The organism is Caulobacter segnis ATCC 21756, from assembly GCF_000092285.1.
GTDB lineage: Bacteria > Pseudomonadota > Alphaproteobacteria > Caulobacterales > Caulobacteraceae > Caulobacter > Caulobacter segnis.
In genome coordinates, this window is the sequence record NC_014100.1 from 4,000,138 (window position 1) to 4,054,256 (window position 54,119).

General features: G+C 68.5%; 57 protein-coding genes and 2 pseudogenes (2 of these 59 only partly in view). 37 read left to right on the plus strand and 22 right to left on the minus strand.

Annotation, left to right across the window (positions count from 1 at the left end; all coding sequences use genetic code 11):
- Both CSEG_RS18285 and CSEG_RS18290 read left to right on the plus strand, forming a co-directional pair.
- A protein-coding gene (locus CSEG_RS18285; RefSeq protein ID WP_013080715.1) for a DUF418 domain-containing protein crosses the window boundary here: on the plus strand, positions 1-700 show its 3' portion. Its footprint begins 500 nt before the window's first position; the window shows 700 of its 1,200 coding nt (coding positions 501-1,200); its start codon lies beyond the left edge, outside the window; its stop codon occupies positions 698-700.
- Between the two features lie 146 nt (positions 701-846).
- Entirely contained in the window at positions 847-1,065 is a 219-nt protein-coding gene (locus tag CSEG_RS18290; protein WP_013080716.1) for a hypothetical protein, read from the plus strand.
- 32 nt (positions 1,066-1,097) lie between these two features.
- Here CSEG_RS18290 and CSEG_RS18295 read toward each other — a convergent pair whose 3' ends face one another.
- Positions 1,098-1,409 (minus strand): hypothetical protein, encoded by a 312-nt coding sequence (locus CSEG_RS18295; RefSeq protein WP_013080717.1) that lies wholly within the window; start codon positions 1,407-1,409, stop codon positions 1,098-1,100.
- 236 nt (positions 1,410-1,645) lie between these two features.
- On the opposite strand from CSEG_RS18295, the gene CSEG_RS18300 reads away from it, so the two are divergent.
- From CSEG_RS18300 to CSEG_RS18310, 3 genes are read left to right on the plus strand one after another with little or no spacing between them, the layout of a single operon-like run.
- Complete coding sequence (locus CSEG_RS18300; protein WP_013080718.1) at positions 1,646-3,124, plus strand: M20 family peptidase; 1,479 nt, start codon at positions 1,646-1,648, stop codon at positions 3,122-3,124.
- A gap of 59 nt (positions 3,125-3,183) precedes the next feature.
- Positions 3,184-4,296 carry an aromatic ring-hydroxylating oxygenase subunit alpha gene (locus CSEG_RS18305; protein ID WP_013080719.1) on the plus strand — a complete coding sequence of 371 codons (1,113 nt, stop codon included), beginning with the start codon at positions 3,184-3,186 and terminating at the stop codon, positions 4,294-4,296.
- Positions 4,297-4,342: 46 nt separating this feature from the next.
- Positions 4,343-4,840, plus strand: a complete 498-nt coding sequence (locus tag CSEG_RS18310) for a CPBP family glutamic-type intramembrane protease (RefSeq protein ID WP_041538749.1) — start codon at positions 4,343-4,345, stop codon at positions 4,838-4,840.
- Positions 4,841-4,950: 110 nt separating this feature from the next.
- Here CSEG_RS18310 and CSEG_RS18315 read toward each other — a convergent pair whose 3' ends face one another.
- The gene (locus CSEG_RS18315; protein WP_013080720.1) at positions 4,951-5,505 is read right to left on the minus strand and encodes an SH3 domain-containing protein; all 555 of its coding nucleotides are present in this window, start codon (positions 5,503-5,505) and stop codon (positions 4,951-4,953) included.
- A 203-nt stretch (positions 5,506-5,708) separates the two neighbouring features.
- Complete coding sequence (locus CSEG_RS18320) at positions 5,709-6,335, minus strand: glutathione S-transferase family protein (RefSeq protein WP_013080721.1); 627 nt, start codon at positions 6,333-6,335, stop codon at positions 5,709-5,711.
- A gap of 122 nt (positions 6,336-6,457) precedes the next feature.
- Between CSEG_RS18320 and CSEG_RS18325 the strand changes: the two genes are divergently transcribed.
- Both CSEG_RS18325 and CSEG_RS18330 read left to right on the plus strand, forming a co-directional pair.
- The gene (locus CSEG_RS18325; RefSeq protein WP_013080722.1) at positions 6,458-8,152 is read left to right on the plus strand and encodes an acyl-CoA dehydrogenase family protein; all 1,695 of its coding nucleotides are present in this window, start codon (positions 6,458-6,460) and stop codon (positions 8,150-8,152) included.
- Positions 8,153-8,219: 67 nt separating this feature from the next.
- Complete coding sequence (locus CSEG_RS18330; protein ID WP_013080723.1) at positions 8,220-9,842, plus strand: serine hydrolase; 1,623 nt, start codon at positions 8,220-8,222, stop codon at positions 9,840-9,842.
- A gap of 9 nt (positions 9,843-9,851) precedes the next feature.
- Here CSEG_RS18330 and CSEG_RS18335 read toward each other — a convergent pair whose 3' ends face one another.
- From CSEG_RS18335 to CSEG_RS18345, 3 genes are all read right to left on the minus strand, one after another.
- Complete coding sequence (locus CSEG_RS18335) at positions 9,852-10,460, minus strand: TetR/AcrR family transcriptional regulator (RefSeq protein ID WP_013080724.1); 609 nt, start codon at positions 10,458-10,460, stop codon at positions 9,852-9,854.
- A gap of 194 nt (positions 10,461-10,654) precedes the next feature.
- Positions 10,655-11,302, minus strand: a complete 648-nt coding sequence (locus CSEG_RS18340; protein ID WP_013080725.1) for a TetR/AcrR family transcriptional regulator — start codon at positions 11,300-11,302, stop codon at positions 10,655-10,657.
- Complete coding sequence (locus tag CSEG_RS18345) at positions 11,299-11,529, minus strand: hypothetical protein (protein WP_013080726.1); 231 nt, start codon at positions 11,527-11,529, stop codon at positions 11,299-11,301. Before CSEG_RS18345 ends, CSEG_RS18340 begins: the two co-directional genes overlap by 4 nt.
- A gap of 317 nt (positions 11,530-11,846) precedes the next feature.
- Between CSEG_RS18345 and CSEG_RS18350 the strand changes: the two genes are divergently transcribed.
- Positions 11,847-12,050, plus strand: coding sequence for a twin transmembrane helix small protein (locus CSEG_RS18350; protein WP_082769664.1), 204 nt, complete (start codon positions 11,847-11,849; stop codon positions 12,048-12,050).
- Between the two features lie 48 nt (positions 12,051-12,098).
- Positions 12,099-12,677 carry a cob(I)yrinic acid a,c-diamide adenosyltransferase gene (locus CSEG_RS18355; RefSeq protein ID WP_013080728.1) on the plus strand — a complete coding sequence of 193 codons (579 nt, stop codon included), beginning with the start codon at positions 12,099-12,101 and terminating at the stop codon, positions 12,675-12,677.
- 6 nt (positions 12,678-12,683) lie between these two features.
- On the opposite strand, the gene CSEG_RS18360 is transcribed toward CSEG_RS18355, so the two are convergent.
- Positions 12,684-12,950, minus strand: a complete 267-nt coding sequence (locus tag CSEG_RS18360) for a hypothetical protein (RefSeq protein WP_013080729.1) — start codon at positions 12,948-12,950, stop codon at positions 12,684-12,686.
- Positions 12,951-13,158: 208 nt separating this feature from the next.
- Between CSEG_RS18360 and CSEG_RS18365 the strand changes: the two genes are divergently transcribed.
- Positions 13,159-13,905, plus strand: a complete 747-nt coding sequence (locus tag CSEG_RS18365) for an electron transfer flavoprotein subunit beta/FixA family protein (RefSeq protein WP_013080730.1) — start codon at positions 13,159-13,161, stop codon at positions 13,903-13,905.
- A complete protein-coding gene (locus tag CSEG_RS18370; RefSeq protein WP_013080731.1) occupies positions 13,905-14,846 on the plus strand; it encodes an electron transfer flavoprotein subunit alpha/FixB family protein in 942 nt (313 codons plus the stop codon). The genes CSEG_RS18365 and CSEG_RS18370 overlap by 1 nt, the downstream gene beginning before the upstream one ends.
- Positions 14,847-14,922: 76 nt before the next feature.
- Here the strand turns inward: CSEG_RS18370 and CSEG_RS18375 are convergent, their stop codons facing one another.
- Complete coding sequence (locus CSEG_RS18375) at positions 14,923-15,102, minus strand: hypothetical protein (RefSeq protein WP_041538369.1); 180 nt, start codon at positions 15,100-15,102, stop codon at positions 14,923-14,925.
- Positions 15,103-15,179: 77 nt separating this feature from the next.
- On the opposite strand from CSEG_RS18375, the gene CSEG_RS18380 reads away from it, so the two are divergent.
- The 4 genes from CSEG_RS18380 (at position 15,180) to CSEG_RS18395 (ending at position 19,498) form a co-directional block, all read left to right on the plus strand.
- The gene (locus tag CSEG_RS18380) at positions 15,180-16,061 is read left to right on the plus strand and encodes a LysR substrate-binding domain-containing protein (protein WP_013080733.1); all 882 of its coding nucleotides are present in this window, start codon (positions 15,180-15,182) and stop codon (positions 16,059-16,061) included.
- Between the two features lie 53 nt (positions 16,062-16,114).
- Positions 16,115-17,155, plus strand: a complete 1,041-nt coding sequence (locus CSEG_RS18385; RefSeq protein WP_013080734.1) for a lysine-2,3-aminomutase-like protein — start codon at positions 16,115-16,117, stop codon at positions 17,153-17,155.
- Between the two features lie 134 nt (positions 17,156-17,289).
- Complete coding sequence (locus CSEG_RS18390; protein ID WP_013080735.1) at positions 17,290-18,168, plus strand: 3-hydroxybutyryl-CoA dehydrogenase; 879 nt, start codon at positions 17,290-17,292, stop codon at positions 18,166-18,168.
- Between the two features lie 304 nt (positions 18,169-18,472).
- Positions 18,473-19,498 (plus strand): helix-turn-helix domain-containing protein, encoded by a 1,026-nt coding sequence (locus CSEG_RS18395; protein ID WP_013080736.1) that lies wholly within the window; start codon positions 18,473-18,475, stop codon positions 19,496-19,498.
- A 4-nt stretch (positions 19,499-19,502) separates the two neighbouring features.
- Here the strand turns inward: CSEG_RS18395 and feoB are convergent, their stop codons facing one another.
- Both feoB and CSEG_RS18405 read right to left on the minus strand, forming a co-directional pair.
- On the minus strand, positions 19,503-21,422 hold the full coding sequence (gene feoB, locus CSEG_RS18400) for a ferrous iron transport protein B (RefSeq protein ID WP_013080737.1): 1,920 nt from the start codon (positions 21,420-21,422) through the stop codon (positions 19,503-19,505).
- Between the two features lie 4 nt (positions 21,423-21,426).
- Positions 21,427-21,792 carry a FeoA family protein gene (locus tag CSEG_RS18405; protein WP_013080738.1) on the minus strand — a complete coding sequence of 122 codons (366 nt, stop codon included), beginning with the start codon at positions 21,790-21,792 and terminating at the stop codon, positions 21,427-21,429.
- A gap of 188 nt (positions 21,793-21,980) precedes the next feature.
- Between CSEG_RS18405 and tipF the strand changes: the two genes are divergently transcribed.
- From tipF to CSEG_RS18420, 3 genes are all read left to right on the plus strand, one after another.
- Positions 21,981-23,249: a flagella assembly cyclic-di-GMP phosphodiesterase TipF gene (gene tipF / locus CSEG_RS18410; RefSeq protein ID WP_041538752.1), complete on the plus strand. Its 1,269-nt coding sequence runs from the start codon at positions 21,981-21,983 to the stop codon at positions 23,247-23,249.
- Between the two features lie 120 nt (positions 23,250-23,369).
- On the plus strand, positions 23,370-23,600 hold the full coding sequence (locus CSEG_RS22925) for an Ada metal-binding domain-containing protein (RefSeq protein WP_013080740.1): 231 nt from the start codon (positions 23,370-23,372) through the stop codon (positions 23,598-23,600).
- Positions 23,597-24,283 carry a 2OG-Fe(II) oxygenase gene (locus tag CSEG_RS18420; RefSeq protein ID WP_013080741.1) on the plus strand — a complete coding sequence of 229 codons (687 nt, stop codon included), beginning with the start codon at positions 23,597-23,599 and terminating at the stop codon, positions 24,281-24,283. The genes CSEG_RS22925 and CSEG_RS18420 overlap by 4 nt, the downstream gene beginning before the upstream one ends.
- Before the next feature lie 150 nt (positions 24,284-24,433).
- Here CSEG_RS18420 and CSEG_RS18425 read toward each other — a convergent pair whose 3' ends face one another.
- Complete coding sequence (locus CSEG_RS18425) at positions 24,434-25,000, minus strand: NnrU family protein (protein ID WP_013080742.1); 567 nt, start codon at positions 24,998-25,000, stop codon at positions 24,434-24,436.
- 144 nt (positions 25,001-25,144) lie between these two features.
- Between CSEG_RS18425 and CSEG_RS18430 the strand changes: the two genes are divergently transcribed.
- The 7 genes from CSEG_RS18430 to CSEG_RS18455 all read left to right on the plus strand — a co-directional run bounded on the left by CSEG_RS18430 (position 25,145) and on the right by CSEG_RS18455 (position 31,976).
- Complete coding sequence (locus tag CSEG_RS18430) at positions 25,145-26,005, plus strand: TIGR01459 family HAD-type hydrolase (protein WP_013080743.1); 861 nt, start codon at positions 25,145-25,147, stop codon at positions 26,003-26,005.
- Between the two features lie 36 nt (positions 26,006-26,041).
- A complete protein-coding gene (locus tag CSEG_RS18435; RefSeq protein ID WP_193852726.1) occupies positions 26,042-26,488 on the plus strand; it encodes a MaoC family dehydratase in 447 nt (148 codons plus the stop codon).
- Positions 26,488-27,444, plus strand: a complete 957-nt coding sequence (locus tag CSEG_RS18440) for a bifunctional riboflavin kinase/FAD synthetase (RefSeq protein ID WP_013080745.1) — start codon at positions 26,488-26,490, stop codon at positions 27,442-27,444. Before CSEG_RS18435 ends, CSEG_RS18440 begins: the two co-directional genes overlap by 1 nt.
- A 178-nt stretch (positions 27,445-27,622) precedes the next feature.
- Positions 27,623-27,667 carry a hypothetical protein gene (locus CSEG_RS23015; RefSeq protein WP_181242883.1) on the plus strand — a complete coding sequence of 15 codons (45 nt, stop codon included), beginning with the start codon at positions 27,623-27,625 and terminating at the stop codon, positions 27,665-27,667.
- Positions 27,668-27,746: 79 nt separating this feature from the next.
- Complete coding sequence (gene ileS, locus CSEG_RS18445; protein ID WP_013080746.1) at positions 27,747-30,656, plus strand: isoleucine--tRNA ligase; 2,910 nt, start codon at positions 27,747-27,749, stop codon at positions 30,654-30,656.
- Between the two features lie 140 nt (positions 30,657-30,796).
- Positions 30,797-31,294: a signal peptidase II gene (lspA, locus tag CSEG_RS18450; RefSeq protein WP_013080747.1), complete on the plus strand. Its 498-nt coding sequence runs from the start codon at positions 30,797-30,799 to the stop codon at positions 31,292-31,294.
- Between the two features lie 112 nt (positions 31,295-31,406).
- A complete protein-coding gene (locus CSEG_RS18455; protein ID WP_013080748.1) occupies positions 31,407-31,976 on the plus strand; it encodes a DUF3035 domain-containing protein in 570 nt (189 codons plus the stop codon).
- 120 nt (positions 31,977-32,096) lie between these two features.
- On the opposite strand, the pseudogene CSEG_RS23815 reads toward CSEG_RS18455, so the two are convergent.
- From CSEG_RS23815 to CSEG_RS18465, 3 genes and pseudogenes are all read right to left on the minus strand, one after another.
- Positions 32,097-32,180, minus strand: a pseudogene (locus tag CSEG_RS23815) (hypothetical protein); the annotation flags it as partial.
- An 11-nt stretch (positions 32,181-32,191) separates the two neighbouring features.
- Positions 32,192-33,136: a TraB/GumN family protein gene (locus CSEG_RS18460; protein WP_013080749.1), complete on the minus strand. Its 945-nt coding sequence runs from the start codon at positions 33,134-33,136 to the stop codon at positions 32,192-32,194.
- A 58-nt stretch (positions 33,137-33,194) separates the two neighbouring features.
- A pseudogene (locus CSEG_RS18465) lies at positions 33,195-34,242 on the minus strand (TraB/GumN family protein); the annotation flags it as partial.
- A 113-nt stretch (positions 34,243-34,355) separates the two neighbouring features.
- Between CSEG_RS18465 and mutL the strand changes: the two are divergent.
- A complete protein-coding gene (gene mutL, locus CSEG_RS18470; protein ID WP_013080751.1) occupies positions 34,356-36,272 on the plus strand; it encodes a DNA mismatch repair endonuclease MutL in 1,917 nt (638 codons plus the stop codon).
- 106 nt (positions 36,273-36,378) lie between these two features.
- Here mutL and CSEG_RS18475 read toward each other — a convergent pair whose 3' ends face one another.
- The 4 genes from CSEG_RS18475 to CSEG_RS18490 all read right to left on the minus strand — a co-directional run bounded on the left by CSEG_RS18475 (position 36,379) and on the right by CSEG_RS18490 (position 40,383).
- On the minus strand, positions 36,379-37,146 hold the full coding sequence (locus tag CSEG_RS18475; protein WP_013080752.1) for a MerR family transcriptional regulator: 768 nt from the start codon (positions 37,144-37,146) through the stop codon (positions 36,379-36,381).
- A gap of 101 nt (positions 37,147-37,247) precedes the next feature.
- Positions 37,248-38,480, minus strand: coding sequence for a hypothetical protein (locus CSEG_RS18480; protein WP_013080753.1), 1,233 nt, complete (start codon positions 38,478-38,480; stop codon positions 37,248-37,250).
- A gap of 72 nt (positions 38,481-38,552) precedes the next feature.
- Positions 38,553-39,707: a hypothetical protein gene (locus CSEG_RS18485; RefSeq protein WP_013080754.1), complete on the minus strand. Its 1,155-nt coding sequence runs from the start codon at positions 39,705-39,707 to the stop codon at positions 38,553-38,555.
- Positions 39,708-39,789: 82 nt separating this feature from the next.
- Entirely contained in the window at positions 39,790-40,383 is a 594-nt protein-coding gene (locus CSEG_RS18490; protein WP_041538753.1) for a GNAT family N-acetyltransferase, read from the minus strand.
- Positions 40,384-40,539: 156 nt separating this feature from the next.
- Between CSEG_RS18490 and CSEG_RS18495 the strand changes: the two genes are divergently transcribed.
- Positions 40,540-41,844 carry an acyl-CoA dehydrogenase family protein gene (locus tag CSEG_RS18495; protein ID WP_013080756.1) on the plus strand — a complete coding sequence of 435 codons (1,305 nt, stop codon included), beginning with the start codon at positions 40,540-40,542 and terminating at the stop codon, positions 41,842-41,844.
- A 184-nt stretch (positions 41,845-42,028) separates the two neighbouring features.
- Positions 42,029-42,568: a methylated-DNA--[protein]-cysteine S-methyltransferase gene (locus tag CSEG_RS18500; RefSeq protein ID WP_013080757.1), complete on the plus strand. Its 540-nt coding sequence runs from the start codon at positions 42,029-42,031 to the stop codon at positions 42,566-42,568.
- Here the strand turns inward: CSEG_RS18500 and CSEG_RS18505 are convergent.
- Together CSEG_RS18505 and CSEG_RS18510 are read right to left on the minus strand one after the other, a co-directional pair.
- The gene (locus CSEG_RS18505; protein ID WP_013080758.1) at positions 42,538-42,963 is read right to left on the minus strand and encodes a DUF4345 family protein; all 426 of its coding nucleotides are present in this window, start codon (positions 42,961-42,963) and stop codon (positions 42,538-42,540) included. The two genes, CSEG_RS18500 and CSEG_RS18505, sit on opposite strands and share 31 nt — an antisense overlap.
- 22 nt (positions 42,964-42,985) lie before the next feature.
- Positions 42,986-43,396 (minus strand): VOC family protein, encoded by a 411-nt coding sequence (locus CSEG_RS18510; protein ID WP_013080759.1) that lies wholly within the window; start codon positions 43,394-43,396, stop codon positions 42,986-42,988.
- Positions 43,397-43,571: 175 nt separating this feature from the next.
- On the opposite strand from CSEG_RS18510, the gene groES reads away from it, so the two are divergent.
- The 5 genes from groES (at position 43,572) to CSEG_RS18535 (ending at position 48,458) form a co-directional block, all read left to right on the plus strand.
- Positions 43,572-43,862: a co-chaperone GroES gene (gene groES / locus CSEG_RS18515; protein ID WP_013080760.1), complete on the plus strand. Its 291-nt coding sequence runs from the start codon at positions 43,572-43,574 to the stop codon at positions 43,860-43,862.
- Positions 43,863-43,920: 58 nt separating this feature from the next.
- Entirely contained in the window at positions 43,921-45,564 is a 1,644-nt protein-coding gene (gene groL / locus CSEG_RS18520; RefSeq protein WP_013080761.1) for a chaperonin GroEL, read from the plus strand.
- A 437-nt stretch (positions 45,565-46,001) separates the two neighbouring features.
- The gene (locus CSEG_RS18525) at positions 46,002-46,313 is read left to right on the plus strand and encodes a hypothetical protein (protein ID WP_013080763.1); all 312 of its coding nucleotides are present in this window, start codon (positions 46,002-46,004) and stop codon (positions 46,311-46,313) included.
- Between the two features lie 64 nt (positions 46,314-46,377).
- A complete protein-coding gene (locus tag CSEG_RS18530; protein ID WP_013080764.1) occupies positions 46,378-47,205 on the plus strand; it encodes an intradiol ring-cleavage dioxygenase in 828 nt (275 codons plus the stop codon).
- A gap of 83 nt (positions 47,206-47,288) precedes the next feature.
- A complete protein-coding gene (locus CSEG_RS18535; protein WP_013080765.1) occupies positions 47,289-48,458 on the plus strand; it encodes a DUF3089 domain-containing protein in 1,170 nt (389 codons plus the stop codon).
- A 121-nt stretch (positions 48,459-48,579) separates the two neighbouring features.
- Here CSEG_RS18535 and CSEG_RS18540 read toward each other — a convergent pair whose 3' ends face one another.
- Positions 48,580-48,762 carry a DUF1328 domain-containing protein gene (locus CSEG_RS18540; RefSeq protein WP_013080766.1) on the minus strand — a complete coding sequence of 61 codons (183 nt, stop codon included), beginning with the start codon at positions 48,760-48,762 and terminating at the stop codon, positions 48,580-48,582.
- A 107-nt stretch (positions 48,763-48,869) separates the two neighbouring features.
- Here CSEG_RS18540 and cobT point away from each other — a divergent pair, with 107 nt between their 5' ends.
- The 4 genes from cobT to CSEG_RS18560 all read left to right on the plus strand — a co-directional run bounded on the left by cobT (position 48,870) and on the right by CSEG_RS18560 (position 52,939).
- Positions 48,870-50,798: a cobaltochelatase subunit CobT gene (gene cobT, locus CSEG_RS18545; protein ID WP_013080767.1), complete on the plus strand. Its 1,929-nt coding sequence runs from the start codon at positions 48,870-48,872 to the stop codon at positions 50,796-50,798.
- Positions 50,795-51,865: an esterase-like activity of phytase family protein gene (locus CSEG_RS18550; protein ID WP_013080768.1), complete on the plus strand. Its 1,071-nt coding sequence runs from the start codon at positions 50,795-50,797 to the stop codon at positions 51,863-51,865. The genes cobT and CSEG_RS18550 overlap by 4 nt, the downstream gene beginning before the upstream one ends.
- A gap of 231 nt (positions 51,866-52,096) precedes the next feature.
- Positions 52,097-52,408 carry a hypothetical protein gene (locus CSEG_RS18555; protein WP_013080769.1) on the plus strand — a complete coding sequence of 104 codons (312 nt, stop codon included), beginning with the start codon at positions 52,097-52,099 and terminating at the stop codon, positions 52,406-52,408.
- Between the two features lie 237 nt (positions 52,409-52,645).
- Positions 52,646-52,939, plus strand: coding sequence for a hypothetical protein (locus tag CSEG_RS18560; RefSeq protein ID WP_013080770.1), 294 nt, complete (start codon positions 52,646-52,648; stop codon positions 52,937-52,939).
- A gap of 94 nt (positions 52,940-53,033) precedes the next feature.
- On the opposite strand, the gene CSEG_RS18565 is transcribed toward CSEG_RS18560, so the two are convergent.
- On the minus strand, positions 53,034-54,119 hold the 3' portion of the coding sequence (locus tag CSEG_RS18565; RefSeq protein ID WP_013080771.1) for a nicotinate phosphoribosyltransferase. 303 nt of this gene lie beyond the right edge of the window; 1,086 of the gene's 1,389 nt are visible here — the last part of the coding sequence; the start codon falls outside the window, past its right edge — the gene reads right to left on this strand; the stop codon is at positions 53,034-53,036.

Consider the following 54,119-nt stretch of genomic DNA (forward strand, 5'->3'; position numbering starts at 1 on the left):
GCCGCCCCAGGTCGTCGCCCGCGTCACGCGGGAGGCCCAGGCCGAAACCCTCGCCTTCACCGGCGATTTCACCAGCTCGCTGGCCCGCACCGGCCATAACTATTGGGAGTTCGTCAGCAGTTCGTGGCAACGCGTCCCAACCTGGCCGCTGATCGTGCTGGGTCTGATCCTGATGGGCATGGGTCTGTTCAAGTCAGGCCTGCTGAAGGGCCAGTCCGCGCCAACCGTCTACAAGGCGCTGGTGGCCGTGGGGCTTTCAGCCCAGGCGCTGGTGGCGGCGGTCATGACGCTGTTCCTGGTCGTTCCCTCGCACCCCGGCGGCCTGGGCGGCCTGGCCCACTGGATGCAGAGCGTCACCGCGCCCGTCGTCAGCCTCGGCTATCTGGGCCTGCTGGTCCTGGCGGCGAACGCCAAGGTCTGGCGGACGATCCCCGCCCTTCTGGCGCCGGTCGGCCAGATGGCCTTCACCAACTACATCTTCGAGTCGCTGGTCATGACGACCCTGGCCTTCGGCGGCCGGGGCCCCGTGCTCTACGGGAAGCTGGACCGCCCGGCCTTGGCCGCCATCGTCGTCGCCACCTGGGCCTTCCAGATCCTGGCCTCGCGTTGGTGGCTGAAGCGCTTTTCCATGGGCCCGCTGGAATGGGTCTGGCGCCTGGCCTATCGCGGCCCGACGCCGTTGCGGCGCAAGGTCGCCTGATCGTTCGACGACGCCCTCGCCGGCCGGCCGCGAGGACCGATGGGAAGCGCTTTACCAAATACTCAACTCCGACTGGCATGATCCGAGCGTCTCGCCCCGCGGGCTCATAGGGGGCGACCTCGGTTGCGCGAGACGGAGGCAAGAACATGCCTATCTCCATCGACAGCCTGGTTTCCATCGTCCAGTCGGGCGGCGGGTTCGAAATCGACGCCAAGAAGTATTCCGCGGCCGTTCTGTTGCCGTTCATCGGCCAGATGAACCAAGGCGCCGTGCTGCGCGTGCGCAACGCGACCGCCTGGAAGGTCGAAGACGTCATCGCCGTGGCGCGCACCGCGCCTCCCGGAGTCGCCCAGTTCGTGTTCTAGGCGCTGGGAGCCAGACAAGGCGGCGTCGAGGCCTATAATCGCCCGCGTGAGCCGCCCTTGAGGCGGTCGATGGCGCGGGCGGGGCGAGCCTCGACGTCGCCTTCCGACGCGCCGAACGGGATCGGCAAGGCCGAGGCGGGCCGCGCGGGCCTTGGCGCGGGGCTCATGGCCGCGATCTTGCGGGCCTGGGCGGCGAACTCGCCGCAAGCCTTGGCGCGCTCGCGGGCGCGTTTGATCAGGGCGGGATCGTCGCTGGACGCGATCGTCTCCCAGGCGGCGTCGAGGGCGGCCATCAGCTTCGCTTGCAGGCGGTCGCACCAGGCTTGGGCTTGGACTTGGGTCATGTCCCGAGTTTGAGGCCGCTCCGGACCCCCGTGCGTCGGAAACGTGCGTTTTCCTTTAATCCATTGATTACGAAGCGCTTTATCCCGAAAAGTACGGGCGTTGAGGCGCTCGCCTCCGCGACCCTGTGGATAAATTTTCGCGTTCTCCCAATTGCCAGAGGTCCCGCCGGGCCGCACAGTCGCTCCAAACCTTTTGGGGGCCGATCTTCGGGGGAAGATCGCGGGGGAGCGTAAACATGAGCTGGGGTGGCAAGGTCGCTTTGACGGCCGCGGGCCTGGTGTTGGGGGTGGCCGCCGTGGTCGCCGTCCGCACCGCGACGTTCGAGGCCCCGGCCCAGGCCGATCCGGCCTCGGTCCGGCTGGCGGCCGCCCGCCCGGTCGACGTGGCCAAGGCCGCCGACCATCTCGCCCAAGCCGTCCGCTTCCAGACCATCAGCCATCAGGACCAGGCCGAGGACCAGCCGGCCGAGTGGGACAAGCTGCACGCCTGGCTGCAGACGACCTATCCCGAGGCGCACAAGGTCATGACCCGCGAGGTCGTCGCCGACCACACCCTGGTCTACACTTGGACCGGCTCGAACCCCGCCCTGCCGCCGATCGTGCTGATGGCCCACCAGGACGTGGTGCCGGTGACGCCGGGCAGCGAGGGCCAGTGGAAGCACGCCCCCTTCGACGGCGTGATCGCTGAGGACGCGGTCTGGGGCCGCGGCGCGATCGACGACAAGGGCTCCCTGGTCACCCTGTTCGAGGCGCTGGAGGCGGTGGCCGTCGGCGGCTTCAGGCCCCTGCGGACGGTGATCATCGTCAGCGGCCACGACGAGGAGGTGCGCGGCGTCGGCGCGCGGGCGGCGGCGGCCCTGCTGAAGTCACGCGGGGTGAAGGCCCAGTTCGTGCTGGACGAGGGCATGGCCGTGGTCGCCGACCATCCGGTCACCGGCAAGCCCGCCGCCATCATCGGCACGGCCGAGAAGGGCTATGCGACCATGAAGGTCGTCGCGCCCGCGACCGGCGGCCATTCCTCGGCGCCGCCCAAGGACGGCGGCGGAGTCGTGACCCTGGCGCGCGCGGTCGAGGCCATCCACGATCACGGCTTCCCGATGAAGTTCCAGGGGCCCGGCGCCGACATGCTGAAGGCCATCGCCCCGCACGCCTCGCCCGTGGTCAAGGTCTTCGCGGCCAACACCTGGCTGTTCGCGCCGGTGCTGGTGGCGGTCACCGCCAAGACGCCGGCCGGGGCGGCCATGCTGCACACCACGATCGCGCCGACCATGCTGAAGGGCTCGCCCAAGGAAAACGTCCTGCCCCAGGACGCCACGGCCTGGATCAACTACCGCATCGCGCCCGGCGACACCTCGGCCACGGTGATGGCGCGCGCCAAATCAGCGGTCGGCGGTCTGCCGGTCGAGCTGTCCTGGAGCAAGACGCCGGACGAGCCCTCGGCCGTCTCCTCGACCAGCTCCGAGGCCTGGAAGGTTCTGGCGGGCCTGGCCGGCGACGAGAGCGAGGCCCCCGTGGTCCCGGGCCTGGTCACCGCCGGCACCGACAGTCGCTACATGGGCGGCGTGGCCAGCGACGTCTACCGCTTCCAGCCGCTGGTGCTGAAGGTGGACGAAACCAAGATCATCCACGGCACGAACGAGCACCTCAGCCTCGCCAATGTCGAGCGGATGGTCCGGTTCTATCAGCGCCTGGTCGAGACCGCCGCGTCCCGCTGAGCGACACGCCGCAGCACGATTGTCGCATTGCTCCGCCACAAGAGCTCCGGAACACGCCGATGCCCGCCGACGACGCCCAGCTCCTGACCCGAACCGCCAAGCTTCCCGCCGATCGTTTCGGCGAGGGCTTCGTGCGCGACGCCTGGTACGTGGCCTGCCTGTCCCCCGACCTGAAGCCTGGCAAGACCGCCAAGCACGAGTTCCTGGGCGAACCTGTCCTGCTGGGCCGCACGCGCCAGGGCGAGGCCTATGCGCTGGGCGACCTCTGCCCGCATCGCGCCGCCGCTCTCTCGGCCGGGCGCGTCCATCGCGAGGCCGACGGGACCGACAGCATCGAGTGCCCCTATCACGGCTGGCGCTTCGGCGCGGACGGGGCCTGCAAGGCGATCCCGTCCCTGACCGCCGACAGCGGCTTCGACATCTCCAAGGTGCGGGTGCGCCGCTATCCGGTGGTCGAAAGCCAGGGCCTGGTCTGGATCTGGATGGCCTCCGACCCGCGTCGCGCGGCCCCGCCGCCCGAGCCCCCGCCGACCATCCCCGGCGTCGTGGGCGGCAAGCCCAAGCTGGTCGACCACCTGGACTACGACGTCCATATCGACCACGCGGTGCTGGGCCTGATCGACCCGGCCCACGGCCCCTACGTCCACCAGCAGTGGTGGTGGCGCACCACGGCCAGCCAGCACGAGAAGGCCAAGACCTTCCGCCCGTCCGAGGCCGGCTTCACCATGGTCCGGCACGCGCCGTCGAAGAACTCCAAGGCCTACGCCATCCTGGGCGGCGAGCCGCTGACCGAGATCACCTTCCGCCTGCCGGGCCTGCGCTGGGAGCACGTGAGCGTTGGCGACAAGCAGGTGCTGGCCCTCTCGGCCATGACCCCGATCAACGCCCACAAGACCCGGATGAACCAGATCATCTGGTCGGATCACTGGGCCTTCCTGGCGCTCTATCCGATCATCCGGATCGCGGCCCGCGCCTTCCTGCGGCAGGACGGCAAGATCGTCGACTGCCAGACGCCGGGCCTGCGATGCAATCCGCCGCTGATGTGGGTGGGGGACGCCGACCAGCAGGCCCGCTGGTACCATCAGTGCAAGCGCGAATGGGCCGCCAGCCGCTGGGAAGGCCGCCCCTTCCGCAACCCGGTCAAGGAACAGACGCTGCGCTGGCGGACCTGAGGCCAATCCCTCTATGGTCGTGAGCGACACGTCGCGGAGCGCCCCCATCCGTCATCGCCTGCTCAACAGCCTGCGCACCCTGCCCTCCCCGCGCGGCTGGGGCTTCTGCCTCGCCGTCTCGGTCGTCGCCCTGGCGGCGATGCTCGCCATCGGCTTCTCCACCGGCCTCTACTATCTGACGCCCGCTCAGCCCGGCCTGGCGCTGCGAATGCTGACCGTGCTGCTCATCCCGGCCCTGGGCGAGGAGCTGCCGTTTCGCGGCCTGCTGACGCCCGGCCCGGGCGAGAGCCGCCGCCCCTGGCTGGAGGCGGGTTTGTCCACGGGTCTCTATGTGCTCTGGCATGTCGTGGAGGCCCTGACATTCCTGCCGGGCGCCGCGGCGGTTTTCCTGCGGCCGGACTTCCTGGCCTGCTGCGCGGTCCTGGGCCTGGGCTGCGCGATCATGAAGCTTCGTACCGGCTCGATCTGGCCCGCCGTGGCCCTGCACTGGGTCTTGGTGGTGGTCTGGCAGACCTGGCTGGGCGGCGTCAGCGCCCTCGGCTGACTCCACGAAAAAGCCCGCCCGGCATGGGGGCCGGACGGGCTCTCTCTTCGGAACGCGCCTTGAGGGACGGATGGTCGCGCCCCGAAAACTCACCCTCGCAACGACGAGGCTTAGGCGCGGTAGACGTAGGCGCTGGAGACGTAGCCGACGCCGACGCCGTCCTGGCCGACCAGGATCCACTTGCCGTCGCCGGTGCGGCCCAGGGCCTGGAAGGTCTGGCCCGAGCTCACGGCGCCCAGACGCGGCGCGCGGGTCGTGGCGGCAGAGCGCAGGTTCAGGGTCGAGCGGGCGACGTACTTGTGGCCCACCTTGACCAGCGGCTCGGCCTCGACGTTCTGGGCGTAGCGGTAGCCGCCCGACTTGTAGATCCCGCCGACCTGCTTGGCTGCGTCGCCCTTCTGCATGTTGCAGCCGACCGCCGAGCCGGCGCCCGCGCCGATCACGGCGCCGATGGCCGTGCCAGTGCCGCGATCGCCCTTGCCGGCGATCTGGTTGCCGGCCAGGCCGCCCAGCAGGCCGCCCACGATGGCGCCGACTTCCTGCTTCGAGCCCGAAGCCTTACAGCCGGTCACGCCGGCGCTGGCTTGCGGGGCGGCGGCCATGCTCAGGGCCGCCGCGGCGGCGCCGATGGTCAGGGTGATAGTCTTGGTCGTCTTGCCGAACATGAGAGAACTCCTTCGTCCCTTGGAATGTGCCCGGGGTCATCAACCCCGTGAGACAGACCATGGCAGGGTGAAGCTGAACGGTGTCGGCGACCCGACTGACAGAGTTCGTTCATGTTGGAAAAAAGTTGGGGGAGGCGGTTCGCGCCCCCTCCGTCTCGTCGCCTGACGGCGGAAGCATCGTGACGGAGGGGGCGCTTAAGTCTTCAAGCCCCCAGCGCGTAGGGCCCGCTCTTTTCCAGGGCCGCCTTCCATGCGGGGCGGGCGTGCATCTTCTCGATCCAGGCGGCGAGGTTGGGATAGTCGCCGAGCTTGCCCATGGCCTTGGCCACCTCGGGCACGAAGCTCATCTGGATGTCCGCGCCGGTCAGGCCGTCGCCGACGAAGAAGTCCCGGCCCGCCAGGCTCTGGTCGACGAAGGTCAGGTGGTTGGCGATTTCGGACTGGATGCGCGGGTGCAGCGGCGCGCCGGCCTCGCCCAGGCGGCCGACATACATGTTCAGCAGCAACGGCAGCATGGCCGAGCCTTCGGCGTAGTGCAGCCACTGCTGATAGAGGTCGTAGTCGGCGCTCTTGATGTCCGGCGCCAGGCGGCCGCCGCCATGATGGCGGATGACGTAGTCGATGATCGCACCGGACTCGATGATCACCCGGCCGGCGTCCTCGATCACCGGCGACTTGCCCAGGGAATGGATCGCGGTCAGCGACGGCGGCGCCAGGCGCGTCTGCGGATCGCGCGTGTGCTGGACGACCTCGTAGGACAGCCCCAATTCCTCCAGCAGCCAGAGGATCCGCTGCGATCGCGACTCGTTGAGGTGGTGGACCTTCAGCATCGGACTCCCCGTTTTGCGAGATTATGTTGCAGCGCGGCATTGCTCGCAGATGCGAAATGCGCCACGTTAAAAGAAAACAATTGTTTGGCTTAAAACACCTGTTTGGCCAAGGGGAGCAAGCCATGACCACGACGATCGCGCGCGATAACGCTGAGAACCTCGTCCTCCCAGGCCTGATCGGCCTGCTGCGCGAGGCCGCCGACGCGGCGGGACTGTTCGTGGCCGAAGCCAAGCCCGCTGTCCTGGCTCACATCGCCCCGGAAGGCGGAAAGGTCGACCGCAAGCTGGCCGACGTCCACCAGCACCGCGTCCACGGCTATGGCTGGTACGCCGCCTATGCCGAGCTCCTGAACCAGGTCGCCGGCTGGGCCGAGCGGCTGCAGGACGAAGGCCGCTTCGGCGAGATCGAGGCCCTGCTGGCCCAGCTGCTGTTCTCGGAATACTGCGCCCAGCTGGTCGGCGGCGTGCCGATGAACCAGGGCGAGATCGTCCGTCCGGCCCATCTGGTCGAGGACCGCGCGGTGCTGAACCGGCTCTACTCCAACGGCCTGATGAAGCTGATGGTCGAGGGCGGCACGCAAGCCGTCAAAAGCCGGATCGCCCAGCGCCTGGCCGAGGCGCGCGGCCGGCCGACGCTGGAGAACACCGGCCTCGACGAGACCTTCGAGATGATCCGCGACCAGTTCCACGCCTTCGCCGAGGAAAAGGTCACGCCCTTCGCCCACGAATGGCACCTGAAGGACGAACTGATCCCGATCGAGCTGGTGGAGGAACTGGGCGAACTGGGCGTCTTCGGCCTGACCATCCCCGAGGAATATGGCGGCTCCGGCATGGGCAAGACCGCCATGTGCGTGGTGTCCGAGGAGCTCTCACGGGCCTGGATCGGCGTCGGGTCGCTCGCCACCCGCTCGGAGATCGCCGGCGAGCTGATCCTGACCGGCGGCACCGACGCCCAGAAGGAATACTGGCTGCCCAAGATCGCCAGCGCCGAGATCCTGCCGACCGCCGTCTTCACCGAGCCGAACACGGGCAGCGACCTCGGCTCCCTGCGAACCCGCGCCGAGCTGAAGGGCGACCAGTACGTGGTGACCGGGAACAAGACCTGGATCACCCACGCCGCCCGCGCCGACGTCATGACCCTGCTGGTCCGCACCGAGCCGGGCACCACCGACTATCGCGGCCTGTCGATGCTGCTGGCCCCCAAGCCGCGCGGGACCGACGAAGCCCCCTTCCCAGCCGAAGGCATGAGCGGGGGCGAGATCCAGGTGATCGGCTATCGCGGCATGAAGGAGTACGAGCTGGGTTTCGACGGCTTCACCGTGCCGGCCGAAAACCTGCTGGGCGGTGTCCCGGGCCAGGGCTTCAAGCAGCTGATGGCCACCTTCGAGAGCGCCCGCATCCAGACCGCGGCCCGCGCCGTCGGCGTCGCTCAGGCGGCGCTGGAGACCGGCCTTGGCTATGCGCTCGATCGCCAGCAGTTCGGCCAGGCGATCTTCGAGTTCCCGCGCGTGGCCAACAAACTGGCGATGATGGCGGCCGAGATCATGGGCGTGCGCCAGCTGACCTACTACGCCGCCCGCCAGAAGGACGAGGGCAAGCGCTGCGACCTCGAGGCCGGCATGGCCAAGCTGATCGCCGCCCGCGTCGCCTGGGCCGCCGCCGACAACGCCCTGCAGATCCACGGCGGCAACGGCTTCGCCATGGAATACGCCGCCAGCCGCCTGCTGGCCGACGCCCGGATTCTCAACATTTTCGAAGGCGCTGGCGAGATCCAGGCCCAGGTGATCGCGCGGAGGCTGCTGGACGGCGGGAACTAGCAGCGCCCCTCTTGTCCGCCGCCGGAGCATCAGCATAGCCTCGCGCCTCCCTTCCCGAGGACGCCCCATGCTGACCACAACCCGCCGCTCCGCCCTCGTCTCGGCGTTCGCGACCACGGGCCTGGCGGCGTTCGGGAGTCGGGCGCTTGCCCAGGAGACCGGCGCCGTCGCCGCCGCCGTCGACCGCTACGCCCAGGAGGTCATGGCCGCCTTCGACCAGCCGGGCCTGGGGATCACCGTCGTCGAGAACGGCAAGGTCACCCTGGCCAAGGGCTATGGCGTCAAGACGCTGGGAACCCAGGACCGCTGCGACGAGAACACGATCTTCGGCATCGCCTCGAACACCAAGGCCATGACCGCCGCCCTGATCGGCATGCTGGTCGAGGAAGGACGCCTGGCCTGGGACGATCCGGTCACCAAGCACCTGCCCGACTTCGCGATGAGCGATCCGATCGTCACCAAGCTGATGACGGTGCGCGACCTCCTGGTCCATCGCAGCGGCCTGACCCTGGGGGCCGGCGACCTGATGCTATGGCCCGCCCCGACCCACACCCGCGCCGACATCGTCGCGGGTCTCAAATACCTGCCGATCGGCGGCCAGTTCCGGGGCGGCTACGCCTATGACAACGTCCTCTACGTCGCCGCCGGGGCGGTGATCGAGGCGGTCAGCGGCAAGAGCTGGGAGGAGATGATCAAGACGCGGATCTTCGATCCGCTGGGCATGACCAGCACCGTTTCCAGCCCGGCGCTGGTCGACAGGTCTCGCCGCGCTTCGCCGCACGCGCGCCTGGGTCCGCCGACCCGTGGTCTGGGGCCCCAGACCGTGCTGCCGTTCGACGCCAGCTTCGACGCGGCCGCGCCCGCCGGCGGGACCAATTCGACGCCGAAGGACATCGCCCGCTGGATGCTCGTCCAGCTGGGCCTGGGCATGCTGCCCAACGGCAAACGGCTCTGGAGCGAGCCGACCGCGCGCGAGATGTGGAGGCCGCACACCATCACCAGCTGGTCGGAGGGCCCCACGGACGAGAATCCGGTGCGTCCCTCCATGCAGGCCTATGGGCTGGGCTGGTTCGTGCAGGACCACCGCGGCGAGCGCCTGCTGTGGCATACGGGCGGCCTGGCCGGCTTCATCTCCTATACGGGGCTGCTGCCTGGCCGGAAGTCGGGGATCATGATCATGACCAACGCCGAGGAGACGCCCGTGCTGCGGTCCTTGCGCTATGGCGGACCCGACCGCCTGCAGGGCCGCACCGACTACGACTGGATCGCCTCCAGCAAGCGTGTCCAGGCCGAGACCGAAGCCCAGACCCTGAAGGATCTCGCCAGGGCCACCACGCCGACCAGCGGCGGCGCCAAGCCGAGCCTGCCGCTTGAGGCCTATGCGGGCGTCTATCGCGATCCCTGGTACGGCACGGTGACGATCAGCGTCGCCCGCCCCCCCGGAAAGAAGGCCGGCAAGGCCAAGGGCCTGCACGTTTCATTCGACAAGACGCCCGCCCTGCGCGGCAAGCTCGAGCCGTTCGACGGCGAGATGTTCAAGACGACCTTCGACGACCGCACCCAGGAGGACGCCTTCTTCACCTTCGACCTGAAGGACGGCCGCGTGGTGTCGGCCCTGGTCAAGGCGGTCTCGCCGCTGGCCGACTTCAGCTACGACTACCAGGACCTGCGGCTGACAAGGGTGTCTTGAGGACCCGCTTCAGCGCGGCTTCCAGCCCTCGGCGATCATGGCGATCTGCTTGTCCATGACCGACGACATGCGTTCGGCGGGCAGCTCGCCGCCCGCCGCGGCCGCCATGCGGTAGTTCCAGGCGTAGGCCGCCTTCAGCGTGTCGACGATCAGCGGCAGGTCGAGATCCTCGCGCACCTCGCCCCGCTGGACGCCGTCCCGCAGCACGTCGAGCAGCATCTCCGTCAGGCGCGGATTGCGGCCGTACGGCGTCACGCCGACATCGTTGCTGGGATTGTACGAGGCGGCGATGTGCGCCAGGAACAGCTTCACCCGCCGCGTCTCGAACGCGTAGTGGATGGCGAAGATCGAGCACAGCTTGTCCGCCGTGCCGCCCCGCAGAAATGGGACCACCCGGTCGAACTCCGCGTAGAGTTCGCCCAGTCTGTGGTCCATCACATGACTCAGCACCTCCGCCTTGGAGGCGAAGGTGGTGAACACGCTGCCGACCGAGACCCCCGCCCGCTCCGCGATGGCGCGGATGGTGGTCTCGTCGTATCCGATCTCATTGAACAGGTCGCGCGCCGCGTCGAGAACCTTCTCGCGCGTCGCGGCCTTCTGTTCGTCCCTTACGCCCACGCACGTCCCCCTCGAACACGCCAGCGTCATGATTGACTTCGAAGACGGCCCCATCCCCCCCGGAACGGGATCGTCGATCGCTAGAGTCCGCCCCTTTGTGATGGAAACACCACAAAGGAATAACCTGGCTCTATCCCAAATACTTAGAGCGTTGCGGAGGCCGAAAACGCTACCGTTTTCGGCTTCCGCGAGCCCTAGGCGCGAGCGCCCGCGAGAATGATCTTCAGTTGATTCGAGAGACGCTCCAGAAGAGCATCGACCGACCAACCGTCATAAACCGCGCGACGATAGTTGGCGAGATACACGTCCCAGATGATTTCCGCCAAGAGCTTGGCGTCAACATCGGCCTTGAGCTGCTTTTGCTCGACGCCGCGCTGCAGCGCCTCGTCGATCAACTGGAAGAGATGCTTGAGTTCGGTGCGCGCGCGACGCTCGGCGGCTTCCGAACGGGTCCAGGAGACCGCGATGCTGGCGCGCAGCAGCGGCAATTGCTCGACATGGAAGCTGTAGGCGACGCCGAACAGACCCATCAGCGCCTCGTCCACCGTCTTGGCGGTGCGGGCGGCCTGGTTCATCTGGGCGTGGATGACTTCGTGGTCGGCGGTCAGGATCTCTTCGAACAGCTCCGACTTGTCGGCGAAGCTGGCGAAGACGGCGCCGGTCGACATGCCAGCGGCCTGGGCGATGTCACGGATGGTCGCGCCCTCATAGCCACGCTCGCTGAACAGGCGGCGCGCGGCGGCCAGGACGCGTTCGCGCGTGCGCTGCTTGGCCAGCGCGCGGCGGGTCAGTTTCACCGGGGCCTCGAGGCCCTGATCGATATTGACGGATACGAAGCTCATGCGGCGGCCTCCAGGCGGGCGAGAGCGGCTTCCGCCCGCTTCTCGAATTCGGTGCAATATTCATCGACGACGTTCTGAAGAACGTCGGCGTAACGGCGGGCCAGCTGGCGGCCGTCCTGCGCGGCGTCGCGCAGATCGGTGATCAGCTGGCGAACTTCGGCTAGGGCCTCTTCACGCTCGAAAGCGGAAGACTCGGCGAGGTCCACAGAGCGGGCGCTCTGAGCCATGCGGTCATCTCCTACCCCCGCTGGGGTCAGTGAAAGCGTTGCACGATCCGCGGTGGGGGAGGTTGATCGTGTTCAACGAACGCAGACTACTAAATAGGAAGCGCGGGCATTAACGCCAGCAGAACGCGTTTGCAACTGCGAAATCAGTGTCCAGACGCGTAAGTAAACGCGCTCAACCTAGGTATGTGAACGTTACCATTGCGTCACTGCGACATTTTGCCCGCCGAACGGGTTCGCCGAACAGATTCAACAGACGGTGGTTTACGCGATCGACCACCGCTATGGCGCGCGGCGTCGCGAGCCCTTATTCTGAGACCATGTCCCACCTGTTCGACTTTCTCGTCCCAGCCGCCCTTCTGGCGGTGCTGATCGCCCTGGGCGCGGGCCTTTACGCGCTGTTCCGCGGGGGCGACTTCGGGCGCTCGTACTCCAACAAGCTGATGCGGCTGCGGGTGCTCCTGCAGTTCATCGCCATCATCGTCCTGGTCGCCGCCGCGTTCTGGTGGCGGAAGGGCGCTTGAGGCTCGCTCGCTAGATAACGCCACTCAGGGAACGAGAGTCCGCGACGGATGGTCACGCTGAACCGCATCTACACGCGCACCGGCGACGCCGGCTCGACGCGCCTGGCGACGGGAGCGCCGGTCAGCAAGGCTTCGCAACGGGTCGAGGCCTACGGCGGCGTGGATGAGACCAACGCCGCGATCGGACAGGCGCGACAGCATACCGCAGGCGATCCGGTGCTCGACGCCATCCTCGAGCGCGTCCAGAACGACCTCTTTGACCTGGGCGCCGACCTCGCCACGCCCGAGCAGCACGAAAAGCCGGAATGGGAGCCGCTGCGCATCCTCGACAGCCAGGTCGAGCGGCTGGAGGGCGAGATCGATCTTCTGAACGCCGAGCTCTCGCCGCTGACCTCGTTCGTCCTGCCGGCCGGCTCGCCAGCCGCCGCCGCCCTGCATGTGGCCCGCACCGTCTGCCGGCGCGCCGAGCGCAGCTGCGTGGCGCTGATGACCATAGAGGGCGAAATCGTCGGAGCGCCCGCGATCAAGTACCTGAACCGGCTGTCGGACCTGCTGTTCGTCGCGGCCCGTTGGGCCAACGACAAGGGCAAGGCGGACGTGCTGTGGAAGCCGGGCGCGACGCGGTAGGGCGGACTATTTCTTGGGCTGGGCCGCCGGAGCCGTCGTCGGCGCGGCCGCCGCCTCGCCATTGATCGGCGGGGTGTTGGGCGGGCGGCGGGTCAGGGTCTCGATCGGATAGACCGTGGCGCACTTCATCCACTTGCCGGCCCAGGCGCCGCCGCGGTCCTCGCAACGCTGCTTCGGCCAGACCCACAGGCCGTGATAGGCCAGGACGCTGGCGCTGGAGAGCAGGAACAGGCCCAGGAAGATGTACTTCAGGCGGGTGAAGGTCTTGTTCATGGCCGGCCCCTTAGCGCCTTTCCGTCCTTAAGGGAATGAGCCGCGCGCCCTCCCGCGTACACGAGCGCGCGCAATGCCTACGATCGTTTGAACCCGCGCAGCAATAACGCATTACGCTTACGCCAAGGGAAACTTGCATTGCGGCGCACAAGCGCTAAGTCGATTGGCAAGCAGGAGAAAACGCAAAACCTGGAGGCGGTGAAAACCGATGAAGGTCCTAGTCCCGGTCAAGCGGGTGATCGATTACAACGTGAAGGCCCGCGTGAAGGCGGACCAGACGGGTGTCGACCTCGCCAACGTCAAGATGTCGATGAATCCGTTCTGCGAGATCGCGGTCGAAGAAGCCGTGCGTCTCAAGGAAAAAGGCGTGGCGACCGAGGTCGTCATCGTCAGCATCGGCCCCGCCCAAGCCCAGGAGACGATCCGCACGGCGCTCGCCATGGGCGGCGATCGCGGGATCCTGATCACCTCGGACGCCGACCTCGAGCCGCTGGCCGTGGCCAAGCTTCTGGCCGCCGTGGTCGCCGAGGAGAACCCCAACCTCGTCGTGATGGGCAAGCAGGCGATCGACGGCGACAACAACGCCGTCGGCCAGATGCTGTCGGCCCTGCTGGGCTGGCCGCAGGCCACCTACGCTTCGGCCCTCGAAGTGTCGGGCTCGACCGCCAAGGTCACCCGTGAAGTCGACGGCGGCCTCCAGACCCTGGACGTCGACCTGCCGGCCGTGGTCACCGCCGACCTGCGCCTGAACGAGCCGCGCTATGCGTCTCTGCCCAACATCATGAAGGCCAAGAAGAAGGAAATCGCGAGCAAGACGGTCGCCGACTACGGCGTCGACGTCGCGCCGCGCCTGAAGGTCCTGAAGGTCACCGAGCCCGCCAAGCGCTCGGCGGGCGTCAAGGTCGAGACGGCCGCTGACCTGGTCTCCAAGCTCAATACCGCGGGGGTGCTGTAATGGCTGTTCTCGTCGTCGCCGATAACGACAACGCGCACCTGCGCGACGCGACCCACAAGACCGTTACCGCCGCCCTGAAGATCTCGGGCGACATCGACGTCCTGGTCCTGGGCAAGGGCGCCAAGGCCGTGGCCGACGCCGCCGCCAAGATCGCCGGCGTCCGCAAGGTGCTGCTGGCCGAGTCCGACGCCCTGGGCCACGGGATCGCCGAAGCCCAGGCCGACGCCGTTCTGGCGCTGGCCGGCAATTACGACGCGATCCTGGTTCCGGCCACCTCGGGCGGCAAGAACTTCGCCCCGCGCGTCGCCGCCAAGCTGGACGTCGCCCCGATCTCGGACATCGTCGAGGTCGTCAGCGCCGACACCTTCACGCGCCCGATCTACGCCGGCAACGCGCTGGAGACGATCCAGTCCAGCGACGCCAAGAAGGTGATCACCGTCCGTCCGACCGCCTTCGCGGCGGCGGCGGAAGGCGGCTCGGCCTCGGTGGAGAGCGTCGCTGGCGCTGACGCCGGCAAGACCCGCTTCGTCAGCGAAGAGATGGTCAAGTCCGACCGTCCGGAACTGGCCGCGGCCAAGATCGTCGTCTCGGGCGGCCGCGCCATGGGTTCGGCCGAAGAGTTCCAGCGGGTCATCGAGCCTCTGGCCGACAAGCTGGGCGCCGCCGTGGGCGCCTCGCGCGCCGCGGTCGACGCCGGCTACGCCCCGAACGACTACCAGGTCGGCCAGACGGGCAAGGTCGTGGCGCCGCAGCTCTATGTCGCCATCGGCATTTCGGGCGCGATCCAGCACCTGGCCGGCATGAAGGACTCCAAGGTGATCGTGGCGATCAACAAGGACGCCGACGCGCCGATCTTCCAGGTGGCCGACTTCGGCCTGGTCGCCGACTACAAGACGGCCGTGCCGGAGCTGATGGACGCCCTGACCGCCGCCGGCAAGTAAGCCGCCGCGCGAACGCACAGAACGAAGGCCCGGAGGCGACTCCGGGCCTTTTTTCGTGCGTCGGACATCGACGCCGCTAGCGGATGGTGACGATGGGCTTGGCCCAGGCGGCGTGCGGGTCGGACAGGCTCGGCGAGTGGCTCGCGGCGGTGGACGCCAGGGCGAGCAGCAGCGCGCCCGCGATCAGCAGGGTCTTCATGGTTCGGTCCTCGATGGGTCTTGGGACGATGATGAGCGGCGCCGCGAGGGAGAACATGCCTTCGCCGGGGCCGCTTTGCGAACGATGCTATTTGTGAGAGCTTGTGAGCCTAACTAACAACCTCATGGGCGACGATGCGCCTTCCGCCCTTCTCCTCCCTGGTCGCTCTGGAGGCCGCCGCCCGCCACAGGAGCTATAGCCGAGCGGCGGATGAGCTGTTCGTGACCCATGGCGCGGTCAGCCAGCAGGTCCGCAAGCTCGAGGACGAGCTGGGAGTCCAGCTGTTCACCCGGCGCGGCAACCAGATGGAGCCGACACCCACCGGGGCGGCCCTGGCCGAGCAGGTCCGCGCGGCGATCGACACCTTGCGTCGCGGCGTCGAGACCGCTCGCCGGGCGGCCAGCGGGCCGATCGTGATTTCCGCCGGCCCGGCTTTCGCCACCAGCTGGCTGTCGCCCCGCCTGGCGCGGCTGTCGGCCGAGACGGACGAGCTGGACCTCACCATCCGGGTGGAGGACCGCGTTTCGGACCTGGCCACCGACGGCGTCGATGTCGCCCTTCGTTACGGAGTGGGCCCTTGGGCGGGCATGGAGTCGGTGCGGTTGATGGACGAGCGCATCTTTCCGGTCTGCAGCCCCGCGCTGCTGGCTCGCTTCCCCATCGCAGGTCCCGAGGATCTTCTTTCGGCGCCGCTGCTGCGTCATACGGACCTGCCTTGGTCGGTGTGGTTCCGCGCCATGGGGATCGAGCCGCCGGAGCTTCGGCCGGCGCTGGGGTTCGACGGCTCGGCCATGATGCTGGACGCCGCGGCCCAAGGCCTGGGCTTCGCGCTGGCGCGGGGCGGCTACGCCCAGCGTGACATGGACGCGGGTCGGCTGGTGCGCCCGTTGCCGGGATCGATCGACGTCGAGACCGGCCATAATTTCGTCTGGCGCGCCGAGAACCCCAAGCTGCCGCGCATCCTGAAGCTGCGGGACTGGTTCCTGGAGGCGACGAAGGACGACCGGAAGGCCTGAGACGGCCGCCGCATTTGCCCCGGCGGCGAAAATCCCGCATATCCCCGCGCCTCATGTCCCCCGCAAAGACCCTCCGCGACGTCCGGTCCCTGGCCGAGGCCGGCCTGATACCGTCCGAGCGCCTTGCGGCGCTGGAGGCGGTGGCGGCGCGCTACGCGGTGGCGGTGACGCCGGCCATGGCCGAACTGATCGATACCGCCGATCCGAACGACCCGATCGCCCGCCAGTTCGTCCCCGCGCCCGAGGAGCTGGTCGCCAGCCCCGGCGAGGACGGCGATCCGATCGGCGATTCTATCCACAGCCCTGTGGATGGAATCATCCATCGCTATCCCGACCGCGTGCTGCTGAAACCCACCCACACCTGCGCCGTCTATTGCCGGTTTTGCTTCCGCCGCGAGATGGTCGGGCCCGAGGGCCTGTCGAACCTGACGCCGGCTCAGCTGGACGCGGCCTTCGCGTACATCGCCGCCCGGCCCCAGATCTGGGAGGTGATCGTCACCGGCGGCGACCCGTTCGTCCTGTCCTCCCGCCGTCTGGCGGCGCTGATCGACCGTCTGGAGGCGATCGAGCACGTCAAGGTCGTGCGCTTCCACACCCGCGTGCCGGCCGTCGATCCCGCCCTCGTCACCGACGACCTGGTGGCGGCGCTGAAGCGCTCGACCAAGGCCGTCTATGTCGCCCTGCACGCCAACCACGCCCGCGAGCTGACCCCGGCCGCCCGCGCGGCCTGCGCCCACCTGGTCGACGCCGGAATCGCCATGGTCAGCCAGACCGTGCTGCTGAAGGGCGTCAACGACGATCCCGAGACACTGTCGGCGCTGATGCGCGCCTTCGTCGAGACACGGATCAAGCCCTACTACCTGCACCATGGGGATCTCGCCCCCGGCACCGCCCACCTGCGCACCACGATCGAGGACGGCCAGGCGATCATGCGCGCCCTGCGCGGGACGCTGTCGGGCTTGGCCCAGCCGACCTATGTGCTCGACATCCCCGGCGGCCATGGCAAGGCGCCGGTGGGGCCAAGCTATCTGTCCGCGGGCGGGGTCGAGGATCCGAACGGACGCCGGCACGCCTATCCGCCGGCCGCCGACTGAGGCGAATGGCCGCCCTTCGTTTGCGACGCAGCAAAGCCTTGGCGGCGCCGTGGTTTCTCGTGCTAGAAAAGTCGGCATAGTCGAAGGCGTGGGCGCGAAAGCCCGCCGCGATATCGAGCGAAGGCTTGGCGTTCATGAGTGAGATCAAGACGGTCGGCGTGATCGGCGCCGGCCAGATGGGGGCGGGCATCGCGCATGTCGTCGCCCTCGCCGGTTACGGGGTGAAGCTGCACGACGTTTCGCGCGAGCGGATCGACGCCGGCATCGCCACCATCGAGAAGAACATGACCCGCCAAGTCGGCCGGGGCATCATCGACGACGCCGCGATGCAGGCGGCTCTCGCCCGCATCTCGCCCGCCGAAGGGCTCGAGGACGTCGGCGCGACCGATCTGGCCATCGAGGCGGCCACCGAAAACGAGGAGGTCAAGAAGTCGATCTTCCGCAGCCTGCAGCCGCACCTGAAGCCCGACACGCTGCTGGCCTCGAACACCTCGTCGATCTCGATCACGCGACTGGCGTCGGCGACCGACCGCCCCGAACGCTTCATCGGCCTGCACTTCATGAATCCGGTGCCGTTGATGAAGCTGGTGGAGATCATCCGCGGCATCGCCACCGACGTGCCGACCTACGAGACGGCCGTCTCCTTCGCCAAGTCGCTGGGCAAGATCACCAGCAACGCCGAAGACTTCCCCGCCTTCATCGTCAACCGCGTGCTGGTGCCGATGATCAATGAGGCGATCTACACCCTGTACGAAGGGGTCGGCACGGTCGACGCCATCGACACGGCGATGAAGCTGGGCGCCAACCATCCGATGGGCCCGCTGGAGCTGGGCGACTTCATCGGCCTGGACACCGTGCTGAGCATCATGAACGTGCTCCACGAAGGTCTGGCCGACAGCAAGTACCGTCCCTGCCCGCTGCTGGTGAAGTATGTCGAGGCCGGCTGGCTGGGCAAGAAGACCGGTCGCGGCTTCTACGACTATCGCGGCGAGACGCCGGTTCCGACCCGCTAGTCGGGATCGGGCGCGCTTCCCGGCGCGCTCCAAGAAGAGCGGAACCGTCGCGAATTCTTCGATTCAAGACCGTTCCGCTCCCCCGAAGCCGGCGAGATGGGGCTCGCCAGCCAGGTCGCCTGAGCCCTGGCGGGGGGACTGGCGACCAAACTCCGCGGCTCGCCAATTTCCCCCACCGGCGCGCCCCGAAAGCGCGCCTCTTCTCGCTCGCTAGGGCCAAGTTGTCATTGACCAGATATCCACGTTCTCTTGCCCCGGCGTCCCCATTCGGGCCCGCATGCAAACGATTCCCGCGTAACGCGAAATGAGCGGCTCGGCGCGCCGCGATCTCTGGATTCTCGACGCCCGCGAGCGCGCGGACGCGGCGGAGGAGTATCGCAAGGCCTGCGCCCACCTGTTCGACATCACCCTGCTGACGCCCGACGAGGCCTTCTACAACCACATGGAAGGCTACAACCTGGCCGGGGTGGTGCTGGCGCATTGCTCGGGCGTGCCGCAGCGGTTCCAGCGCAAGCTCTCGCATATCGCCGCCGACGCCTCGGACTCGATCATGGCGGTCCTCGAGCTCAAGTCCGAAGGCTGGCGCGGAGACTATGACGGTCGGCCGGCCAGCAGCGACATGGGCGCGATCCGCCTGATCGACATGTCCCGCCCCTTCGACATGGTCACTCAGACTTACGAGACCGTGCACCTGATCCTGTCGCGCGCCGCTCTGGAGCCCCAGGCCGCCGAACTAGACTTCCACGGCTGCGTGGCCAGTGAGGGCAGTCCCAGCGGTCGCCTGCTGGACTCGCACCTCAGAGCGGTCTGGGCGGCGGCGGCGGAGATGTCCGCGACCGACCTGGCCCTGGCGGGCAAGGCCGCGGCCGCCCTGGTCACCGCGGTGATCCTGGCTCACGCCATGCCGGCCAGCGACGACGTGCGTCCGGTGGAGAAGATGCTGCTGGCCACCGCCCAGCGGTTCGTCGCGCAGAACCTGTCCGAGCCCGATCTTTCGCCGGAGGCGGTGCGGCGTCACCTCGGCGTGTCGCGCAGCCTGCTCTACAAGGTGTTCGAGCCGGTCGGCGGGGTCAGCGCCTTCATCCAGGCGCGCCGTCTCGACCAGGCCTTCGACGACATCCTTAGCGACGGGGCCGAGCAGCAGACCGTGGCCGAGATCGGCTATCGCCTGGGCTTCCGCTCGGACGCCCACTTCAGCCGCGCCTTCCGCGCCCGGTTCGGCATGACGCCGGGCCGCTTGCGGACGCTGGGCGAGCCCGCGCGCCGCGAGGGGCTCTCGGCGATCGAGCGGCCGGACGACGTGTTCGCCTGGCTGCGCGGATTGCTCTGAGGCGCTAGCCCGCGCCCAGGGCCACGGCGATGTGGTACGTCACGAACGCGGCCAGATAGGCCAGGCTGACCATGTAGACGAACATCACGGTCGGCCAGACCCAGCTGTTGGTCTCGCGCTTGACCACGCCCAGGGTGGGCATGCACTGCGGCGCGAAGACGTACCAGGCCAGGAACGACAGCGCGCTGGCCAGCGACCACTGGTTCTTCAGCAGGGTCGACAGGGCGCCCGTCTCGCCGTCCTCGCCGCTCACCGCATAGACGGTGCCCAGCACGGCCACGGCGACCTCGCGGGCGGCCATGCCCGGGATCAGGGCCACGGTCATCTGCCAGTTGAAGCCGATCGGGGCCATCAGCGGCGCCAGGAACTGACCGAGGCGCCCGGCGATGCTGTAGTCGATGGCCGGACGGGTCGCGCCCTCGGGCGGATAGGGGAAGGTCGACAGCACCCAGACCAGCACCATCAGCGGCAGGATGATGCGTCCGGCGCGGGCCATGAAGATGCGGGCGCGGGTCCAGAGGTTCATCGCCACGTTGCGCGGCTCGGGCCAGCGATAGGTCGGCAGCTCCATCATGAAGGGCTCGACCGCGCCGCGCCAGAACACGCGCCGGATGATGAACGAGACCAGCAGCGCGCTGACGATGCCGCTGGCGTACAGGCCGAACATCACCAGCCCCTGCAGCGACAGGAAGCCCGCCACGGTGTGCTGGGGAATGAACGCGCCGATGATCAGGGTGTAGACGGGGATGCGCGCCGAGCAGGTCATCAACGGCGCGACTAGGATCGTGGTCAGCCGGTCTTCCCGGTTGTCGATCACCCGCGTCGACATGATCCCCGGAATGGCGCAGGCGAAGCTGGACAGCAGCGGGATGAAGGCGCGCCCGTGCAGGCCCGCGCCGCCCATGATGCGGTCCATGAGGAAGGCGGCCCGGGCCATGTAGCCGCTGTCCTCCAGCATCAGGATGAAGAAGAACAGGATCAGGATCTGCGGCAGGAAGACGAGCACGCTGCCGACGCCGGCGATCAGGCCGTCGGCGATGAAGCTGGTCAGCAGGCCTTGCGGCAGATGGCTGTTGGTCCACTCGACCACCGCCGCGAACCCGGCGTCGATGCCGTCCATGGCCGGCGTGGCCCAGGTGAACACCGCCTGGAACATCACGAACAACAGGGTCAGCAGGATCACGAGACCCGCCACCGGGTGCAGCAGCACGCTGTCGATCTTGCCCGTCACCGTGTCGGGCCGCTCGGGCGGCTTCACGCAGGCCTTGAAGATGCGCTGGGCCTCGGCGTGGGCGGCGCGGATCTCGGCCGCGGACGGCTCGCGCCAGACGCTTTCGGCCTCGGGCTTCTGGGCGGCGACCAGGCCTTCGACCTTCTCCAGCAGTTCGGGCAGGCCGCGCTTGCGGGTGGCCACGGTTGTGACGATCGGCGCGTCCAGTTCCTGGGACAGGCGCTCGAGATCGATCCGCAGGCCCTGGCGCTGGGCGATGTCGAACATGTTGAGGGCCAGCACGAACGGCCGCCCCACCTGCTTCAGCTCCAGCACCAGGCGCAGGACCAGCCGCAGGTTGGTGGCGTCGGCGACGCAGATCAGCGCCTCGGGCGCGGCCTCGCCGGCCAGTCGCCCCAACACCGCGTCGCGGGTCACCGCCTCGTCGGGGCTGCGGGCGCGCAGGGAGTAGGTGCCGGGCAGATCGAGCACCCGCATCGGACGGCCGCTCGGCGCGGTCAGCACGCCCTCCTTCCGCTCGACGGTGACGCCGGCGTAGTTGGCGACCTTCTGGCGGCTGCCGGTCAGGGCGTTGAACAGCGCGGTCTTGCCGGAGTTGGGGTTGCCGACCAGGGCGACCCGGGCGGGCTCCAGCGGCGCGGCCTTGCGGAGGGTGTCGGTAGCGGTGGCGGCGACGCCGATGTCAGGGGTCAAGATCTTAGCGTCCGTCGAACTTCACCGAGACGGCGCCGGCTTCACGCCGGCCCCCTTCAAACAAAACAGAGACGGCTCCGGCTTCACGCCGGCGCAGGGCGACGCGGGTGTCGTCCACGCGGACCGCGATCGGGTCGCGGCCGAACAGGCCCTGGTGCAGCACCTCGATGGTCGCGCCCTCGACGAAGCCCATCTCCAGCAGGCGGCGCTCGAGCTCCTCGGCGACCACGGCTTCCTCCGCGCCGGAGACGCCGGCGACCTTGACGATCACGCCGCGATCGCCCGGCTCGGCCCCGGCCAAGGGGCGCACGCCGGCCGCGTCGACGACGGCGGGCTCGAATTCTGAAGAGAGGACGAACGCTTCGGACATAACCGCTCCGATAAGATTGCGAACGATTATCAGTCGAGCGCGCGAATGTCGATTCAGCGATAATACGGAGGGGGTGTATGCTCCCCGTTAAGGATCCTTGGGACCGTTTGGCGCAGGGGCGTTAATCTATTCGACTTCTGGCGTTCGGGTCGGTCTGATGATCCGTATCGATTCGTATGGGCGAAATGATGCGTAAGCTTATGCTGGCGCTCCTGACGGGGGCCTATCTTTGTCTGGCCTTGATCGTCTCCCTCTTCCTCTGGAGGATGGGCGCGACTCCGGCCGTCGGCGTCTCGGCCTTTATCGGCATGCTGGGGCTGTGCTTCGCCTTCCACGGCCTGCTGGCTCAGACCTTCCTGGGCGCGGCCCTGCGCATGGACATCGACACCGTCCGCGAAGCCCACGCGATCCTGCTCGACCAGGTCGAGAAGGTGGACGCCCGCGTCACGGATCTGATGGAAGTGGTCGCCGCCGACGCCCAACGCCGCACCGAGGCGCTGTCCAGCGAAGTCAGCCACCTGGAAGACCTCGTCCACAAGATGAACGACCGGCTGGAGCGCCAGCTGAGCCAGCCGGCGGCGGCCGCCGCGCCGCGCGGTCCGCTCTCCGATCGCGCGCCGCAGGGCGACCGCCTGCTGCGCATGGTGCAGGAGGCCCTGGCCGATAACCGCGTCGACCTCTACCTGCAGCCGATCGTCAACCTGCCCCAGCGGCGCACCGTCTACTACGAGAGCTTCTCGCGCCTGCGCGACGAGAGCGGCCGCGTGATGATGCCCGCCGAATACCTGGCCGTCGCCGAGCCGGAAGGCCTGATGGCCAATATCGACAACCTGCTGCTGTTCCGCTGCGTGCAGATCGTCCGCCGCCTGGCTAAGCAGGACCGCAAGGTCGGCATCTTCTGCAACATCTCGCTGGCCAGCCTGGGCGACGAGGTCTTCTTCCCGCAGTTCCTGGAGTTCATGCAGGAGAACAAGGACTTGGCCGGCGCGGTGATCTTCGAGCTGGGCCAGGACGCCTTCGAGCGTCGCGGCCCGGTCGAGGCCCGCCACATGTCGCGCCTGGCCAGCCTGGGCTTCAGCTTCAGCCTCGACAAGGTCGTCGACCTCGATATCGACTTCCAGGACCTGGCCCGCGCCGACGTTCGCTATCTGAAGGTCGCCGCCCAGATGATGCTGAACGAGCTCGAGGAGCAGGACGGCAAGCTGGTCATCGCCTCGCTGCCCGACCTCAACGCCGCCGACTTCGCCTCGCTGACCCGCCGCTACGGCATCGAGGTCATCGTCGAGAAGGTCGAGGCCGAGAAGCAGGTCGCCGAGATGCTCGACCTCGACATCGGCTATGGCCAAGGCAACCTGTTCGGCGAGCCGCGCGCCATCCGCGACGCGATCCTGGCCGAGGCCGAACCGCCGGCCGACTTCATGCGCGGCGCTCCGCGTCGCCGGGCCGTGGGCTGGTAGGCTCGTCCATTTCCCGACCTCCCCGGCGAGGGCCGGGGAGGTCGGATTTCTGATCGTCGCAAGCATCGGAATGACGCCGCCCCGCGTTGGCGGCAGGGTCTCCCGCGAAAGGAGCCCACCATGTCCCTCTACGACACCGAAGACGCCCGCTGGGCCGCCTGGGAGGCGCGCGACCGCGCCGCCGACGGCGCCTTCTTCGTCGCCGTGCGCACCACCGGCGTCTATTGCGTCGCCAGCTGCGCCGGTCGGCCGCTGCGCAAGAACGTCGCGTTCCACGACAGCCGAGAGGCCGCCCGCGCCGCCGGTTTCCGCGCCTGCCTGCGCTGCAAGCCCGACCGCGAGGCCGCGTGACTCTCGACTGGACCCGCATCGGCGCCGAACTGGACGCCCGCGGCTGGGCCCTGACCGGCCAGCTGCTGAGGCCCGAGACCTGTGCGGCGATCGCCGACCTCTATCCGCGTGACGAGGGTTTCCGAAGCCGAGTGGTGATGGCCCGCCACGGCTTCGGGCGCGGCGAGTACAAGTACTTCAGCTATCCGCTGCCGGATCTCGTTCAGCGCCTGCGGCAGGGCCTCTACGGCCCGCTGGCGCAGATCGCCAATCGCTGGGCCGAGCGGCTGGGCCAGGACCAGCGCTTTCCCGAGGCGCTCGACGACATGCTGGCCCGTTGCCACGCGGCGGGACAGGTCCGGCCGACGCCGCTGCTGCTGACCTACGGCCCCGGCGACTACAACTGCCTGCACCAGGACCTCTACGGCGAGCACGTCTTCCCGCTGCAGGCGGCGTTCCTGCTGGACGAGCCGGGCCGCGACTTCGAAGGCGGCGAGTTCGTGATCGTCGAGCAGCGCCCGCGCCAGCAGTCGGCGCCCCAGGTCGCGCCGCTGCGCCAGGGCGAGGGGGTGATCTTCGCCGTCCGCGAACGGCCGGCCAGCGGGACGCGCGGCGTGCATCGCCGGATGCTGCGGCACGGGGTCAGCGAGGTGCGGTCGGGGCGGAGACGAACGCTGGGCGTGATCTTCCACGACGCGACGTGAAGGAAGAAGAAGCGCCCCCTCCGTCTCGCCGCGTGTTCGCGGCGACCCACCTCCCCCGCATGCGGGGGAGGATGAGCGGCTTCCTCCTCACCGTGAAACGGGGGAGGTGGCGCGGCGCGAAGCGCCGTGACGGAAGGGGCGCTCCGCCCCTCACCCCGTCGGCGAGACGCCGAACAACAGCCGGTGCAGACCCAGCACGAACACCGCGTACAGCACCGTCCCGGCCACCAGCGCGATCAGGTCGGCTATCGGCTTCGTCACCACCGGCGCCGGCTCCTTGCGATTGAGCGCCGAGATCAGGTCGAGGATCGCCCAGGCCAGGAAGGCGCCGAACAGGATCACCGACGCCTGGTCGCCGTTGGCCAGCAGGTGGCCGCCGGCCCAGGCGATGGTTCCCAGCAGCATCGGGTGGCGCACCGTGGCCTTGATCCGCCCCACCGGCCCGTTCGAGCCGGCCAGCAGAACGAAGGCGATCCAGACCAGGCCCATGGCCGCGTGCCGGCCCCAGGTCGGCGGGTCGTAGACCTGCGGCGCCGTCGGCCGGGCGGCGATCCAGCCCAGGATGATCAGCACGAAGCCCAGGCCCGCGATCAGCGCGTAGAGCCCCTTCCAGCGCTTCTCGTTGGCGGCGATCTGACCGTCTCGCAGCGGCGCCGCCACGATCCGCACCGAATGGACCCCCAGAAACACGACAAGACCCAGGATCAATATCGTCATCGGCCCCTCCCAAGGTTGCGGGAGGATAGTCATGGAACGCCGGTCTTCGGAAGCTTGACGGCGTGGTCTTGAATTGAGGCGTGCGCGCGAACAGCTAAGGCCCGCGACATTGACGCCCCGCCTTCCGACCGGTACCGCCGCAGCATGATGGATTTCCCCCCCGGCCTTTCGGCCCTTTCCGACCGCTACGACGTGGTGCTGTGCGACGTCTGGGGCGTGATCCACAACGGCGTCGCCAGCTTCCCCGAGGCCTGCGAGGCCCTGACCAAGTGGGGTCAGGAGAAAGGCCCGGTGGTGCTGATCTCCAACTCGCCGCGCCCGTCGGCCGACGTGGTCGCGCAGCTGGACAGCCTGAGCGTGCCGCGCTCGGCCTGGAGCGGCTTCGTCACCTCGGGCGACGCGACGCGGGCACTGCTGAAGGCCAACGCGCCCGGCAAGGTCTGGAAGGTCGGACCCGCTCGGGACGACGTCCTTTATGACGGCATCGACCTGACGGCCGCCGGCTGCGAGGACGCCGACTTCATCTCCTGCACCGGCCTCTACGAGGACGAGAAAGAAGTCCCCGAGGACTATCGCGACCGCCTGAAGGTCGCCGCCGACCGGGGCCTCCTCTTCATCTGCGCCAATCCCGACCGCGTCGTGCAGCGCGGCGACAGGCTGATCTTCTGCGCCGGCGCCCTGGCCGACCTTTATGAGAGTCTGGGCGGCAAGGTCGTGATGGCCGGCAAGCCCTATGGCGCGATCTACGACCTGGCCCTGGCCGAGGCCGAGCGCCTGCTGGGCCGCCCCGTCGACCGCGATCGCGTGCTCTGCGTCGGCGACGGCGTCATCACCGACGTCAAGGGCGCCCACGACCAGAAGCTGGCCTGCCTGTTCATCGCCAAGGGCATCCACGGCGAGAAGGCGATCGGCCCGGACGGCAAGCTGAACCCGGATGCGGTGCTGGCCCTGCTCGAGGCCGAACAGGTCGGGGCGACCCACGCCGTCGGCGATCTGGTCTGGTGATCGGGTTTCGGAACGCTATGCTGTGTGCAACGCACAATAAGAACCCGAGGGGAAAGCGTCGTGCAGGGTAAGTTTCTCGAAGAGCTGAGCGTTGGCCGATCGGCCGAACTGGTCCGCGTCGTCGGCGAGGCCGACATCGAGGCCTTCGCCGAGGTGACCGGCGACAACAACCCCGTCCACCTGGACGCCGACTACGCGGCCAAGACCAGCTTCGGCGAGCGCATCGCCCACGGCATGCTGTCGGCCGGCTACATCTCGGCGGTGCTGGGCACCACCCTGCCCGGCCCCGGCGCGATCTACCTGTCCCAGGCGCTGCGCTTCAAGCGGCCGGTCAAGATCGGCGACAGCGTCACCGCTCGCGCCACCGTCACTGAAATCGACGAGGCCAAGGCCCGCGTCACCCTCGCCACGGTCTGCCTGGTCAACGGCAAGCCGGTGGTCGACGGCGAGGCCGTGGTCATGGTCCCTCGCAAGGCCGCCTGATGCTCCTGAAGACGATCCAAGCCTGGAAAGACCTGCCGCCGGAAGCGCGCGGCGCGTCGGTCGCCCTTGGCAATTTCGACGGCGTCCATCGCGGCCACCAGCAGGTGATCGCCCAGGCCGCGAAGGCCGCCCTGGCCGGCCAGACTCCGCTGGGCGTGGTCAGCTTCGACCCGCATCCGCGCCGTCTGTTCCGTCCCAGCGAACCGGCCTTCAAGCTGATGACCCACGGCCAGCAGGCCCGCGCGCTGGCCGGGCTGGGCGTCGATGTCTTCTACCTGCTGCCGTTCGACTTCGAGATGGCCAGCTTCGGCGACCGCGAATTCGTCGAGAAGGTGCTGGTCGAGGGCCTGGGCGTGAAACACGTGGCGGTCGGCTTCGACATCTCGTTCGGCCGCGGCCGCTCGGGCAGCGCCGAGCTGATGAAAGCCTATGGCGACGAGTACGGCTTCACCGTCTCGGTGGCCGAGCCGGTGGCCGATACTTCCAAGGAGGGCGGCGACGGCGAGAAGTTCTCCTCGACCGGCGTCCGCGACGCCCTGCGCGACGGCCACCCGGAGCAGGCCGCCCGCATCCTGGGCCGGCCGTTCGCGATCGAGGGCGTGGTCCGCCGCGGCCAGCAGCTGGGCCGCCAGCTGGGCTTCCCCACCGCCAATGTCGAGGTCGAGGACTATGTGGTCCCCAGGCTCGGCGTCTACGCCACCCGCACGCGCCTGCCCGACGGCCGCGAAGTCCCCGGCGTGGCCAATCTCGGCAACAACCCGACCACCGGCATCGTCGAGACACGGCTGGAGACCTGGCTGTTCGACTTCGACGAGGACCTTTACGGCCAGATCATCGAGACCGACCTGATCGCCTTCCTGCGGCCCGAGCTGAAGTTCGACAGCCTGGACCTGATGATCGAGCAGATCCATCGGGATGAGCAGCAGGCGCGGGCGATCGTCGCGCCGGCGTTTTAGGACGACGCGCCAGTTCCTCCCCCGCAACGCGGGGGAGGTGGCCCAGAGGGCCGGAGGGGGCTAACTCGGCCGACTTCCAGCTCGCCCCCTCAGTCGCTCCGCGACAGCTCCCCCGCCACGCGGGGGAGCATCTTGTCAGGCTGGCTTTGCCGCCGGCCCTCTGCTATCCCGCTGCCCCATGAGTTCCGTTCGGAAGATTTCGCGAATTATCCGCCCGGCGTGACGCCGCCGGACGATCCTCCAGCGCGCGCCGGGTTCTCCCGCCCTCTTCCGACATCTTTTCAAAGCCGGACTTAAATTCCATGGCCGACGACGCCACGCCCGCCCGCGACTATCGCGAGACCGTCTTCCTTCCCGACACCCCGTTCCCGATGCGCGCGGGCCTGCCCAAGAAGGAGCCCGAGATCCTGGAGGGCTGGGCGGCTCTCTCCGACAAGGGCCTGTACGGCGCGGTGCGCGCCAAGCGCCAGGCCGACGGCGCGCCGCTGTACGTGCTGCACGACGGCCCGCCCTACGCCAACGGCGCGATCCACATCGGCCACGCGCTGAACAAGATCCTGAAGGACTTCGTGGTCCGCAGCCGCTTCGCGCTTGGCTACGACGTCGACTACGTCCCCGGCTGGGACTGCCACGGCCTGCCGATCGAGTGGAAGATCGAGGAGAAGTTCCGCGCCCAAGGCCGCCGCAAGGACGAGGTCCCGGCCGAGGAGTTCCGTCGCGAGTGCCGCGCCTACGCCGGCCAGTGGATCGAGGCCCAGAAGACCGAGTTCCAGCGCCTGGGCGTGCTGGGCGACTGGTGGAACCGCTACGCCACCATGGACTTCAGCTCTGAAGCCACGATCGTCGCCGAATTCCACAAGTTCCTGGCCAGCGGCCAGCTCTATCGCGGCTCGAAGCCGGTGATGTGGAGCCCGGTCGAGCGCACGGCCCTGGCCGACGCCGAGATCGAGTACCACGATCACGTCTCGCCCACGATCTGGGTGAAGTTCCCGGTCGTCGAGGGCTCCGAGGCCGCCCAGGGCGCCAAGCTGGTGATCTGGACGACCACCCCGTGGACCATCCCGGCCAACCGCGCCGTCTCGTACAATCCCGACATCCCCTACGCCGTCTTCGAGGTGAAGGCGCTGGAGGAGGGTCTCGAGTTCGAGCCCTGGGCCAAGCCCGGTGATCGCCTGATCATCGCCGAGAAGCTTGCCGGCGATGTCTTCAAGGCCGCCAAGGTCGCGGCGTGGGAGAAGGTCGAGAGCGTCGACTGCGAAGGCATGGTCCTGGCCCATCCGCTGGCCGACCTCGACAGCCATTACGGCTTCGCGGTGCCGATGCTGGCCGGCGACCACGTCACCGACGACGCCGGCACCGGCTTCGTCCACACCGCCCCGGGCCACGGCGCCGACGACTATCAGGTCTGGCTGGCCCACGGTCACCGCGAGATCCCCGACACCGTCGATCCCGACGGCGCCTACTATCCGCACGTGCCGCTGTTCGCGGGCCTCAAGGTGCTGGAGACCGAGGGCAAGAAGGTCGGCAAGTTCGGCCCCGCCAATGGCGCGGTCATGGAAAAGCTGATCGAGGCCGGCAACCTGCTGGCGCGCGGCCGGGTCGAGCACAGCTATCCGCACAGCTGGCGCTCCAAGGCGCCGGTGATCTTCCGCAACACCCCGCAGTGGTTCATCCGCATGGACCACGCGGTGGACAGCCTTGGCGGCAAGACCCTGCGCGAGGTCGCGGTCCAGTCGCTGGCCGACACCGCCTTCCACCCCGACGCCGGCCGCAACCGCATCGGCGCCATGGTCGAGACGCGTCCGGACTGGCTGATCAGCCGCCAGCGCAACTGGGGCACGCCGCTGGCCATGTTCGTGGATAAGCACACCGGCCACCCGCTGAACGACCCCGAGGTCAACGCCCGTATCCTCGCGGCCATCCGCGAAGGCGGCGCCGACGCCTGGTTCACGCGTCCCGACAGCGACTTCCTGGGCGTCCACGACCCGGCCCAGTACGAGAAGATCACCGACATCCTCGATGTCTGGTTCGACTCGGGCTGCACCCACGCCTTCACGATCGAGGGCCGCGAGGACAGCCACTGGCCGGCGGACCTCTATCTCGAAGGCTCCGACCAGCACCGCGGCTGGTTCCAGTCGTCTCTGCTCGAAGGCTCCGGAACCCGGGGCCGCGCCCCCTACAAGGCCGTCCTGACCCATGGCTTCACCATGGACGAGAACGGCGAGAAGATGTCCAAGTCCAAGGGCAACACGGTCGAGCCGCAGTCGATCACCAAGGAGTCCGGCGCGGAAATCCTGCGCCTGTGGGCGGCGATGGTCGACTATTCGGAGGACCAGCGGATCGGCAAGACGATCCTGGCCACCACCACCGACGCCTATCGCAAGCTGCGCAACACCATGCGCTATCTGCTGGGGGCGCTCGCCGGCTTCGACGAGGCCGAGCGGGTCACCGACTACGCCGACTTCCCGCCGCTGGAGAAGTACATCCTGCACCGCCTGTGGGAGCTGGATGGCCAGGTGCGCGAGGCCTACGAGAGCTACCGCTTCTCGGATGTGATCCGGCCCCTGATCGAGTTCTGCCAGGGCGACCTGTCGGCGCTGTATTTCGACGTCCGCCGCGACAGCCTCTATTGCGACCGCCCCGACGCGCTGAAGCGCCGGGCCTATCGCACGGTGCTGGACCATGTCTTCGACCGCCTGACCATCTGGCTGGCCCCGCTGGCCAGCTTCACGATGGAAGAGGCCTGGGTCACCCGCTTCCCCGAGGCGGGTCCGGTGACGCTGCGGGTCATGCCCGAGCGCGTCGACGCCTGGCGCAACGACGGCGAGGCCGCCCGCTGGGCCAAGGTCGAGACGGTCACCTCCGTGGTGACCGGCGCCCTGGAAGTCGAGCGCCGCGAAAAGCGCATCGGCTCGGCCCTGGAGGCCGCTCCGGTGGTGCACGTCGCCGACGCCGACCTGCTGGCCGCCTTCGAGGGCCTGGACGCCGCCGAGGTGTTCCGCACGTCTTCGGCCACGCTCGTGGCGGGCGACGCCGGCGCGTTCCGCGTCGACGAGGTCAAGGGCGTGTCGGTCGATCCGAACAAGGCCGAAGGCAGCAAGTGCGCCCGCTCGTGGCGCATCCTGCCGGAGGTGGGAACCGATCCCCGCTATCCGGAGCTTAGCCTTCGCGACGCCGACGCCGTGGCCCACTGGGACGCGACGCACGGCTGATAATCTCCCTCTCCCATGGGGAGAGGGGTAGGGGTGAGGGGATAAACCGGTCGCCGGCGTAACCCCTCACCTCCCGCCGCCTTCGCGGCGGGTCCCTCCTCTCCCTCCGGGAGAGGATTTCAGAACGGGGGACGACGCCCTTGAAAATCACCCGCCTCGGCTGGACCGCCTACGCGATCGCCGCCGCCGTCCTGGTGCTGGACCAGCTTTCCAAGCTCTGGATCCTGGGCTTCCTGGGCCGCGAGCAAGGCGCCAGCGTCCCGCTGCTGGGCCCGCTGCACCTGACCATGGTCCATAACTACGGCATGAGCTTTGGCTTGCTGAAGAACAGCGACTGGGGCCGCTGGCTGCTGATCGGCTTCTCGGTCGTGGTGGTGATCGCTCTGGCCATCTGGGCGCGCAAGGCGACCAAGCTCCTCCCCGCCCTGGGGATCGGCATGATCATCGGCGGCGCCATCGGCAACAACCTGATCGACCGGGTGCAATACGGCTATGTCGTCGACTTCATCGACGTCTCTCGGCTCTATTTCCCCTGGGTGTTCAACGTCGCCGACTCGGGCATCTCGATCGGGGTGGCGCTGCTGCTGCTGGACAGCTTCCTCTCCGAGGAGAGCAAACTGTCGCATCAGACCGAGTAGTTTTGGCCGATTGCCGCCGCAATCGCGTGGGACATTGGCGCCCGCGCGAGGATGTCGTATCGAGAGCGTCCGAATTTTGGGCCGGGGGTCGGCTCTGCTGGAGCATGGTTTGATGAGTTTCAATCGGGTCGCCGCTGTTAGCGCCCTGACCGTCGTGGCCGCGATCGGCCTGGCCGGCTGCACCTCGACCAAGAAGGCCCTGGGGATGGACAAGGTCGTCCCCGACGAATTCCGCGTGGTCAGCAAGGCCCCGCTGGTCGTGCCGCCCGACTACGCCCTGCGCCCGCCGGCGCCCGGCGAGCCGCGCCCGCAGGAGCTGCAGCCCGAAAGCGCCGCCCGCGCCGCCCTGATCGGCCAGAGCAACGCCGCCGGCCGCTCGGAAGGCGAGAAGCTGCTGGTCGCCCGCGCCGGCTCGGACAAGGCTGACCCGCTGATCCGCTTCGTCGTCGACGACGAGAACGGCGACCTGGCCCACAAGGACGAGAGCTTCGCCAGCAAGGTGATGTTCTGGAAGAAGGGCCAGTCCAAGACCAACGTCACGACCGCCGCCGAGTCGGGCGCCAACGCCCCGCTGGAAGTCGACGCCGCCGCCGAGGAGGCTCGCCTCAAGAAGCTGGTGGGCGATGGCGGCGTGGTCATCAGCCGCGAGAAGAAGGGCGGCATCAAGCTGCCGGGCCTCTAAGGCCTGACTTCAACAAGACACGAACGGCCCGGAGCCTCGCGGTTCCGGGCCGTTTTCGTTTGGGGCTTTTAGCGCCCCCTCCGTCGCGATGCGTATCCGCATCACGCCACCTCCCCCGTTTCACGGGTGAGGAGAAGTGGCTACCTCCTGCCCCGCTTGCGGGGGAGGTGGCGCGGTGCCGATAGGCGACGTGACGGAGGGGGCGTTGCGGAGCCCTACCCTTCACCCGGCGTTCGCACCGTGATCCCCCGCGACCGCAGCTTGTCGAGCACGCCGTTCTCGGCGACCAGGGCGCGCAGGGGGAAGTAGGCGACCGCGTGACCGGGGGTCTTGAGCAGGTTCGTCAGGCCTTCGACCTCGTCGTCGACCAGTTGGCGCTTGAGGTCCGCGACGCCCGGCAGCAGCAGCTCGCACCGCTCGGCGCTGCGCGGGCCGGCCAGGGCGTCCTTGACCCGGCCTTGCGACCAGGCCTGGGCGGCGGCGCGGATCGGCGCGGCCCCTACCTCGGTCGCGTCGAGCGTTTCGGACAGACAGACCAGCCCCGCCGCCTCGCCGTGCTCGCGCACCACGGACTTCAGCATCGGCATGGCCTTGTGGGTCGCCGCCGGCCGCGCCTTTACGCGCTTCTTGCGGGCGAGTTCCGCAATGTCCTTGTCCGGCTGCGAGGTCTGGAGCTTGGCCTGGGCGTTGGCCTTTCCGTTCAGTTGGAGCGCGACGAGCAGCGGCTTCCACCTGCGCCAGCCGTCGGCGTTCTTGGGATCGACGGCGGTCCAGGCGCGCTGGGTCCGCGCCGCCAGCGCCGGAGACCGCGCCGCCCAGTCGCCGTCGTCCTTGAGGCTGTTACGTAGCCTCAGCATGGCCGGAATGTCGGTCAGGCCCGCCTGCCAGACGGGCGGCGTCAGCAAGGCGAAGGCGCCGTCCAGGCGGCGCTCCAGCACCGTCCGGTCCCAGGGCTGGCCCTTGGGCAGCGCGCTCGGCACACCCAGCACATAGATCGTCGTGTCGCCGTCGGAGACGCGCCACCAAGCCGGGCCAGGCAGCTTGGCGCTGACCACCAGCGCCTCGACCACATTGGCCTGAGGATCATCGATCGCCTGGGCGTTGGCCGAAGACCCCATGACCGCCGCGCTCAAGGCCAAGCCCGTCAGGACTGCTCGCATCGCACCCTCCCCGTGTCGCGGCTCAACCCTCGCGGGACCGTGTGGCGGAAGCTTGACCTTATTCGGGCGCTGTCACGGTGAAGCCCTTGGCGCGCAGGCGATCCAGCACCCCGCCTTCGGCCAGCAGCGAGCGCAGCTCGATGATCGCCACGGCCTTGCCGGGTTTCTTGAGCGCCGACGTGATCGCGCCGACCGCATCGTCCTGGCCGTCCTTGAACTGGCGCGCGATCCAGGGCGTGGAGGCCAAGCATCGCTGATAGCCGCGCTCGGCCGCAACGACCTGACGCACTTGGCCCTCGGCCCATTGGTCGGCGGTCTCGCGGACGCTGGCCAGCCCGTTCTCGGCCTCCTTCAGGCCCGCATCCAGGCAAAGCTCCTGCAGGGGCTGGGGCGCCTCGGCCAGCGACTTGACCATGCCGATCAGGTCGTAGTCGCCCAGCTTCCTCACCCGGGGCTGGACCGCGACCTCCTTGCTCTTGGCCAGGTCGCGGATCTTGTTGGTCAGGTCGCCCACGGTGATGGAGACGCCGCCGCCCCGCTCATTAGCGATGACGAAGCCCGCCAGCGCCGGCTTCATGTCGTCGTGCTCGTCGAGCGGCTTGCCCCGGGCCTTCAGTTGCTTCTCCAGCCGCGCCCGCAGATCGGGCGGCAGGGTCTCGCGCATCGGCCTGTCCACCTTGAACTGTTTGCCGCGCCCGGGGATCAGGGCCAGCAGGCTCAGGATCCGGACCTCCGGCTCCTGGCCGATGATCAGGATGTTGGCGCCGTCCAGGCGGCGGCGCAGCACCGACGTGTCGAAGTCCAGCTTCCTGGGTGCGAAGGCGGGTACGCCCATCACGTAGACCGTGGTGTCGGCGTCTGAGACCTTCCACCAGGCTGGCCCAGGCAGGCGGGCGTTGACGATCAGCTCTTCGACGAGGTTGGCCTGGCTGTCGACCGGCGTCAGGTCGACGGGCTTGGTCTGATGGATCGAGACCTCGTTCTTGCCCTGGGCTTGGGCGAAGGCGGAACCGCCACACATCAGGGAAATCGCCAGACCGGCGGCGGCGAAACGGGTCAGGGTCACTATCTGTCTTCCTCGAACGACGGCGGAATCGAGCTAAGGTTCCCGATCTCCATCTGGTTGGCCGATCGGCTTTCGTTCGGCAACTTAAGGAGTTGCAATGTCAGCGCCCCGCCTCACGTGTGGTCGCCGGCCTGCTTCGTGAAAGTCCGCTTGATGCCCATCCGCCGCCTGCCGCCCGAGACCGTCAACCGCATCGCCGCCGGCGAGGTGGTCGAACGGCCCGCGAGCGCGATCAAGGAGCTGGTCGACAACGCCATCGACGCGGGCGCCACGCGGATCGAGGTCGAGGCCCATGGCGGCGGCCTGACCCGCATCCTGGTGGCCGACGACGGCTGCGGTCTCTCGGCCGAGGAACTGCCGGTGGCGATCGAGCGCCACGCGACCTCGAAGCTGGCGCCCGACGCCGACGGCCTCTGGGACCTGCTGCGCATCCACACCATGGGCTTCCGCGGCGAGGCCCTGCCGTCGATCGGCTCGGTGGCGCGGCTGCAGATCAGCTCGCGCGCCAAGGGCGAGAAGGACGCCTTCTCGATCCTGGTCGAGGGCGGCCAGGTCGGCGATGTCGCCCCCGCCGCCTTCCCGGGTCCGCATGGGGCGCGGATCGAAGTCCGCGACCTCTTCTACGCCACCCCCGCGCGCCTGAAGTTCATGAAGTCCGAGCGCGCCGAGGCCCTGGCGATCACCGAGGAGATCAAGCGCCAGGCCATGGCCAACGAGAGCGTCGGCTTCTCGCTGGACATCGACGGCCGCCGCGTGCTGCGCCTGCCGCCCGAGCATCCGGGTCCGCAAGGACGGCTGGCGCGTCTGGCCGCCGTGCTGGGCCGCGAGTTCCAGGAGAACGCCCTGGAGATCGACCAGGTCCGCGACGGCGTGCGTCTGTCGGGCTTCGCCGGCCTGCCGACCTACAATCGCGGCAACGCCGCCCATCAGTACCTGTTCGTCAATGGCCGGCCGGTGCGCGACCGCCTGCTGCAAGGCGCCCTGCGCGCGGCCTATGCCGACTTTTTGGCGCGGGACCGCCACCCGACGGCGGCGCTCTATGTCACGCTCGACACCGCCGAGGTCGACGTCAACGTCCACCCGGCCAAGGCCGAGGTGCGCTTCCGCGATCCGGCCCTGGTGCGCGGCCTGATCGTCGGTGCCCTGCGCCACGCCCTGGCGGGCGCCGGCCATCGCGCCTCGACCACGGTCGCGGCCCAGGCCCTGGACAGCATCCGCGCCCAGCAGAGCCCCTTCCCGGGCTACCAGCCGGGCCCTTCGGCCGCCGGCTTCTCGGCCTGGCGCGAAGGCGGCTGGGCGCCGCCGACGCAGCGGCCCTTAAACATGCAAAGCATGGACTTGCCGGGCCTGAATGAGGTGTCGGCCAGGGTCGAGCCCAGCTATGGCGGCGAGCTGGCCGAGGTGGTGCGCGAGGCCTATGCGTCGGTCGCGTTCGAGGATCGTCCGATCACGGACCACCCTTCGGCCGCCGCGCCTTTCGATCCCGTCGACTATCCCCTGGGGGCGGCTCGGGCCCAGGTGCACGAGACCTATATCGTCGCCCAGACCCGCGACGGCATGGTCATCGTCGACCAGCACGCCGCCCACGAGCGCCTGGTCTATGAGCGGATGAAGGGCGAGATGGCGGCCGGCGGCGTGGCCCGCCAGACCTTGCTGCTGCCCGAGGTGGTCGATCTTGATCCCGCCGAAGCCGAGCGCGTGATAGCCCGCGCCGAGGAGCTGGCGAACCTTGGCCTGGTCATCGAGAGCTTCGGCCCCGGCGCGGTTCTGGTGCGCGAGACGCCGGCCTTGCTGGGCAAGACCGACGCCGCGGGCCTGATCCGCGACATCGCCGACGACCTGGCCGAGAATGGCGCGGCCCTGGCGCTCAAGGAGCGGCTGGAAGAGGTGTGCTCGACCATGGCCTGCCATGGCAGCGTTCGCGCCGGCCGCCGCCTGAACGGGGCCGAGATGAACGCCCTGCTGCGCGAGATGGAAGCCACCCCCCACTCGGGCCAGTGCAACCACGGCCGCCCCACCTATGTCGAACTGAAGCTGGCCGACATCGAGAAGCTGTTCGGGCGGCGGTGATCGCCAAAGCGCCCCCTCCGTCTCGCCGCTTCGCGACGATCCACCTCCCCCGCTGCGCGAGGGAGGATGGCCTCCTCCTCACCCGTGCAAACGGGGGAGGTGTCGCTCACCGCTTGTCCGCGAACACCCGCATCGCCTCGGCCAGGTACTCGGTCAGGCCCGGCGCGATCGCCTCGTAGCGGGCGGTGAACTCCGGGTTCTCCTGATAGAGATGGCCCAGGCCCTTGAAGGCGTCCGGCGTCGGCTCGCGGTTCCAGGAGCGCCCGACCCACGCCCAATGCCGGCGCATGATCGCGGTCACCGGCTCGCTGTCGACCGGCAGGCCCTGGCTCAGCGCCTTGGCCAGGTCGTGCTCGATCGCCTTGGCCTCTTCCTGGAAATGGGACCAGTCCTTCTTGCCCCAGGTCTTCATGCCGGCCTTGGCGTCGGCGATCCGCTGGGCGGCCTCGTCGCCATAGCGGTCGACCAGCCAGGCCTCGTGCTGGGCCTGCTTCTTCGGATCGAAGCCTTCGAAAAGCATCTTGTCGTCCATCGTCTCGTCTCCTTCGAGGGTGGCGAGGGTTTGGTCGACGACGGTGACCAGGCGAGCATAGCGCTCGGCCTCGGCCGCCAGGCGTTCGCGTTGAGCGCGAAGCGCGGCGGCGAGATCGAAGCGCGGATCGTCCAACACGGCCTGGATGTCCTTCAGCGGAGTTTCCAGGGTGCGATGGAAGAGGATCTGCTGCAGGCGCAACAGGTCCTGACGGTCGTAGTAGCGATAGCCGTTGGCCCCGACGGCGCGGGGCCGCAAAAGACCGATGGCGTCGTAATGGTGCAGCGCGCGCACCGAAACGCCAGACAGCTTGGCCATCTGTTTGACCGTGTAGACGCTCAACCTGGGTGTCCTTTCGTCGACCTTGCCTCTCGATGGCGAGATGACTCAGGGATCACGCGACGTGAGGGTCAAGCGCGCCGTGGCGGAAAATTCCGCGGGGCTCAGCTCAAGGCGATGGGCGCGCCCTCGGCGGCGGCGATCGGCTTGTCGAGCAGGGTGGTGATGGCGGGGCCCTGGACGCGGACGAGGCCTCCCGCGCGGCACGCGTCGAGCTCGGCGCGCGAGGCGACGCCGGCGACGCCTTGCCTGACGCCCTTGCCGTCGTAGGTGTGCTTGCGCTCGACGAACTTCTGGATCGTGCTCATCCGGTCGAACTCGGTCTCGCCGGTCAGCAGCAGGGTGACGCTGTCGATCAGCTCGGGCGGCAGGCCGTGGATCGGGAAGGTGGCGTCGTCGACGCGCAGATCCATGAAGGCGAAGCTGCCCTTCAGGAAGGCGCGCATCTGTTGCAGCATGCCCAACGAGGCCTCGCGCGGCGTGCCGTAGATGGTGGCGACCAGGCGCGGTTGCTGGTCCAGCGGATAGCGCGACAGGCGGCTCTTGTAGGCGTCCTGGGCCGATGGCGTGGTCAGGTTCCAGAAGCCAAACGGTACGAGGATTTCGCCGAACGTCGCCGTCTTCAGCGCGGCCTGGGCGTCCGTCAGGCAAACGAGATCGCGCTTGAGCAGCTTGTCGTCGTCTTCGGGCGGCGGCTCGAGCAGATCGGCGCGCATGCCGATCAGCGATCCGGCGAAAGCGTCGGCGGAAAGATCATAGACGCCCCACCAGCCCGTCTGGGCCGGCGGCGGCGGGGGCGGAGCCTTGGGGGGCGCTGGCGCCTTGGCGACCTTGGCTGGCTTTTCGGCCGGCGGGATCTCCGGCGCGCCTTCGGCGGCGGCCTTCTCGGCGGCCAGGATCTTGGCCTCGGCCGGCGTGCTGGGGACGGACTCCACGGCGTCGGCGGTGATCACGTGGACCCGGCCGGCCGCGCCGCCATAGCCCTGGCCGGCGACAAGGCCCGCCAACTCCTGCTGCGACAGGCTGGCGAACTTCAGCACCGCCGTCTCGTCGCCTTCGAAGGTCATCAAGCACACCTGGCCGCCCTGGCGGCCCGGGAACAGCACCGACTCAAGCTCGGCGGCCAGTTCCTGCATCTCGGTGGGATCGAACGCCTCGACCCGGTTGTCGGCCAGCACGAAGGCCAACGGGGCGACCGCGCCGCACTTGCGGGGCGCGCGCCAACGGGCCTTGAGGAAGGCGTCGGCCACGGCCTGCGCCTTCGACTTCGGGACCTCACCGGGCTGGCTCTCGCCGCCGGGGTTGAACAGGATTCGGAGGCAGGCGATGGCCGTCATGATTGCAACATTAGGTAGGAATCCTCGCCAATTCGTTGAGGAGTCCGGCAAAACGCGGGAGACCCGCTCGCCTTACACGGCCAGCGGAAGCTCATCGATCGGCGCCTCCTGCTCGGTCACGGGCGTGGCGAACAGGCCGCTGATGAAAGGACCCTTGACCGTGTTGGCGCCCATGCGCCGCGCCAGCTCCAGCTCGCGCGCGTTGCGCACGCCAGCCAGGCCCTGGCGCAGACGGCGCGTGGCGTAGACTTTCCGGTCGGACAGAAAGCGATGGATCTTCAGCAGGCGGGACTTCTCGTCGTCGCCCTCCAGCTGCAGAACAACGCCATGCGCCAGACCTTCGGGAACGGCTTGGCAGTAGAAGCCGGCGTCGTGCACCCTCAGGTCGACGCGGGCGAAGTTCGGCAGGACCAGGTCGCGCAGCGGCGCGATCGCCGAGAACGGCAGGTCCCGCGGCACCTCATAGATCACGGCCGCCATCCGCTCGCGGACGCTGGGCGAAAGGGCCGTCAGGCGCGCCTGATAGGCGTCGCGGATCCCGGCGCGAACGACGCTCCACATCCGCACCCCGACCCAGGCCTTGAGACTGGGGTCGGCCTCCAAGGCCGCGACCGCACGGTCGAAGGCCAGGAGGTCGTGCTCTGCGAACTCGTTGTCGTCTTGCGGCTCCGGCGCGCCGGACTTGCGGACGACCATGATCTCGGAGCTCTCGAACTTCTGGCTTCCCAGGTTGTAGACTCCACGCCAGCCGAGATGGATCGGCGTGGGCGCCTCGACCTTGGGCTTGTCCGCGACCTTGCGGGGCGTCGAGCCCCACGGCGCCAGCTCCTGGACGCCGTCGCCGCGGATCAGGCGCGTGCGGCCCTCGGGCGGCGGCGGCTTGCCCCCGCGCATGGCCAGCAATTCGTCTTCGCCGAGGGTGGAGAACTTGAGGACCTGCTCCTCGTCGCCCTCGAAGGTGAGCATGCAGAGATCGTCGCGGCCCTGGGTGCCGAACAGCCGCAGCTGCAGCTCCTGGGCCATGTTGCGCAGCTCTTCGCCGTCGAGGTAGTCGGCGTGCGGGTCGACCAGCACATAGGCGCCGGGAGCCACGCGGCCATAGCGCCGGGGCGGCGGCCAATGGGCTTCGATATAGGCGGACGAGGTCTTGTCGATCTTGGCCGGAGTCACGCCTTCGACGGCCGACTCGCGCGCGCCGCGCTCAATGCAGATTCGAAGACAGGCCATCCCACCCATGCGGCGGAATTTATAGCGGCAGGTATTGAGAATTGCTTCTCGTAACTAATGCCGCGACAACGCGCCACAGACCTTAGACGAATGCCTCGGACAACCTGAAGTCCAGGCGCTGACGCACGCCCGGCCAGTCATAATCGGTGATCGAGAACACCGCCGTGTCGCGCACATGGCCGGTCCAGGTGATCTTGTGATTACGCAGCACGCCTTCCTTGGTCGCGCCCAGTTTCTGGATGGCCGCCTGGCTGCGCGCGTTGCGCACGTCGGTGACCAGCTCGACGCGGATCGCACCGCAGTCGAAGGCGTGCGCCAGCAACAGGCGCTTGCTTTCCGGATTGATCGGGCCGGACCGCGCCTCGGGGTTGAGGAAGGTCGAGCCGATCTCCAGCCCGCAGTGGACGCGGCGGATGTTCAGGTAGCTGGAGGTGCCGACCACCTTGCCGTCCGACAGGCGGCGAATGGCGAAGCCGATGCGCTCGCCCCGGTCCGTCTCGCCCTGCAGCGCGCCCCAGAAGTCGTCGAAACCCTCGCCGCAGCCGTTGACCGACATGATCTCCCAGCTTTCGGGATCGCAGTCGACGGCGGCCTTCAGCTCGTCGCGGTGATCGACGGTGACGGGTTCGAGCCGGACGTGGCGGCCCTGCAGGATGTCGGCGGTCAGGTTCAGCATGTCGTCGTTGTCCGACAGGTGGCGGCCGAACACAACCCGCGGCCCCTCAACTTAAGCCATCGCGCGCCGACCTGCCCGCTTGCCGCGCGCGGAATGGCGGTCTACAAATGCTTCAAACAAGTGTTTGACACAAGCCGAGCGGGCAGAGGGAACGCCATGGACTTCGACATCTCCCCCAAGCAAAGGGTCTTCCTGGATCGCGTCACCGCGTTCATGGACGAGCACGTCTATCCGGCGATCCCGGCCTACGAGGCCGAGATGAACGTCCTGGGCGCGGAGCGCTGGAAGGTCGTCCAAGTGCTGGAAGAGCTGAAGAAGAAGGCCAAGGCCGAGGGGCTGTGGAATTTCTTCATGCCGCCCCACAGCGGCCAGACCCATGTCGACGACACCTTCCAGTTCGAAGGCGAGCAGCTGACGAACCTGGAGTACAGCCTGATCGCCGAGCACATGGGCAAGGTCGGCTTCGCCTCGGAGGTCTTCAACTGCTCGGCGCCCGACACCGGCAACATGGAAGTGCTGATGCGCTACGGCACGCTGGCGCAGAAGGAGCGTTGGCTGCGTCCGCTGATGAACGGCGAGATCCGTTCGGCCTTCCTGATGACCGAGCCGGCGGTGGCCAGCTCGGACGCCACCAACATCGAGACCCGCATCGAGCGCGACGGCGACGACTATGTGATCAACGGCCGCAAGTGGTGGAGCTCGGGCGTCGGCGATCCACGCTGCAAGGTGGCGATCGTGATGGGCAAGACCGATCCGACCGCCTCGCCCCACAGCCAGCAGAGCCAGGTGCTCGTGCCGCTGGACGCGCCAGGGATCGAGATCGTCCGTATGCTGCCGGTGTTCGGCTATGACGACGCTCCGCACGGCCACGCCGAGGTCATCCTCAAGGACGTCCGCGTCCCGGTCGAGGAGGGTCTGCTGCTGGGCGAGGGCCGCGGCTTCGAGATCGCCCAGGGGCGCCTGGGCCCCGGCCGCATCCACCACTGCATGCGCACGATCGGCGCGGCCGAGGTGGCGCTGGAGAAGATGATCAAGCGCCTGATGACCCGAAAGGCGTTCGGCAAGTACCTGTCCGACCACTCGGTCTGGGAGCAGCGCATCGCCGAGGCCCGCATCGACATCGAGATGTGCCGCCTGCTGTGCCTGAAGGCCGCCGACATGATGGACAAGGCCGGCAACAAGTCGGCCCGCCTCGAGATCGCGATGATCAAGGTCGCCGCGCCGCGCATCGCCCTCAAGGTCATCGACGACGCCATCCAGGCCCACGGCGGCGCGGGCGTCACCACCGACTTTGGTCTGGCCAAGCTGTACGCCGGCATCCGCACCCTGCGCCTGGCCGACGGCCCGGACGAGGTCCACTGCCGCACCATCGCCCGCATGGAAATGTCGAAGTACGGCGACCTCGCCTACAAGCAGAAGGCCGAACGCGACGCGGCCCTGCACGTGCCGGGGATTAGGTAGAAGGCGTCGAGATGCTCCCCCGCGATGCGGGGGAGCTGTCGCGGAGCGACTGAGGGGGCTAATGCGGCATAGGTCCAGCTAGCCCCCTCCGGCCCGCCGGGCCACCTCCCCCGCATCGCGGGGGAGGAACTTTGGCCGCAAAATCCGGGCGGACAGCGTCGCCGCGGCAGGCGATCATCGCCTCATGACCCACCCTGTCCGCCTCTTCCTCGACCGCGCGCCCTCGCCGATCGGCGAGATCCTGATTGTCACCGACGAGACCGGCCTGTTGCGCGCCGTCGATTTCCACGATTTCGAGCCGCGTCTACGACGCCTGCTGGGCCTGCACTACGGCGCCTTGCCGCTGGAGGACGGCGCCGCGCCCGCCGAGACCAAGGCCGCTTTCGCGCGCTACTTCGCCGGCGACATCTCCGCCCTGACAGACCTGCCCTGGGACACCGGCGGCACGCCGTTCCAGCGCGCGGTCTGGCGCGCCCTGGCCGCGATCCCGCCGGGCGAAACGGTCACCTATTCAGAGCTCGCGCGCCGCGTGGAGCGTCCCGCCGCGATCCGCGCCGTCGGAGCGGCCAACGGCGCCAATCCGTTGAGCCTCGTCGCGCCCTGCCACCGGGTGATCGGGATGAGCGGCGCGCTCACCGGCTACGCCGGCGGCGTCGAGCGCAAGCGCTGGCTGCTGGCCCACGAGGGCGTTGTTCAGGCGAAGCCCATGCCCCTGGCCACGTAGCGGCCGACATTGAAGAACGGCAGGCTCAGCGTGATCCCGATCAGGGCGTTGAAGACGATCGATCCGGCGTTGAAACGCCCGGCCGCACCGTCCATCGCCGCCGACAGCGCCCGCGCCGCCGCCGCGCCCAGCCAGCCGATCGCCAGCACCATCGCCATGGCCGCGCCCAGCCTGGGTTGATAGCCCAGATACAGCGCCGCGATCCCGTGCGAGGCGATCAGCATGCCGCCGAACGCGCGCCCCTCGGCGAACAGCGGCGACTTGGGCGTCTCCTCGTCGGCCAGCCCGGCGAGGCCGATCATCGTCTGCGGCCGCGCCAGGATCATGCCGCCCAGGGCGCCGCCGATGACGCAGGCCACCACCGCCAGAAACAGGGACAGGACGTAGCTGGACATCGGCTCTCCTAGAGCGGTTCCGTCAGGCGGGCGCGTGGCAGACGGCCTCGACGTTTCGACCGTCCGGGTCAAGAACGAAAGCGGCGTAATAATTGGGATGATAGTGAGGCCGAACGCCCGGCGCGCCGTTGTCGATCCCGCCCGCCGCCAGAGCCGCGGCGTGGAAGGCGTTCACCTGGCCCCGATCGGCGGCCAGGAAGGCCACGTGCATGGGGCCGGTCACGGCCTGGCCCTCGCTGACCCAGAAGCTCGGCTTGCCCGCCTGGATGTCGCGGCGATCGGCGTTGGGGCCATAGCCGATGAAGGCCGAGCTGCCGGTCTCCTCGGCGCTGACGCTCATCACCACGCCGATCCCCAGCGGCGCGAAAGCCGCGTCGTAGAACGCCTTCGAGGCCTGGAGATCCCTGACCGTCACACCCATATGGTCGATCATTGAAACCGCTCCCGTTCACCGCGCCGAAAAAACTTCACTCAGGGCGTCCTTGACTCCCCGGAGGCCGGCGCCTAACTGACGCTCGTCGTTAGCACTCGGAGGGAGCGACTGCTAACAGCACCGCTCCCCCTGCTGACGAAGCCATTAATTCAAACCGTTCCGACGGAGAACCACAATGAAGTTTCGTCCCCTGGGCGACCGCGTCCTCGTGAAGCGCGTCGAAGAAGAAACCAAGACCAAGGGCGGGATCATCATTCCCGACACGGCGAAGGAAAAGCCTCAAGAAGGCGAAGTCGTCGCGGTCGGTCCGGGCGCTCGCAACGACAAGGGCGAAGTCGTCGCCCTGGACGTCAAGGCTGGCGACCGCATCCTGTTCGGCAAGTGGTCGGGCACCGAAGTGAAGGTCGACGGTCAGGACCTCCTGATCATGAAGGAAAGCGACGTCCTGGGCGTGGTCGAGGCTTAAGGCCTCCCCGCTCTCCAGCGCTTTCTCCACCTAACCTCTTTCTAGAAAGGCACCGAAAATGGCCGCCAAAGACGTCTATTTCTCCTCCGACGCGCGCGACAAGATGCTGCGCGGCGTCAACATCCTCGCCAACGCGGTGAAGGTGACCCTGGGCCCGAAGGGCCGCAACGTCGTCATCGAAAAGTCGTTCGGCGCTCCGCGCACGACCAAGGACGGCGTCTCGGTCGCCAAGGAAATCGAACTGGCTGACAAGTTCGAGAACCTCGGCGCGCAGATGATCCGCGAAGTCGCGAGCAAGACCAACGACAAGGCCGGCGACGGCACCACGACCGCCACGGTCCTGGCCCAAGCCATCGTCCAAGAAGGCCTCAAGTCGGTCGCCGCCGGCATGAACCCGATGGACCTGAAGCGCGGCATCGACAAGGCCGTGCTGGTCGCCGTCGAGGAAATCAAGAAGTCCTCGAAGAAGGTCACCACCAACGCTGAAATCGCTCAGGTCGGCACCATCTCGGCCAACGGCGACAAGGAAGTCGGCGAGATGATCGCCAAGGCGATGGACAAGGTCGGCAACGAAGGCGTCATCACCGTCGAAGAAGCCAAGACCGCCGAGACCGAACTCGACGTCGTCGAAGGCATGCAGTTCGACCGCGGCTACCTGTCGCCGTACTTCATCACCAACGCCGACAAGATGGAAGTTCAGCTGGAAGAGCCGCTGATCCTCCTGTTCGAAAAGAAGCTGTCGTCGCTGCAGCCGCTGCTGCCGGTGCTGGAAGCCGTCGTCCAGTCGGGCCGTCCGCTGCTGATCATCGCTGAAGACGTCGAAGGCGAGGCCCTGGCCACGCTGGTCGTCAACAAGCTGCGTGGCGGCCTGCGCGTCGCCGCCGTCAAGGCTCCGGGCTTCGGCGACCGCCGCAAGGCCATGCTGGAAGACATCGCCATCCTGACCGGCGCCCAAGTCGTCAGCGAAGACCTCGGCATCAAGCTCGAGAGCGTCACGCTCGACATGCTGGGTCGCGCCAAGAAGGTCTCGATCACCAAGGACGACACCACGATCGTGGACGGCATTGGCGAGAAGGAAGCGATCGAGGCCCGCATCAGCCAGATCAAGCGCCAGATCGAAGAGACCACGTCGGACTACGACAAGGAAAAGCTGCAAGAGCGTCTGGCCAAGCTGGCCGGCGGCGTCGCGGTCATCCGCGTCGGCGGCTCGACCGAAGTCGAAGTGAAGGAAAAGAAGGACCGCGTTGACGACGCCCTGAACGCGACCCGCGCGGCCGCCGACGAAGGCATCGTCCCGGGTGGCGGCACGGCTCTGCTGAAGGCCTCCAAGGCCCTGGCTGGCCTGGTCGGCGAAAACGACGACCAAACCGCCGGCATCGCGATCGTCCGTCGCGCCCTGCAATCGCCGATCCGCCAGATCGCCGAGAACGCCGGCGTCGAAGGCTCGATCGTGGTCGGCAAGATCCTGGAAAGCGACAGCGCCTCGTTCGGCTTCAACGCCCAGACCGAGCAATATGTCGACCTGGTGACCGACGGCGTCATCGACCCGGCCAAGGTCGTCCGCACCGCTCTGCAGAACGCCGCTTCGGTGGCCGGCCTGCTGATCACGACGGAAGCCGCGATCGTCGAAGCCCCCAAGAAGGGCGGCGGCGCTCCGGCCGGCGGCGGCATGCCGGGCGGCATGGGCGACATGGACTTCTAAGAGAAGTCCATAAAGTCGCCCATTCTCCAAAGAGATCTGGATCGGCCGAGCCGATCCAGAGCGGCGACATGGACTTCTAAGAAAGCCTGTCAGCCAAGCGCTGAAACGGATGAGGGCGGGGCCGAAAGGCTCCGCCCTTTTTCTATCCACCGCCTATCCACCGGAATCCTTGGTGAATGCGAAAACGCACGCATCCAATCGCCCCCGTCGGCGTTAGGCTACGGCTTCGCTAGCATGGAGGCTGTGATGTCGTTCGTGCGTGAGTACCCCGCCCCGCGTCGTAAACGCGCTCCGCGGCCCCCCCTGAGTATCGTCGTTCTGGGTCTTTCGGCTTGGTTGGTGCTGGGCTTGCTAAGCCAGGCGGCCTTCCAGCTTATCGGCTGACCGGCGGCTAAAGACCCTTACAGTTCCGGGCGGAACGCCCTAAGTGCTGCGACATGTTCCGCCAGCGCCCTGACGCCGATCTGATCGTTCAAGGCTGGGTCATCGGCGTCATGGTCGAGGTCCCGGGCGAGCGCGCGCCCGTCCGTCACTACTTCGCCGTCGGCAAGGCCGATCGGGCCCAGGCCGAATGGGCCGCGACAGACCTCGCCCAGACCGAAGGCGCGATCGCCTCCAGCCCCGTGAATGGCCAAGAGCCCGTCGAGGCGATGCGCGAGATCGTCGCCTACCGGATGCGGGATCTGGGCCTGAAGTCCGGCGAGGCGCGGCGGCTCGGCGACAAGTACCCGCGCCGCTGGTTGTTCTGACGGGCTCTTTCAGAGCGTTTCGACCGGGCAATCGCCCCGCCAAAATCTCCCGCTAGAGCGGGGCATGCCTCAGCTCTTCTCCGCCAATCGCCGTCGCGTCCTGACCCTGGCCGCCCTGGCGCCCGCCGTGGCCCTGCCCGTTCCCGCGCACGCCGACGCCCTGGTCCTGACGCCGCAGGTCACCCAGGGTCCCTACTGGTTCGATCCCAAGCTGCTGCGCTCGGACATCACCGAGGGCCGCCCCGGCGTGCCCGCGCGCGTGCGGATGACGGTCCTCGACCAGGCCGGCGCGCCGATCCGGGGGGCGCGGGTCGAGATCTGGCACTGCGACGCCTCGGGCCTCTACTCGGGCTACGAGGGCCAGGGCGACGATCTGAAGACCGGGACCAAGGGCCAGACCTTCCTGCGCGGCGGCCAGCTGACGGATCAAGGCGGCGTGGCGACGTTCCGCACCATCTGGCCGGGCTGGTACGAAGGCCGCACGCCGCACATCCACGCCAAGGTGTTCCTCGACGCCCGCACCGCCCTGACCTGCCAGCTGTTCGTGCCCGACGCGCTCAGCGAATATCTCTACGAGAACGTCCCGGCCTACAAACGCCCCCGCAAGCGCGACACCCTCAACAGCAACGACGGCATCGCCCTGCAAGGCGGCGAGGCCATGGTCGCGGCGGTCAGGGAGGGCAAGGACGCCTACGAGATCGCGCTGACGGTCGCCATCGACCCCCGCGCCGACTGGAAGGACAAGGGCTTTGGTCCGGACCGCACCGGGGGCTCTGCCGGAGGACCTCCGCCTGGGCCGCCGCCCGGCGGCATGGGACCGCCCGGCGGACCGCCGCGCGCGAACGCCCTGACCGGCGAGGCGCGGCTGAAAGCGATCATCCCGGGCCTCTAGGATGTTCCCCCTTGGCGCGGCCGCCGGTTTGAGGCCATGCTCCGCGCCAAACGGACGTTCGAACGCCGCGCGAGGGGAAGAGCATGAACAGGATGAGGCTGGCCGCCATGGGTCTGGCGGCGATGTTGACGATGGGCGCGGCGGCCTGCGCGCAGACGACGCCCGCCCCCACGACGCCGAACGACTACGCCAAGACCGACAACTGGCTGTGCCTGCCTGGGCGCCAGGACGCCTGCGCCTCGGACCAGACGACGACCATCGTCGAAGCCGACGGCAAGACCGCGGTCGAGCCGTTCAAGGCGGCGGCGGCGCCGGCCTATGACTGCTTCTACGTCTATCCCACCGTCTCGACCGACTCCGGCGGCAACAGCGACATGATCATCGACCCGGCCGAGCGCCGCGTCGTCGACCAGCAGCTGGCGCGCTTTGGGTCCAAGTGCCGGGTGTTCGCGCCGATGTATCGCCAGGTCACGTTGGCCGCGCTGCGCACGGCGATGTTGGGCGGTCGCTCGCCCGGCGACGGCGAGCTGGCCTACGCCGACGTCCGCGACGCCTGGCGCTGGTACCTCGCCAACGAGAACAAAGGCCGGGGCGTGGTCCTGATCGGCCACAGCCAGGGCTCGCGCATCCTGCTGAGCCTGCTGAAGAACGAGATCGACGGCCAGCCGGCCCAGAAGCAGATGATCTCGGCGCTGGTGTTGGGCATGAACACCCCGGTGGATGCGGCGGGCAACTACGGCTCGATCCCGCTGTGCACGAAGGCTGACCAGGCGGGGTGCCTCGTGACCTACGTCTCGTTCCGCGCCACCAGCCCGCCGCCGGCCAACAGTCGCTTTGGCAAGACCGATCCCGAAGGGCGTCGCGCCGGCTGCGTGAACCCCGCCGCCCTGCTGGCCGGCAAGGCCTCTTCCGACGAGGCCCCCCTGCACGCCTATCTCAGCAGCAAGGGCTTCGGCGCCGTCGAGGGACAGGCGCCAAAACCGTTCGCCAAGGACCTCAAGGTGACGACGCCGTTCGTCTCCATGCCCGGCCTGCTGTCGGCGCGCTGCGTCAGCGACGGCGAGTTCACCTACCTGGCGGTCAAGGTCAACGCCGATCCGGCCGACCCGCGCGCCGACGAGATCGGCGGCGATATCTCGGTCGCGGGCGTGATCCTGAAAGATTGGGGCCTTCACCTGATCGACGTGAACCTGGCCATGGGCGACTTGGTCGCGCTGGTCGATCGGCAGGCCGCGGCCTACGGCGCAAAGTAGCGCGGGCGAAATCCTCCCCCTCGCGGGGGAGGTGTCCGCGAAGCGGGCGGAGGGGAAGAAACCGGGTAGCCCGACCTTCCCCCTCCGGCCTTCGGCCGCCTCCCCCACGGGGGAGGATTGATTACTTCGGTCCCGACACAGCCTTGAACACCGTGGTCCCGAGCAGCAGCAGGATCACGAAGCCGATCAGGAACAGGAAGAACAGGATCTTGGCGACGCCCGCCGCCGCGCCGGCGACGCCGGTGAAGCCCAAGGCGCCGGCGACGATCGCGACGATGGCGAGAATGATGGCCCATTTGAGCATGACGGTTTCCCTCCGCGGGCGCCCAAACGGCGCCGTTGTAAAATCAACGCCCCTTCACCGCGCGGCGTTCCTTGTCTTCGCCGCCCGAGGCCGGTAACCCAGTCGCCATGGCCTCCAAGCCCGAAAGCCCGACCGAACCCTTCAAGCGCGCGCTGGCCCACGCGGCCCGTTCGCTCGCCGAGACGCCTGACCTTGAGGTCGTGTTCTCGGGGGATGGTCCGCAGCTCCTGGGCAATCGCGCCGTGCTGCCGCACCCGCCGCGCGACCTGTCGGGCAAGGAAGCCGCGCGCATTCGGGGCCTGGCCGACCAGATGGCCCTGCGCCTGGCGCACCACGACCCCGTCGCCCACGCCCGCGCCCGCCCCGCCTCGCCCGACGGCCAGGCGGCGTTCGAGTCGATCGAGCAGGCGCGGCTGGAAGCCATCGGCGCCAACGCCCTGGGCGGCGTGCGCGCCAACCTGACCGCCGCCCTCGAGACCCGCTTGGAGAAGCAGGGCCTGACCCGCGCGGTCGCCACCGACACCCAGTCCGCCCCGATGGCCGAGATCCTTGGCCTGTTGGTTCGCGAGCGCCTGACCGGCGACGCCCCGCCGGACGGCGCCAAGGCGCTGGTCGATATCCTGCGCGCCGACATCGAGGCCCGCGCCGGCAAGGACCTCGACCGCCTGGCCGCCGCCATCGGCGACCAAGCCGCCTTCGCCCGCGTCAGCCGCGACATCCTTCGCGACCTCGACCTGGGCGAGGAAATGGCCGACGCCACCGAAAGCGCCGACGAGGACGACGGCGAGGAGGACGACTCCCCGACCGAGGGCGACGACAACGAGCAGGGCGAGGGCGAAGGCGAACAGCCCGAGGGCTCCTCGCCGCAGGAGAGCGAAGCTTCCGACCGCGAGTCCGAGGCCGGCGACGAGGAGATGGTCCAGTCGGATCAGGACGGCGAGGTCGAGGAGACCGACGAGGCGCCCGACATGGGCGACGGCGCCAAGCCCGCGCGTCCCGATCCCGGTCAGGCCCAGGGCGGCGAGCCGCTCTACAAGATCTTCACGACCGAGTTCGACGAGATCGTCCAGGCCGAGGACCTGTGCGACGCCGAGGAGCTGACGCGCCTGCGGACCTATCTGGACCAGCAGCTGTCGGCGCTCTCCAGCGTGGTCTCGCGCCTGGCCAACAAGCTGCAGCGCCGCCTGCTGGCCCAGCAGAACCGCGCCTGGACCTTCGATCTCGAGGAAGGGATGCTGGACGTCGCCCGCCTGACGCGGGTGATCATCGACCCGACCGCGCCGCTGTCCTTCAAGCAGGAGGAGGACCAGGAGTTCCGCGACACGGTCGTGACCCTGCTGATCGACAATTCCGGCTCGATGCGCGGGCGGCCGATCATGGTGGCGGCGATCTGCGCCGACATCTTGGCCCGCACCCTGGAGCGCTGCGGCGTCAAGACCGAGGTGCTGGGCTTCACCACCCGCGCCTGGAAGGGCGGCTCCAGCCGCGACGCCTGGATCAAGGCCGGCAAGCCGGCCGCGCCGGGCCGCCTGAACGACCTTCGCCACATCGTCTACAAGGCCGCCGACGCGCCTTGGCGGCGGGCGCGCAAGAACCTGGGCCTGATGATGCGCGAGGGGCTCCTGAAGGAGAACATCGACGGCGAGGCCCTGATGTGGGCGCACCAGCGCCTGGTCGGCCGGCCCGAAGCTCGCCGCATTCTGATGGTGATCTCCGACGGCGCGCCGGTGGACGACAGCACCCTGAGCGTGAATTCGGGTCACTATCTGGAGCGCCACTTGCGCCAGGTCATCGCCGAGATCGAGGGCAAGAGTCCCGTCGAACTGATCGCCATCGGCATCGGCCACGACGTCACGCGCTACTACCGCCGCGCCGTCACCATCGTCGACGTCGAGCAGTTGGGCGGCGTTCTGGTCGAGCAGCTGGCGGCCCTCTTCGAGGAAGAGCCGCGCCAGATCGCCCGGGCGCGCGGCCTGCTGGCGCCGCTGCCGGTCGTGACGCCCCAGGCGGCCAAGCCCGCCAGGACGCCCGCGTGAGGGCTCGCCTTGCGCTGACCCTGGCGCTGGCCGGCGGCCTGGTCGCCGGCTGCGCCGAGCACGCCGCGCCGCCGCCCGTCATCCCGGCCGCACCGGTCAAGGCCGGCCCAGAGATCACCGTCGTCGCCACGCCGATCCCGATGGACGAGGCCGATCCGACCAAGGTCACGGCCGAGGGCGGCTTCACCTATGCCGGCGGCCTGGTGCTGACCAGCTCAGACACGACCCGGCTGCACGGCCTGTCGGACCTGCGCATCGGCGCGGGCGACGTGCTGACGGCGATCAGCGACGAGGGCGAGGTCTTCGAGGCCAAGATCCAGTTGGACACGGCCGGACGTCTGGCCGGCCTGACCGGCGGCAAGCTGTTTCCCCTGACCGGCCTTGATGGCCGCCCCCTGCAGGGCAAGCGCAACGCCGACGCCGAAGGCCTGGCGGTCATGCCCAATGGAGACCGCCTGGTCAGCTTCGAGGGCGACCACCGCATCTGGCTCTATCCGACCCAGGCCGACGGTGGCTGGGGGACGCCCCGCGCTGTCCCCAAGCCCGCGACCATCCTTCCCGAGAACGAAGGCATGGAAGCGCTGACGGCCTACCCGGCCGCCGGTCCCGACGCCTATCTGGTCGGCGGGGAAGAGGGCGAGGTCTGGCTGTGCCGGCTCTCGGCCGACTGCAAGTCGCTGCCGCCCCAGTCGGGACCCGACTTCACCTGGGGCCTGACCGCCTTCGCGCCGTTCCAGGGAACGGCCGTGGCCACGCTGCACCGCGGCTATGATCCGATCCGCGGCTGGCGCGCCATCGTGCGCTTCATCTCGGACCCGACCTTGCCGCTCGCCCGCCAACGCACCGCCGCCTCGTTGCGCATCGACGGCGCGATGCCGCGCGACAATTTCGAGGGGCTGGCGCTGTCGGGTTCGCCCTCCGGCGCGATCCGGATCTACGTGCTCTCTGACGACGGCGCGGTCAGCGCCAAGCAGCGCACCCTGCTGTTGGCGTTCGACTGGAAGCCGCCCCCTCCGCCGCCGCCCGCTCCGGCCGCGCCGCCCCGGAAGCCCGTCCGCAAGCGCTGAGCCTTCGCGCTCGCACACCTTAACGGAAATCAACCAAGTCACTGAAATCGTTTCGTTGGCAACGATATGGTACCGCTAACATTTTTTCGCCCGAATGGCGTTTTCGCACTTGCAGCGGACAACGTTGTCAGTCATTCCTAGCTTGACGGTCGATGAGGCGAGAACCCACGGGCCGTCAGAGGAACGCGCCGGGAGGCGGTTGAACCCAACCTCCTTTCCGGGACTATCAACATGATCCGTCTGCTCGTTATCGCCGTCAGCGCCCTGATGGCCACCACCGCCGCCACCTCGGCCAGCGCCGGCGAAATCACCATCAAGGTGCGCGGCCGTCCGACCGCCGAGGTCCACGCCGAAATCATCCAGGCCGCCAAGCAGCTGTGCCAGGAAGACCTCGCCGGCAACCCCGCCGCCAGCGACCTGGCCCCCTACTGCGTGCGCGAGATCACCCGCGACGCCGTGGCCCGCACCAACAGCCCCGAGCTCGCCGCCTTCAACAAGGCCCAGGCTCGCTCCGTCTACGCGATGCGCGTCGCGCTCCGCTAGGCAAACCAAGAGGCCCGCGAGCCGTAGCGCTCGCGGGTCTTTTTTTACGTTCAACGATTTGCGACCTCGGCGACACCATGCCGACCCATTTTAGGGTGCGCCGCAACATTATCGTTGATCACCCAACAGAACGTCGCTATATCGGCAAGGACGGATCCAACGGGCGAAAGACCTAGGCGACCGTCAGAGGAACGCGTCTGGAGGTGGTTGCGCACAACCCCCTTTCGGAACATCGACATGATCCGCTCCATCGTTCTGGCCGCTTCGGCCATCGCCCTGGCCATCGCCGCTCCGGCCTCGGCTGCTGAAATGCGCGTCAAGGTCGCCGGCAAGTCGGCCGCCGAAGTCCGCGCCGAAATCGTCAAGGCGGCCTCGACCGTCTGCTGGCAAGACATCCGCGGCGAAGCCCTCGCCGGCTACATGTACCCGGCCTGCATCCGCGCCTCGGTCAACGAAGCCGTCGCGAAGATCAACAACCCGGCTCTGAGCGCTTACAACGCCTCGAACCCGGCCTCGACCGTTTCGCGCTAAGCGCCAAAAAGTTTAGTACCGCGTTCCAGTACCCCGCGTAACAGTACCGAGCTTTACAAACCCGCCGCGGCCCAAGCCGCGGCGGGTTTTGTTTTCAGGCCTCGCTGCGCGCCCGGACTTCGGCCAAGATCTGGTCGACCAGTAGCGCGCCGTCCTCCCACACGGTCACCATGGCGTCGCGCCAGCCGGGTTCAGGCGCTTGCCCCTCGGCGAGCGCGACGGTGCGATACGTCCCCGCTTCGTCGACCAGCAGCGTCAGTCGACCGGCCTTCGACTTCTTGCCGGGATCGGTCGCCGGATCCTTGCTGACGTCGATCCAACGGCCGTCGACCTTGGCGGCCGAGCACTTCAGCGCGAACCTTTGCGTGTCACGGTCCAACTGCTGTAGCAGGCCGCCGCCCATGCCGAAGGCCAGGTTTTCGGCGCTGAAGCCGTCGGCGACGATGCGATCGAGGATCGCCGCGATGCTGACCGGATTGACCCCGTCGCCCTGGATCACCCGGACGTGGTTCAGCACCTTGTAGCCCTTGCCGTTGACCGTGGACCCGAAGGTCTCATCCAGGATCTCCAGGGTCTTGGCGACGACCGTGACGGGGTCGCCCGAGTCGGGCCGGACCACCAGGGTGGCGCCGCTGTCGATCACCGCCTGGCGCAAGGCCCCGCCCCAGAGGTCACGAACCGCGTGGAACAGGTCGTAGCTGTCCGACACCACCGAGAACAGCGCGCCCGGCTTGCCAAAGCGCGTGAGCATGTTGCGGTAGGCCTCGACCTCATTGGGCCGACCCCAGCTGGTGATGGTGCTGTGCTCGGCGGCGGGGATCGAGAAGGCCGCCATCGGCTCGCCGTACCAGGCGCGGCCGGCCAGCACGGCGCTCAGGGTGTCGCTGCCTTGGAAGTTCACCAGATGCGCCAGCCCGCCCAGGGCCGCCGACTCCTGGCTGGAGACGCCCCGCGCGCCGAAGTCGTGCAGCTTGAACGGCAGCTCGGTCGCGGCGTTGTCGCTGGTCTTCTCCAGCGCCGCGCGGAGCGTCTGCTTCACATGCCAGCTGATCGTGGCGACCGTGATCGGATACCAGACCCGCAGCAGCAGGGTCTCCAGGTAGGACGGCAGCCAGAAGCACTCCGGATCGGTGTTCTCGATCGTCATCAGCGCCTGGTGCGTGGGCACGACCGCGCCCTC

Bases quoted from the DNA above. Each gene is read 5' to 3' on its own strand.
- CSEG_RS18290 (WP_013080716.1), top strand. From the start codon at position 847: ATGCCTATCTCCATCGACAGCCTGGTTTCCATCGTCCAGTCGGGCGGC.
- CSEG_RS18295 (WP_013080717.1), bottom strand. From the start codon at position 1,409: ATGACCCAAGTCCAAGCCCAAGCCTGGTGCGACCGCCTGCAAGCGAAG.
- CSEG_RS18300 (WP_013080718.1), top strand. From the start codon at position 1,646: ATGAGCTGGGGTGGCAAGGTCGCTTTGACGGCCGCGGGCCTGGTGTTG.
- CSEG_RS18305 (WP_013080719.1), top strand. From the start codon at position 3,184: ATGCCCGCCGACGACGCCCAGCTCCTGACCCGAACCGCCAAGCTTCCC.
- CSEG_RS18315 (WP_013080720.1), bottom strand. From the start codon at position 5,505: ATGTTCGGCAAGACGACCAAGACTATCACCCTGACCATCGGCGCCGCC.
- CSEG_RS18320 (WP_013080721.1), bottom strand. From the start codon at position 6,335: ATGCTGAAGGTCCACCACCTCAACGAGTCGCGATCGCAGCGGATCCTC.
- CSEG_RS18325 (WP_013080722.1), top strand. From the start codon at position 6,458: ATGACCACGACGATCGCGCGCGATAACGCTGAGAACCTCGTCCTCCCA.
- CSEG_RS18330 (WP_013080723.1), top strand. From the start codon at position 8,220: ATGCTGACCACAACCCGCCGCTCCGCCCTCGTCTCGGCGTTCGCGACC.
- CSEG_RS18340 (WP_013080725.1), bottom strand. From the start codon at position 11,302: ATGAGCTTCGTATCCGTCAATATCGATCAGGGCCTCGAGGCCCCGGTG.
- CSEG_RS18345 (WP_013080726.1), bottom strand. From the start codon at position 11,529: ATGGCTCAGAGCGCCCGCTCTGTGGACCTCGCCGAGTCTTCCGCTTTC.
- CSEG_RS18350 (WP_082769664.1), top strand. From the start codon at position 11,847: ATGTCCCACCTGTTCGACTTTCTCGTCCCAGCCGCCCTTCTGGCGGTG.
- CSEG_RS18355 (WP_013080728.1), top strand. From the start codon at position 12,099: ATGGTCACGCTGAACCGCATCTACACGCGCACCGGCGACGCCGGCTCG.
- CSEG_RS18360 (WP_013080729.1), bottom strand. From the start codon at position 12,950: ATGAACAAGACCTTCACCCGCCTGAAGTACATCTTCCTGGGCCTGTTC.
- CSEG_RS18365 (WP_013080730.1), top strand. From the start codon at position 13,159: ATGAAGGTCCTAGTCCCGGTCAAGCGGGTGATCGATTACAACGTGAAG.
- CSEG_RS18370 (WP_013080731.1), top strand. From the start codon at position 13,905: ATGGCTGTTCTCGTCGTCGCCGATAACGACAACGCGCACCTGCGCGAC.
- CSEG_RS18375 (WP_041538369.1), bottom strand. From the start codon at position 15,102: ATGTTCTCCCTCGCGGCGCCGCTCATCATCGTCCCAAGACCCATCGAG.
- CSEG_RS18380 (WP_013080733.1), top strand. From the start codon at position 15,180: ATGCGCCTTCCGCCCTTCTCCTCCCTGGTCGCTCTGGAGGCCGCCGCC.
- CSEG_RS18385 (WP_013080734.1), top strand. From the start codon at position 16,115: ATGTCCCCCGCAAAGACCCTCCGCGACGTCCGGTCCCTGGCCGAGGCC.
- CSEG_RS18390 (WP_013080735.1), top strand. From the start codon at position 17,290: ATGAGTGAGATCAAGACGGTCGGCGTGATCGGCGCCGGCCAGATGGGG.
- CSEG_RS18395 (WP_013080736.1), top strand. From the start codon at position 18,473: ATGAGCGGCTCGGCGCGCCGCGATCTCTGGATTCTCGACGCCCGCGAG.
- CSEG_RS18405 (WP_013080738.1), bottom strand. From the start codon at position 21,792: ATGTCCGAAGCGTTCGTCCTCTCTTCAGAATTCGAGCCCGCCGTCGTC.
- tipF (WP_041538752.1), top strand. From the start codon at position 21,981: ATGCGTAAGCTTATGCTGGCGCTCCTGACGGGGGCCTATCTTTGTCTG.
- CSEG_RS22925 (WP_013080740.1), top strand. From the start codon at position 23,370: ATGTCCCTCTACGACACCGAAGACGCCCGCTGGGCCGCCTGGGAGGCG.
- CSEG_RS18425 (WP_013080742.1), bottom strand. From the start codon at position 25,000: ATGACGATATTGATCCTGGGTCTTGTCGTGTTTCTGGGGGTCCATTCG.
- CSEG_RS18430 (WP_013080743.1), top strand. From the start codon at position 25,145: ATGATGGATTTCCCCCCCGGCCTTTCGGCCCTTTCCGACCGCTACGAC.
- CSEG_RS18440 (WP_013080745.1), top strand. From the start codon at position 26,488: ATGCTCCTGAAGACGATCCAAGCCTGGAAAGACCTGCCGCCGGAAGCG.
- ileS (WP_013080746.1), top strand. From the start codon at position 27,747: ATGGCCGACGACGCCACGCCCGCCCGCGACTATCGCGAGACCGTCTTC.
- CSEG_RS18455 (WP_013080748.1), top strand. From the start codon at position 31,407: ATGAGTTTCAATCGGGTCGCCGCTGTTAGCGCCCTGACCGTCGTGGCC.
- CSEG_RS18460 (WP_013080749.1), bottom strand. From the start codon at position 33,136: ATGCGAGCAGTCCTGACGGGCTTGGCCTTGAGCGCGGCGGTCATGGGG.
- mutL (WP_013080751.1), top strand. From the start codon at position 34,356: ATGCCCATCCGCCGCCTGCCGCCCGAGACCGTCAACCGCATCGCCGCC.
- CSEG_RS18480 (WP_013080753.1), bottom strand. From the start codon at position 38,480: ATGACGGCCATCGCCTGCCTCCGAATCCTGTTCAACCCCGGCGGCGAG.
- CSEG_RS18485 (WP_013080754.1), bottom strand. From the start codon at position 39,707: ATGGCCTGTCTTCGAATCTGCATTGAGCGCGGCGCGCGCGAGTCGGCC.
- CSEG_RS18490 (WP_041538753.1), bottom strand. From the start codon at position 40,383: ATGCTGAACCTGACCGCCGACATCCTGCAGGGCCGCCACGTCCGGCTC.
- CSEG_RS18495 (WP_013080756.1), top strand. From the start codon at position 40,540: ATGGACTTCGACATCTCCCCCAAGCAAAGGGTCTTCCTGGATCGCGTC.
- CSEG_RS18500 (WP_013080757.1), top strand. From the start codon at position 42,029: ATGACCCACCCTGTCCGCCTCTTCCTCGACCGCGCGCCCTCGCCGATC.
- CSEG_RS18505 (WP_013080758.1), bottom strand. From the start codon at position 42,963: ATGTCCAGCTACGTCCTGTCCCTGTTTCTGGCGGTGGTGGCCTGCGTC.
- CSEG_RS18510 (WP_013080759.1), bottom strand. From the start codon at position 43,396: ATGATCGACCATATGGGTGTGACGGTCAGGGATCTCCAGGCCTCGAAG.
- groES (WP_013080760.1), top strand. From the start codon at position 43,572: ATGAAGTTTCGTCCCCTGGGCGACCGCGTCCTCGTGAAGCGCGTCGAA.
- groL (WP_013080761.1), top strand. From the start codon at position 43,921: ATGGCCGCCAAAGACGTCTATTTCTCCTCCGACGCGCGCGACAAGATG.
- CSEG_RS18525 (WP_013080763.1), top strand. From the start codon at position 46,002: ATGTTCCGCCAGCGCCCTGACGCCGATCTGATCGTTCAAGGCTGGGTC.
- CSEG_RS18530 (WP_013080764.1), top strand. From the start codon at position 46,378: ATGCCTCAGCTCTTCTCCGCCAATCGCCGTCGCGTCCTGACCCTGGCC.
- CSEG_RS18535 (WP_013080765.1), top strand. From the start codon at position 47,289: ATGAACAGGATGAGGCTGGCCGCCATGGGTCTGGCGGCGATGTTGACG.
- CSEG_RS18540 (WP_013080766.1), bottom strand. From the start codon at position 48,762: ATGCTCAAATGGGCCATCATTCTCGCCATCGTCGCGATCGTCGCCGGC.
- cobT (WP_013080767.1), top strand. From the start codon at position 48,870: ATGGCCTCCAAGCCCGAAAGCCCGACCGAACCCTTCAAGCGCGCGCTG.
- CSEG_RS18555 (WP_013080769.1), top strand. From the start codon at position 52,097: ATGATCCGTCTGCTCGTTATCGCCGTCAGCGCCCTGATGGCCACCACC.
- CSEG_RS18560 (WP_013080770.1), top strand. From the start codon at position 52,646: ATGATCCGCTCCATCGTTCTGGCCGCTTCGGCCATCGCCCTGGCCATC.